40 protein-coding genes and 1 riboswitch are annotated in these 50,747 nt (G+C 37.1%); of the genes, 19 read left to right on the forward strand and 21 right to left on the reverse strand.

All coding sequences use genetic code 11. The annotated features are described in order from the left end of the window. Positions 1 to 302 precede the first annotated feature (302 nt). Positions 303 to 2,024 (reverse strand): glutamine--tRNA ligase/YqeY domain fusion protein, encoded by a 1,722-nt coding sequence (locus tag ACK2M2_RS12575; RefSeq protein ID WP_419348967.1) that lies wholly within the window; start codon positions 2,022 to 2,024, stop codon positions 303 to 305. A 167-nt stretch (positions 2,025 to 2,191) separates the two neighbouring features. On the opposite strand from ACK2M2_RS12575, the gene ACK2M2_RS12580 reads away from it, so the two are divergent. The 5 genes from ACK2M2_RS12580 to ACK2M2_RS12600 all read left to right on the forward strand — a co-directional run bounded on the left by ACK2M2_RS12580 (position 2,192) and on the right by ACK2M2_RS12600 (position 6,552). After that, the gene (locus ACK2M2_RS12580) at positions 2,192 to 2,701 is read left to right on the forward strand and encodes a peptidylprolyl isomerase (protein ID WP_409510164.1); all 510 of its coding nucleotides are present in this window, start codon (positions 2,192 to 2,194) and stop codon (positions 2,699 to 2,701) included. A 114-nt stretch (positions 2,702 to 2,815) separates the two neighbouring features. After that, positions 2,816 to 3,547 carry a UDP-2,3-diacylglucosamine diphosphatase gene (locus tag ACK2M2_RS12585; protein ID WP_409510165.1) on the forward strand — a complete coding sequence of 244 codons (732 nt, stop codon included), beginning with the start codon at positions 2,816 to 2,818 and terminating at the stop codon, positions 3,545 to 3,547. Between the two features lie 149 nt (positions 3,548 to 3,696). Further along, positions 3,697 to 4,116 carry a hypothetical protein gene (locus ACK2M2_RS12590; protein ID WP_419348970.1) on the forward strand — a complete coding sequence of 140 codons (420 nt, stop codon included), beginning with the start codon at positions 3,697 to 3,699 and terminating at the stop codon, positions 4,114 to 4,116. 533 nt (positions 4,117 to 4,649) lie between these two features. Next, positions 4,650 to 5,303 (forward strand): oxygen-insensitive NAD(P)H nitroreductase, encoded by a 654-nt coding sequence (nfsB, locus tag ACK2M2_RS12595; RefSeq protein ID WP_409510167.1) that lies wholly within the window; start codon positions 4,650 to 4,652, stop codon positions 5,301 to 5,303. A 190-nt stretch (positions 5,304 to 5,493) separates the two neighbouring features. Then, positions 5,494 to 6,552 (forward strand): hypothetical protein, encoded by a 1,059-nt coding sequence (locus ACK2M2_RS12600; RefSeq protein ID WP_409510168.1) that lies wholly within the window; start codon positions 5,494 to 5,496, stop codon positions 6,550 to 6,552. Between the two features lie 176 nt (positions 6,553 to 6,728). Here the strand turns inward: ACK2M2_RS12600 and ACK2M2_RS12605 are convergent, their stop codons facing one another. The 8 genes from ACK2M2_RS12605 to ACK2M2_RS12640 form a co-directional block, all read right to left on the reverse strand. Next, entirely contained in the window at positions 6,729 to 7,982 is a 1,254-nt protein-coding gene (locus ACK2M2_RS12605; RefSeq protein ID WP_419348974.1) for a D-amino acid dehydrogenase, read from the reverse strand. 164 nt (positions 7,983 to 8,146) lie between these two features. Continuing rightward, positions 8,147 to 8,233, reverse strand: a riboswitch (glycine riboswitch). A 104-nt stretch (positions 8,234 to 8,337) separates the two neighbouring features. Beyond that, positions 8,338 to 9,606: a D-amino acid dehydrogenase gene (locus ACK2M2_RS12610; protein WP_419348977.1), complete on the reverse strand. Its 1,269-nt coding sequence runs from the start codon at positions 9,604 to 9,606 to the stop codon at positions 8,338 to 8,340. Positions 9,607 to 9,886: 280 nt separating this feature from the next. After that, positions 9,887 to 11,023: a rod shape-determining protein RodA gene (gene rodA / locus ACK2M2_RS12615; RefSeq protein ID WP_409510171.1), complete on the reverse strand. Its 1,137-nt coding sequence runs from the start codon at positions 11,021 to 11,023 to the stop codon at positions 9,887 to 9,889. 78 nt (positions 11,024 to 11,101) lie between these two features. After that, a complete protein-coding gene (ispD, locus tag ACK2M2_RS12620) occupies positions 11,102 to 11,827 on the reverse strand; it encodes a 2-C-methyl-D-erythritol 4-phosphate cytidylyltransferase (RefSeq protein WP_419348980.1) in 726 nt (241 codons plus the stop codon). Continuing rightward, positions 11,796 to 12,179, reverse strand: coding sequence for a septum formation initiator family protein (locus ACK2M2_RS12625; protein WP_409510173.1), 384 nt, complete (start codon positions 12,177 to 12,179; stop codon positions 11,796 to 11,798). Before ACK2M2_RS12625 ends, ispD begins: the two co-directional genes overlap by 32 nt. 516 nt (positions 12,180 to 12,695) lie before the next feature. Further along, the gene (eno, locus tag ACK2M2_RS12630) at positions 12,696 to 13,985 is read right to left on the reverse strand and encodes a phosphopyruvate hydratase (RefSeq protein ID WP_409510174.1); all 1,290 of its coding nucleotides are present in this window, start codon (positions 13,983 to 13,985) and stop codon (positions 12,696 to 12,698) included. A gap of 67 nt (positions 13,986 to 14,052) precedes the next feature. After that, positions 14,053 to 14,910, reverse strand: coding sequence for a 3-deoxy-8-phosphooctulonate synthase (kdsA, locus tag ACK2M2_RS12635; RefSeq protein ID WP_409510175.1), 858 nt, complete (start codon positions 14,908 to 14,910; stop codon positions 14,053 to 14,055). 29 nt (positions 14,911 to 14,939) lie between these two features. Then, on the reverse strand, positions 14,940 to 16,580 hold the full coding sequence (locus tag ACK2M2_RS12640) for a CTP synthase (RefSeq protein WP_419348985.1): 1,641 nt from the start codon (positions 16,578 to 16,580) through the stop codon (positions 14,940 to 14,942). A gap of 227 nt (positions 16,581 to 16,807) precedes the next feature. Here ACK2M2_RS12640 and ACK2M2_RS12645 point away from each other — a divergent pair, with 227 nt between their 5' ends. Continuing rightward, positions 16,808 to 17,287, forward strand: coding sequence for an internalin (locus ACK2M2_RS12645; protein WP_419348987.1), 480 nt, complete (start codon positions 16,808 to 16,810; stop codon positions 17,285 to 17,287). A 164-nt stretch (positions 17,288 to 17,451) separates the two neighbouring features. Further along, on the forward strand, positions 17,452 to 17,721 hold the full coding sequence (locus tag ACK2M2_RS12650) for a hypothetical protein (protein ID WP_419348990.1): 270 nt from the start codon (positions 17,452 to 17,454) through the stop codon (positions 17,719 to 17,721). Positions 17,722 to 17,748: 27 nt separating this feature from the next. Here ACK2M2_RS12650 and ACK2M2_RS12655 read toward each other — a convergent pair whose 3' ends face one another. From ACK2M2_RS12655 to ACK2M2_RS12665, 3 genes are all read right to left on the reverse strand, one after another. Beyond that, positions 17,749 to 18,861 carry a YheT family hydrolase gene (locus ACK2M2_RS12655; protein WP_419348993.1) on the reverse strand — a complete coding sequence of 371 codons (1,113 nt, stop codon included), beginning with the start codon at positions 18,859 to 18,861 and terminating at the stop codon, positions 17,749 to 17,751. 106 nt (positions 18,862 to 18,967) lie between these two features. Next, positions 18,968 to 19,375 (reverse strand): nuclear transport factor 2 family protein, encoded by a 408-nt coding sequence (locus tag ACK2M2_RS12660; RefSeq protein WP_419348996.1) that lies wholly within the window; start codon positions 19,373 to 19,375, stop codon positions 18,968 to 18,970. A 189-nt stretch (positions 19,376 to 19,564) separates the two neighbouring features. Then, positions 19,565 to 21,589, reverse strand: coding sequence for an FAD-dependent oxidoreductase (locus ACK2M2_RS12665; protein ID WP_419348997.1), 2,025 nt, complete (start codon positions 21,587 to 21,589; stop codon positions 19,565 to 19,567). Positions 21,590 to 21,761: 172 nt separating this feature from the next. On the opposite strand from ACK2M2_RS12665, the gene ACK2M2_RS12670 reads away from it, so the two are divergent. The 4 genes from ACK2M2_RS12670 to putP all read left to right on the forward strand — a co-directional run bounded on the left by ACK2M2_RS12670 (position 21,762) and on the right by putP (position 26,971). Beyond that, positions 21,762 to 22,310 carry a PadR family transcriptional regulator gene (locus ACK2M2_RS12670; RefSeq protein ID WP_409510182.1) on the forward strand — a complete coding sequence of 183 codons (549 nt, stop codon included), beginning with the start codon at positions 21,762 to 21,764 and terminating at the stop codon, positions 22,308 to 22,310. Positions 22,311 to 22,450: 140 nt separating this feature from the next. After that, positions 22,451 to 23,362 (forward strand): alpha/beta fold hydrolase, encoded by a 912-nt coding sequence (locus ACK2M2_RS12675; RefSeq protein ID WP_419349000.1) that lies wholly within the window; start codon positions 22,451 to 22,453, stop codon positions 23,360 to 23,362. Between the two features lie 289 nt (positions 23,363 to 23,651). Further along, complete coding sequence (locus tag ACK2M2_RS12680) at positions 23,652 to 24,959, forward strand: MFS transporter (protein WP_409510184.1); 1,308 nt, start codon at positions 23,652 to 23,654, stop codon at positions 24,957 to 24,959. Positions 24,960 to 25,465: 506 nt separating this feature from the next. Beyond that, positions 25,466 to 26,971, forward strand: coding sequence for a sodium/proline symporter PutP (gene putP / locus ACK2M2_RS12685; RefSeq protein ID WP_419349003.1), 1,506 nt, complete (start codon positions 25,466 to 25,468; stop codon positions 26,969 to 26,971). Positions 26,972 to 27,030: 59 nt separating this feature from the next. On the opposite strand, the gene ACK2M2_RS12690 is transcribed toward putP, so the two are convergent. Continuing rightward, positions 27,031 to 27,534, reverse strand: coding sequence for an Lrp/AsnC ligand binding domain-containing protein (locus ACK2M2_RS12690; RefSeq protein ID WP_419349006.1), 504 nt, complete (start codon positions 27,532 to 27,534; stop codon positions 27,031 to 27,033). 123 nt (positions 27,535 to 27,657) lie between these two features. On the opposite strand from ACK2M2_RS12690, the gene putA reads away from it, so the two are divergent. Next, positions 27,658 to 31,416 (forward strand): trifunctional transcriptional regulator/proline dehydrogenase/L-glutamate gamma-semialdehyde dehydrogenase, encoded by a 3,759-nt coding sequence (gene putA / locus ACK2M2_RS12695; protein ID WP_419349009.1) that lies wholly within the window; start codon positions 27,658 to 27,660, stop codon positions 31,414 to 31,416. 113 nt (positions 31,417 to 31,529) lie between these two features. Here putA and ACK2M2_RS12700 read toward each other — a convergent pair whose 3' ends face one another. Together ACK2M2_RS12700 and ACK2M2_RS12705 are read right to left on the reverse strand one after the other, a co-directional pair. Continuing rightward, a complete protein-coding gene (locus ACK2M2_RS12700; protein ID WP_419349012.1) occupies positions 31,530 to 32,105 on the reverse strand; it encodes a TetR/AcrR family transcriptional regulator in 576 nt (191 codons plus the stop codon). 49 nt (positions 32,106 to 32,154) lie between these two features. Then, complete coding sequence (locus ACK2M2_RS12705) at positions 32,155 to 32,499, reverse strand: SMR family transporter (RefSeq protein ID WP_419349015.1); 345 nt, start codon at positions 32,497 to 32,499, stop codon at positions 32,155 to 32,157. Positions 32,500 to 32,785: 286 nt separating this feature from the next. Between ACK2M2_RS12705 and pepN the strand changes: the two genes are divergently transcribed. The 3 genes from pepN (at position 32,786) to thiM (ending at position 38,090) form a co-directional block, all read left to right on the forward strand. After that, positions 32,786 to 35,395, forward strand: coding sequence for an aminopeptidase N (gene pepN / locus ACK2M2_RS12710; protein ID WP_419349018.1), 2,610 nt, complete (start codon positions 32,786 to 32,788; stop codon positions 35,393 to 35,395). Between the two features lie 601 nt (positions 35,396 to 35,996). Next, the gene (locus tag ACK2M2_RS12715; RefSeq protein WP_419349021.1) at positions 35,997 to 37,157 is read left to right on the forward strand and encodes a hypothetical protein; all 1,161 of its coding nucleotides are present in this window, start codon (positions 35,997 to 35,999) and stop codon (positions 37,155 to 37,157) included. A gap of 81 nt (positions 37,158 to 37,238) precedes the next feature. Further along, on the forward strand, positions 37,239 to 38,090 hold the full coding sequence (gene thiM, locus ACK2M2_RS12720) for a hydroxyethylthiazole kinase (protein ID WP_419349024.1): 852 nt from the start codon (positions 37,239 to 37,241) through the stop codon (positions 38,088 to 38,090). A 48-nt stretch (positions 38,091 to 38,138) separates the two neighbouring features. On the opposite strand, the gene ACK2M2_RS12725 is transcribed toward thiM, so the two are convergent. The 3 genes from ACK2M2_RS12725 to ACK2M2_RS12735 form a co-directional block, all read right to left on the reverse strand. After that, positions 38,139 to 38,519, reverse strand: coding sequence for a 5-carboxymethyl-2-hydroxymuconate Delta-isomerase (locus ACK2M2_RS12725; protein WP_419349027.1), 381 nt, complete (start codon positions 38,517 to 38,519; stop codon positions 38,139 to 38,141). Positions 38,520 to 38,594: 75 nt separating this feature from the next. Beyond that, the gene (locus tag ACK2M2_RS12730; RefSeq protein ID WP_409510194.1) at positions 38,595 to 40,313 is read right to left on the reverse strand and encodes an AAA family ATPase; all 1,719 of its coding nucleotides are present in this window, start codon (positions 40,311 to 40,313) and stop codon (positions 38,595 to 38,597) included. Between the two features lie 119 nt (positions 40,314 to 40,432). Next, the gene (locus ACK2M2_RS12735; protein WP_419349030.1) at positions 40,433 to 42,499 is read right to left on the reverse strand and encodes a hypothetical protein; all 2,067 of its coding nucleotides are present in this window, start codon (positions 42,497 to 42,499) and stop codon (positions 40,433 to 40,435) included. A 305-nt stretch (positions 42,500 to 42,804) separates the two neighbouring features. Between ACK2M2_RS12735 and mdh the strand changes: the two genes are divergently transcribed. After that, on the forward strand, positions 42,805 to 43,977 hold the full coding sequence (gene mdh, locus ACK2M2_RS12740; RefSeq protein WP_409510196.1) for an iron-dependent methanol dehydrogenase: 1,173 nt from the start codon (positions 42,805 to 42,807) through the stop codon (positions 43,975 to 43,977). 128 nt (positions 43,978 to 44,105) lie between these two features. Here mdh and ACK2M2_RS12745 read toward each other — a convergent pair whose 3' ends face one another. Both ACK2M2_RS12745 and ACK2M2_RS12750 read right to left on the reverse strand, forming a co-directional pair. After that, complete coding sequence (locus ACK2M2_RS12745) at positions 44,106 to 44,513, reverse strand: M48 family metalloprotease (RefSeq protein WP_419349033.1); 408 nt, start codon at positions 44,511 to 44,513, stop codon at positions 44,106 to 44,108. Then, positions 44,510 to 44,809, reverse strand: coding sequence for a M48 family metalloprotease (locus ACK2M2_RS12750; RefSeq protein ID WP_419349035.1), 300 nt, complete (start codon positions 44,807 to 44,809; stop codon positions 44,510 to 44,512). Before ACK2M2_RS12750 ends, ACK2M2_RS12745 begins: the two co-directional genes overlap by 4 nt. 541 nt (positions 44,810 to 45,350) lie before the next feature. Between ACK2M2_RS12750 and ACK2M2_RS12755 the strand changes: the two genes are divergently transcribed. Together ACK2M2_RS12755 and ACK2M2_RS12760 are read left to right on the forward strand one after the other, a co-directional pair. Continuing rightward, positions 45,351 to 46,181, forward strand: a complete 831-nt coding sequence (locus tag ACK2M2_RS12755) for an SDR family NAD(P)-dependent oxidoreductase (protein ID WP_419349037.1) — start codon at positions 45,351 to 45,353, stop codon at positions 46,179 to 46,181. 261 nt (positions 46,182 to 46,442) lie between these two features. After that, positions 46,443 to 47,396, forward strand: a complete 954-nt coding sequence (locus tag ACK2M2_RS12760) for an alpha/beta hydrolase (RefSeq protein ID WP_419349040.1) — start codon at positions 46,443 to 46,445, stop codon at positions 47,394 to 47,396. A gap of 130 nt (positions 47,397 to 47,526) precedes the next feature. Here ACK2M2_RS12760 and ACK2M2_RS12765 read toward each other — a convergent pair whose 3' ends face one another. Further along, positions 47,527 to 48,708: a transcriptional regulator gene (locus ACK2M2_RS12765; RefSeq protein WP_409510200.1), complete on the reverse strand. Its 1,182-nt coding sequence runs from the start codon at positions 48,706 to 48,708 to the stop codon at positions 47,527 to 47,529. A 401-nt stretch (positions 48,709 to 49,109) separates the two neighbouring features. Between ACK2M2_RS12765 and ACK2M2_RS12770 the strand changes: the two genes are divergently transcribed. Then, positions 49,110 to 50,621: an aldehyde dehydrogenase family protein gene (locus tag ACK2M2_RS12770; RefSeq protein ID WP_419349042.1), complete on the forward strand. Its 1,512-nt coding sequence runs from the start codon at positions 49,110 to 49,112 to the stop codon at positions 50,619 to 50,621. Positions 50,622 to 50,747: the final 126 nt, after the last annotated feature.

A 50,747-nucleotide genomic window follows, 5' to 3' on the forward strand; every position in this document is an offset into this window, starting at 1 on the left:
TTCTTGCTCATGGTAAACTCCTGATGAGTGTGTTTAGTTTACCAAGTTAAAACCTCCTGTTTTTTCAGCACACATCAGCCTATATTATGCTTAAAAAACAAGAACAAAAAAAATAATATCCATTCACTGATTTAATAGATTTTTCAAATGTAACTTAATGTAAATATTTTGATTGAATAAACACAACAATCTGCTTAGGCTATTTATCAACCTACTGCATACTAACGACTAAATATAAAAAAACCCCATCCAAGAATGAGGTTTTTTATTAATTTTAAAACTGAATCAAATTAAAACTCAGATTATTTACCCGGTTTAAAACTATCTTTTAAATCTAAGATACGGTTAAACACAGGCTTGTCACTCGTATGATCATATTGATCTGCCACAAAATAACCTTCACGTTCAAATTGGAAACGATCTTCAGGTTGCGCTTGTGCCAAAGCAGGCTCAATGATAGCTTGAACAATTTGTAATGAATCAGAATTTAAATGAGTAAGAAAATCATCATCTGCATCAGGCGCTGCTTCAGTGAACAAACGATCATAAATACGAACTTCCGCAGGAAGACCCTTTGTCGCAGAAACCCAATGCACAACGCCTTTCACCTTACGCCCTTCAGGATTTTTACCTAAAGTTTCAGGATCAATTGAGCATTTCAACTCAACTACGTCACCATTGGCATCTTTGATCACTTCATCGCATTTAATAACATAAGCATGACGTAAACGCACTTCACCCTCAGGAATCAAACGTTTAAAACCCTTTGGTGCTACTTCTTCAAAATCTTTACGATCAATATAAATTTCTGAAGTCAAGGGAATAACTCGATCCCCCATATCAACATTTGGATGACGAGCATGAACCAAGTCCATCGCTTCAGGTAAGTTCGTTAATGTTACTTTCAGTGGGTTTAAAACCGCCATACCACGTGCTGCAGTATTTTCAAGAGATTGACGAATACAGAACTCAAGCATAGCTACATCAACAATACCATCTGTTTTCGATACGCCAACACGTTTACAGAAATCACGTAAACCTTCAGGAGTAAAGCCACGGCGGCGCATACCAACAACTGTTGGCATACGTGGGTCATCCCATCCATTAACATGACCACCTTCTACCAATTTACGTAATTTACGTTTAGAGGTAATCGTGTAATCAATATTTAAACGACTAGACTCATATTGATGTGGAACTGTAGGCGATTTAACTTTTTCCACGATCCAATCATAGAACGGACGGTGATCTTGGAATTCTAACGTACAGAGCGAGTGTGTAATACCTTCAATCGCATCTGATAATGGATGCGCATAATCGTACATCGGGTACATTTTCCATTTATCACCTGTTTGGTGATGTTCAGAATGGAGTACACGATACAAAATGGGATCACGCATATGAACGTTTGGTGATGCCATATCCACTTTGGCACGCAATACCGCTTGACCTTCACCAAAGCCACCATTGTTCATTTTTTCAAAACGTTCAAGGTTTTCTTCAACCGAGGTATCACGATATGGAGAGTTTTTACCGAGTTCAACAAAATTACCGCGGTTTAAACGAATTTCTTCTGCAGATTGTAAATCGACATAAGCATCACCTTGTTTAATCAATTGGATTGCCCAAGCATGTAATTGATCAAAATAGCTTGATGCATAGCGTGGCTCACCTTCCCACTCAAAACCTAACCATTTTACATCGTTGGCAATACCATCAACATATTCCTGTTCTTCTGCATCAGGGTTAGTATCGTCAAAACGAAGGTTACATAAACCTTGAAACTCATCTGCAATACCAAAATTCAGGCAGATAGCTTTTACGTGACCAATATGTAGATAACCATTCGGCTCTGGTGGAAAACGTGTCACCACAGATGATACGCGTCCTGCACCAATATCTTCAGTGATTACCTGACGAATAAAGTCCAAGCCTGCCTGTTGTTCTTGCTGCGCAGCATCGACAGGTGCGGTATTGGTTGTCGGGTTCTTTGGCAGGTCTGAAACAACATCATTTGGCTTCATAGTTGATAAATCACTTCTTTAAGATAAAATAGGATAATAAAAATGCATTTCTGAATCTATAGACAAAAGAAATCTGCATTTTTGCTTGCCTTGTAGTTTACAGTTTGCTTATGCTTCTCTCAACCAAAAACCCATGGCTTTTTCAGTCATGATCAGGAGATTATAGAATGAGTTTTCCTCAAGTCGAATTAAACACCAATAAAGGACGTATTGTCCTTGAACTAAATTCTGAAAAAGCACCTAAAACTGTTGCTAACTTCTTAGAATACGTTCGTGATGGTTTTTATGATGGCGTTATTTTTCACCGTGTTATTGATGGTTTCATGATCCAAGGCGGTGGCATGGACGAAAACTTCAAAGAAAAATCAACACGTGATTCTATTGAAAACGAAGCTGATAATGGCTTAACCAATGATTTGGGTACAATTGCAATGGCACGTACTCAAGCGCCTCACTCTGCTTCTGCTCAATTCTTCATTAACGTTGGCAATAACGGTTTCCTTAACCACTCAGGCAAAACTGCTCAGGGTTGGGGTTATGCAGTATTTGGTAAAGTGACTGAAGGTCTAGACATCGTCAACGAAATTAAAGGCGTTCGTACAGGTAACCGTGGTTATCATGCTGACGTTCCTTTAGAAAACGTTGTGATTGAATCTGCTAAGATTATTTCTGAGTAATAGAATCCCTCCTAACCTCCCTTTGATAAAGGGAGGAACTTCCAATTTATAAAAGGAAGAAAAGTCCCTCTTTCGTAAAAAGGGACTTAGGGAGATTTTAATAAAGGACAATAAGTGACCCATCTGTTTATCGCTGATTTACATTTATCACCTGATCACCCTCGACTCGTTCGGGGGTTTTTAGATTTGCTTGAACAATATAAAGATAATAATTTCACAAAACCAACCCAACTTTATATTCTCGGTGATTGGTTTAATGCATGGATTGGTGATGACTATACTGCCCCATGGCTTTCTGAAATCGTCGAACATTTAAAACAATTTACCCAAGCAGGAAATAAAGTTTATTTTCAAGTTGGAAATCGTGATTTTGCTTTAGGACAAAAATTCTTAAATCAGTTTAATGGTCAATTATTACCTGATGAATTTACACTGAACATTGCCAATAAAAAATTTAGAATTGAACACGGCGATGCATTGTGTACCGATGACGTATCTTATCAAAGGTTTAGAAAAATCATTCGCAATCCAATTCTTTTGGGTATTTTAAAAAGCACACCACTTTCTTTTAGACAAAAATTGGCTAATGGTTTTCGTAAAAAAAGCCATGCTTCTCAGCAAAATAAAACCTATGAAATCATGGATGTGAATCAACAAGCTGTTGAAAAGGCTTTAAGCCAAGTTGATGTCCTTATTCATGGGCATACGCATAAACCAATGATTCACGATGTAAATGGAAAACCTAGAATTGTCTTAGGTGATTGGCGTGAAAAAACCTCTGAAGCGATGATTTTAGAAGTGGATAGAAATGCAAATTATCAGCTAATTCAATGGAAAATTGTTTAATCGAAAATTTTTTGGCATTTTTTAATTTTCTCAATTAATTCAATCCTGTTGTTAATGGCGTAATTGTTCAGGCTTCATACGACTTTCTCACGGTTTATCTACATTTTTTGCTATCATTTATTGAATAATTTATGAGTGTGAATTTTCTAATGTCTAATTTTAGCAATATTACTGTCAATCACCATGAAAATGACAAAGTATCCTTACTAATAGATGGACAAGCGATTTCCGAACGCTACGACATTCATTTAGACAAAACGATTATTGATGAAATTCAGGCGATCGAAGAAGGCGCTGCACTTAAACTCTTCGAACAATTTATCTTTTCGAATACCGATCTTAACTTTGAACATCGCTATATTTATACCACAAGTATTGTTTTAAATAATTCAAACTACAGTATCGCACGTAATTTTGTTTATCGTATTACAGCAGAAGGTCAAGCACCTGCTGAGCATGTCATTACAAAACAAGGTCAAGCAATGACTCCACAAGACATTCGTGAATTCATTAACAACCATGTTGCAATGTCTTTAGATAAATATACCGATTTAAATTATGCTTATTAATTTATAATCATTATTGCGTTTCAGAAATTTGGCTCTTGAACAAAGTTTAGGAGTCTTTTCATAATCGAAGTAAAATAAGTAGTTTTGCAATTTAAAATAAACAAATGTTTGCACATTTAATCTACTGTAATACTCATTACAACTTTTGGATATTATGTCATCATTTAAAAGGTTAAAATGTCAGTAAATTATTTAAATGAGGCTGTTCAGAGAACCATAAACAAACTTGATCATAAAAATATTTATAAAAATTTGGCGAACGGTTTTGAAATAGTCGTTCAAAGATATATCCTCATCAAGCTTCAAAGAACTATTATTGGAAACAAATTTCATTAGATTGGTATCAAAGTTAAACCATAAACATATTTGCTAAGGACACATTAGGAAATTATATTGTTCGTCATCCTTCAGGTTCTGCTTTTTATACAGAGCTTTCTAAGAATGATCATTTTCACGTTTATTTACGATTCGGTTGATCTAATTTATTCAAATTCAGTTTATAATATCGAAAATTTTCGATATAAGAGTGTCGCATGGATGTATTAACCGTATCAAAAAATCGCTATACCACAAAAGCCTATGATGCTTCAAAAAGAATCCCGCAAGAACAATTTGAACGCCTACTTGAAATCCTTCGCTTAGCACCATCATCCATCAATATTCAACCTTGGCATTTTTTTATTATTGAAAATGATGCGGCTAAGCAACGTATTGCAAAATCATTGGTGGGTAAATATGCCTATAATGCTCCCAAAGTATTGGATTCTTCACATACTATTTTGTTTTGCACTAAAGCTGATATTACCGAAGATCATTTAGATAACTTATTGAATCAAGATGATAAAAGCGGCCGTTTTAAAGATGCCACAGCCAAGCAGGGGCAAAAAGATGGTCGTACAGGTTATGTCGATTATTATCGTAATGAAAAAGGTGATATTCAGCGTTGGGCAGAGAATCAAACCTTTATTGCTTTAGGACAAATGCTGCTAGCAGCAGGAATTGAAGGTATTGATGCCACACCGATTGGCGGTTTTGATGAAGACATCATTACTGAAGAATTAGACCTGATTGCAAAAGGTTTAATTCCATCTGTAATTATGACTTTGGGTTATCGTAGTGATGCAGATTTCAATGCTAAACTGCCTAAATCTCGTTTGAATAAAGAAGAAATCTTCACACGTCTTTAAAATTTTGAAAATATAAAAATACTGGGAACGAAAGATTTCTTATTTTTTGTTCTCATTTTAAAATATTCTGATTGTACAATTCCCCCCTTGCTTAAAACCTCTGTTGTTTTTATGATAATTATGTATCAATCACAAACGGATTGAACATTCTCATCGTATTTTTAAGTGCTAATCTAAAGTGAAATACAGAATGAAAAATAATAATATTATCGGCTCTATTTTGATTTTAACACTTTCACTTTCAGGCTGTACCTCTTGGATCAATCAGCATAAATACCAAAAATTTGCACAGTTAAGTCAGCAATTTATCAACCCTCAAACAATTACTCTCAATAATGAGCAAAAGGTTTTAGATGGTTTTCAATCTGTACATTCACAAATGATTCAACTATCACATAAAAAAAGTTTCAATCAAAAAGAAGCTGCTTTTTATACCAATTCTGCCAATTTACATGCAGCCTATGCCGAATATTTATCACAGCAAGGTTGCCCTGCATTATCACAAATACAAAGCAATCAAGCAGAACAGTCTTATCTCAGGTTATTAGAAGCAAACTCTAGTGATTACAATAATCTACTATATAATTTAGCCATTTTTTACGCTCGACAATCAACCTTTGAACGTGATGACCCACATTCTAAATTAAGCATAAATGATCTGAAAAAAGCACGTCACTATGCAACGCTATTGTATGAACAAGATTCATCCACACCTAAAAATCGTCGGGCGTATTACGATATTTTGAGTGAATTACAAATTACCTTTAGCCAAGAAAATATTGAACCCTCCCAGCAGTTAAAGATTGCCCAAATACTGCAAGAACCCTTGAATGAATACTTAGAATATTCAGAAGAAGTTTATGAAGGTGGTAATTTTATTGTTTTAGTACAACTCCACTATCAGTATTTATATCAACAAGATCCACAAAAGGCACAAGATTTTTTAGATCAAAATAAAGAAACTATTTTTAAACTCTATTTTGACAATTTATCAACAACACCGCAACGTGATCTAAATTTTCATGCCAAAATTTATGCACTTTACAATCAACCTGAAAAAGCGCTTCAATATCTACGACAATTAAATTTTGATACCGCTGAAACCATTAAACCTGAAGAGTTTAAAAAAAATAAGATTTTTGATCGTATTCGAGAAAATACAACATTTAAACAATGGCTGAATCAATATACGCAAGATTATTTAAACGATCAAAAACAACACCCTAAACAATGCAAAAGCATAAAGTAGTATTTAGAACGACATAATGTAAATTTTGCACCCACTCAGACCACAATTCAAAAAAAGATTGAAATATAGAAAGATATGTAAATCAATAAAAAATTTGAAGGTTATAATCTTTACAAAGGTTAAAATCATCAGCATAAAATTAATTCATGCTGATGTACTGAAAGTGAATTTGAAATTTACACAGGGTGCGCTGTGGCAATTTCTTGACTAATCATTACCGCAGTAGCAGCAGACAATGTCCAACCCAAATGACCATGTCCAGTATTATAATAAACACGCTCACGTTTTCCTCGTCTGACCACAGGCATCATATTCGGCATCATTGGACGAAGTCCTGCCCAAGGCACACAATGTTCAGTTGAAATATCGAAGTTTTTATTGACCCAATCGGTTAAAGGCTGAATGCGATCTGAACGAATGTCACGGTTATAGCCATTAAACTCCGCTGTTCCTGCAATACGTAAGCGGTCGGCTCCCAAACGTGAAGTGACAATTTTTGCACTCTCATCGAGCAGACTGACCCACGGTGCACCATTAACACTTTTTTCATCATCAAGTTGTACCGTAATTGAATAACCTTTTACAGGATAGACATTGACTCGATCACCCAATTGATTCGCCAAGTGATAGCTTCCGACACCACCGCATACCACTACCGCATCGGCTTGTAAGCTTTCGAGTGTGACAGATTGCCCATCAGCACCTACGACATTTTCAATGCTTGGATGATATTGAATATTCACTCCATTTGCTGTGTGTTCGACATTGACCACTTCCATACCAAAAAGATACTTCACACCGTATTTCTCAGTGGCTTTGGCAAGTCCTGTGGTAAATTTATGAATATCACCTGTCGCATCACCAGGACAGTAAAAACCACCGTAATATTCACCTGTTAATGATGGCTCGATTTTTTTAATTTCTTCGGATGTTACTGCATGACGCTCTAATCCACCTTTACATAAAAGATTATTCACATCAGTCGCAATTTTATAATCATATTCAGAATGGTAAAAATGTAAAATCCCACGTTTTTCGAGATCAAAATCAATACCTTCTTGTTCTGCAATATTGAATAATCGTTGTCGTGCCAACAATGCCATTTTTACAGTATCTTGGGTATTCGATTCATAATGCTTAATATTACCGAGAAATTCGACTAACCATGCATATTTGTGCAAGTCGAAAGAAGGATTGAGCAAAAGTGGTGCATTTTTATTTGCCATCCACTTTATACCTTTCAGTACTGTGGATTTTTGATTCCATACTTCGGCATTACAAGCTGAAAGTTGCCCACCATTGGCAAATGAGGTTTCCATTGCAGGGAATAAATGCTTATCTATAACAGTTACTTTATAACCCAGTTGAGAAAGTTCGTAGGCAGAAGTTACGCCAGTGATCCCTGAACCAATAATTACGATATGACACATACGCACACTCCTTTGAAATGCATGATTTTGCATTTTCAATGTATGCCCCATCTGTCATTTGTACCTGAGAGCTTCGATAAATAACCAAATTATTCAGAAATTTACCATCCCCTTCGGTGAGTTACTTGTTTTTTTAATTGACAGCAACTTCTCTCCAGAGTTTTTCAATGATTACAGTCCTTTTGCCTGAGAGTTTCCGGGGTCGTTGCTCCTTCGGCGAGTCTAAAAGACTTCTCTCCTGCAATCATCTATTTTTATTACATATCCTTATAAGCAATGTATATGCCATTTTCATCCATAGATCAAATACTATCCCATGGTAAATACAACTGACTCGACTAAAGTCGCATAAGCATCAATGCTTCACCGAATCATAACGGAATACGTTCAAATCATCGTATTCAATTTGAGGTGTTTTACCCGAAATAATATCAGAGAGTAATTTTGCAGAACCACATGACATCGTCCAACCTAAAGTGCCATGTCCTGTATTGGTATATAAGTTTTTATACTTGGTCTTACCAACAATAGGCGTACCATCAGGTGTAGCAGGTCTTAAGCCTGTCCAAAAATGTGCATCGGATACATCGCTTGCTTTCGGAAATAATTGCTGTAACACCATCAACAAGGTATTTTCACGACTCGATTTCAAAGAACGATCAAAACCATTTAACTCTGCCATTCCTCCAACACGAATACGATCATCAAAACGGGTCACTGCAATTTTATAAGACTCATCCAAAATCGTAGATACAGGCGACATTGCAGGATCAATAATTTTGGTGGTAATTGAATAGCCTTTTAGTGGATATACTGGCGCTTCAATATCTAAATATTGCAACATATCATGACTATAACTACCCAATGCCATTACATAAGCATCACCTTTAATTTTCGAACCATCACGGAGCACAATTGCAGAAATTTGATCGGCATCTTTTTCAATACTTTCAATCACCGTGTTAAATAAAAAGTCTACACCTTGATTAATCGCCAATTCAGCAAGTTCTGTGGTGAATTTTTGACAATCTCCCGTTTGATCATTAGGCAATCTAAGCCCCCCAACAAAATCGACTGTCGCCTCTGCAAGTGCAGGTTCCACACCAATCACACCTTGCTTATCCAACAACTCATAAGGTACACCTTCTTCTTTTAAGACTTCTGTGTCTTTACCTGCAACATCAAGTTGCTCTTGTTTACGAAATAATTGCAGCGTTCCCAACTGACGTTCATCGAAATGAATACCCGTTTCTGCACGTAACTCATCTAAACAATCACGGCTATATTCAGACAAACGTACCATTCGTTCTTTATTGATGTGATAACGATTGCTATTACATTCCGCCAACATACGAATCATCCACTGATATTGATACATATCACCCGTGAGTTTAATTGCTAAAGGTGAGTGTGGTTGAAACATCCATTTAAAAGCTTTTAGTGGAATACCTGGTGCTGCCCATGGTGATGCATAACCCGGTGATATTTGCCCTGCATTAGCAAAACTGGTTTCGAGTGCAACATTCGGCTGTCGGTCAATGACGGTTACCTCATGTCCAGCTTGTCTAAGATAATAAGCTGAGGTTGTACCAATAACACCAGCTCCGAGAATGACAATATGCATAATAATTCAACCTAATTGTTATCGTGATAATGAGCTTTTAATATATAAATAAATAGCATGAATTTTAATAAATTTATTTATAGTTAATTTAATGTATGACGAAAAAAATGACTTTTCAAGCGCTTAAATCATCAAAGTACAAAGCATCACAACTGAGATACATCTGAACTACACTCAAAGTCTGCTGTGATTTTCTATAAAAATAATGTATCTAAACGGCATAAAAAAAGGATAATTCATTTTTAGAATTATCCTTTTTAATATTTTAAATATTATTATTTTATTTATGGGTATGAATCGACATTACTATGCCGAAACTTGCAAGCAATGCAATTACAGCGGTACCACCATAACTCATCAGTGGCAATGGATCACCCGTGACAGGTAGAATCCCTGCAACCATTCCCGAATTGACAAAAACAAAGAAGAATAATGATAGACCAATGGTTCCTGCTAGAAGTCGACCATAATTATGAAAGCAGTTCAAGCTAATCATCATGCAACGAAAAATAATGGCTGCATATAAACTAAAGAGGAAAAATACCCCAATAAATCCAAACTCTTCAGCAAAGGTTGACATAATAAAGTCTGTATGATGTTCAGGTAGATAGCCCAATTGTGACTGCGTCCCCCCTAAAAAGCCTTTACCAAAAATACCACCTGAGCCAATAGCAATTTTAGACTGAATAATATTCCAACCTGCACCCAATGCATCTGATTCAGGATCGAATAAAGTCAAAATACGTTTCTTTTGATAAGCTTGGAGTACAAATGTCCAGATAATCGGAAATGATACTGCTAAAGCAGCCATTGCTCCACCAATCAGTTTCCATGACATTCCACTGAGGAATAGTGCAAAAATACCGCCAATGATAATCCCAATCGCAAGGTCAGGTTGCAGTAATGCCAAAACAAATGGTACGACCATGATAATCAATGCAACAACAATATGCTTAAATTTAGGCGGCAGCGGTTGACGAGAGAAATACCAAGCCATCATCAAAGGCATGGCAAACTTCATAAACTCACTCGGTTGCATACTGCCAATACCTGGAATAGTCAACCAACGTTTTGCACCCAAGCGGACGTCACCGACCAATAGAACCAAAATGAGCAATAAAATAGCAATAAAATAAAACCAAGGGCTCACTGCCTGATAGACCTTAGGCGGAACTTGTGCACAAGCAAACATCAGGGCAAAACCCACAGCAAAGCTAATGCCTTGGCGCATCACCATCGACATATCTTCATTGGATGCGCTATAAACCATTAGCAAACCAAGCGCCGCATTAACAATCAAAAACAACAGCAACCATGGATCGAGATGCAATTTATCCCATCGGGAGGTTTGTTCATTAAGACTGCGTCCATCACGCAAAGATCGTCTTAAAAAACGATACTGCTGAGTAGGTATCATTTATACATCTTTTACTTTGTCATTCGAATGCGAAATTATAGAGTTAAATCAGAAGTGAAAACATAGTGTAATGGTGAATTATTTAACTTTTTGTTGCACAGCTAAAATGAGTTTTGCTAACTCTAAATCATCTGGATAGGTTATTTTCAAATTGTCGGAACGACCTGCAACTACTTTCACTTTTTCACTCATATATTCAAGTGCACTCGCTTCATCTGTAATGACAATGTCAGCATAAATGGCTTGCTCAATGGCTTGTGTCAATATTGCAAAGGTCGATATTTGTGGTGTTTGTGCTTGCCATAACTGTTCACGATTGACTGTGTGCTCAATTTGTTGTGATGATGAATGTACACGTTTTAATGTATCTCGGACAGGAATGGCTAAAATAGCGCTACAGTTTTCAACTAATGCTGTTTCAACCAAATTTTCCAGACACTCCAATGTGACGCAAGGACGTGCAGCATCATGAACAAAAATCAAATCATCCGGCGCAGCAAAAGCTTTTAAATAGTGCAAAGCATTCAAGACTGAATGAACACGTTCTTTTCCACCCTGACAAAAATGTGCCTTTTCAGGCTGATTAAAAGAAAGTGTTGCAGCAAAGTGATCATCAGCACCAATCGCCAAAACATAACCAGCTAAAGGCAATTGTGCCAAACGAGAAATCGTATGCTCAAGGATTGTTTTCCCTCCAATCACTTGATATTGTTTTAATTCTGTTTTTGAAAAGCGGCTACCTGAACCCGCAGCAGGAATCACCGCCCATAATTTACGGTTGTTCAGGTGGAAGCTCATCTTCATTGGTTCTTAGATCTACGTCAGTATTATCAGAATAAATAGGTTTGTAATGGGTACTAATGGTACTCATTTGTACAAATGTTTCATGGGGCTTAATCAGACCTAAATCCAAACGAGCATGCTCTTCAATCGCTTCTGCACCATTTTTTAAATCATACACTTCTGCAGCGAGAATTCTGTTTCTCTCTTTGAGTTCATCATTGACCTCAGATTGTTGTTTCACTTGCTGAAGTAAAGCTTGATGAGGAAAATAACCGCCCTCACCTAACCAAAAGTGATACTGAAGTACAATAGTGATCAGAACTGCAACTATCAGAATGACTTTACTTGAAGTAGTTTTAAAGACTTCTAACATGAATTTTTGTCTTATGTAACAGCATTAAATTAAGGTACTAATATACCTTAAATATTTTGTGTGGAGAACGTTTTACTGTGGTAAAACTGCAAAAGTTGAACAAAACTTTTTTGATATTTATATACGATGCTTTGTTTGTCTGTAAATATATTAAAGCATAGATATTTGAATATTTTCAATCCTATAAAATATTCCAAAAAAATAGTCACAAAAATTCAAATTCAGTATTATTCAATGCCCTCTAAAGTCTTACGAATAAATAATATCATTACTCCTCAAGTGACCGAAAACCGATAGAAATTCACTTAAAATTAATCGGCTTAAATCTTTTGTGGAAGTCTCATGTAATTCCGATACACATCACTACAACCAAGTTCATATGAGATTAATCACAAAATGTGAGTATACATTACACATTTTCATTAAACAATCCTCTCACGCTCTAATAGTGAGTATAAAAAACCACTCACCTCAAACAAGGGAGTGGTTTTTTAAAGCTAAATCAATTTATAAAAATTAATTTAAACCTTTAAATTCCGCTTTGCCACGGTAAGCAGCATTTGTTAATTCTTCAATACGAAGTAATTGGTTATATTTTGCAACACGATCAGAACGGCACAATGAACCTGTCTTGATTTGACCAGCAGCAGTACCAACAGCAAGATCTGCAATCGTAGAATCTTCTGTTTCACCTGAACGGTGTGAAATAACAGTAGAGTAACCATTTGCCTTCGCAAGATAGATTGCATCTAAAGTTTCAGTCAACGTACCAATTTGGTTATATTTAATAAGAATAGAGTTACCTACTTTCTCATTAATACCACGTTGTAGAATTTTAGGATTAGTAACAAATAAATCATCACCAACCAACTGAATTTTGTCGCCAAGAATTGAAGTTAAGTATGACCAACCTTCCCAATCCGACTCATCCAAACCATCTTCGATAGAAATAATTGGATATTGATTTACAAGACCTGCTAAATAGTCAGAGAATTGATTGCTTGTGAATGCTTTATTACCTTCACCTGCAAGAATATATTGACCATTTTTGTAGAATTCTGAAGATGCACAGTCAAGCGCAAGCATAATATCAGAACCTGCTTTGTAGCCTGTTTGACCAATAGCTTCAAGAATAACCGTAATTGCTTCTTCGTTAGAACGAAGGTTTGGTGCAAAACCACCTTCATCACCAACAGCAGTATTTAAACCTTTTTTGTTTAATACTGATTTTAAAGAATGGAAAATTTCTGCGCCTGCACGCAAAGCTTCAGAGAATGATGTAAAGCCTACTGGCTCAATCATAAACTCTTGAATATCTACGTTATTGTCTGCATGTGAACCACCGTTGATGATGTTCATCATTGGTACAGGCATAGTCAAGATTGATTGACCACGTAAGTCTGCAATGTATTGGAAAAGTGGAGTTTTCTTTTCCTCAGCAGCAGCACGTGCAGCAGCTAAAGACACCGCTAAAGTTGCGTTCGCACCTAATTTTTCTTTATTTTCAGTACCATCAAGAGCGATCATCGTATTGTCGATGTCTTTTTGCTCAAATACTGATTTACCAATTAAAGCATCACGAATAAGTGTGTTTACATTGTTTACAGCTGTTTTAACGCCTTTACCTAAGTAACGTGATTTATCACCGTCACGAAGTTCCAAAGCTTCACGAGAACCAGTTGAAGCACCAGATGGTGCACATGCACGGCCAACAACGCCAGATTCTAAGATTACGTCTGCTTCGATGGTTGGGTTACCACGAGAGTCTAAAATTTCACGTGCACGAATGTCAACGATTTGACTCATGAACAATTCCTCAGTTGATTAATAAAACGATGCGCCACTAAAAATGACGCATCAAAGTAAACATAATTTAGTGGGTATCGAGCTTTTTAAAGCCTTTTACCAAGGTATCTAATTCTTTCAATTGTGCAAGGAATGGTTCCAACTGCGACATACGCAATGCGCATGGACCATCACACTTCGCCTTTTCAGGATCAGGATGCCCTTCCAAAAATAAACCTGCAATACCTGTAGCCATACCTGCACGAGCAAGTGTAGTAATTTGCGCACGACGACCACCAGCAGAATCTTCACGACCACCCGGTGTTTGCAAAGCATGTGTCACATCAAAGAATACTGGCACATTCATTTCTTTCATGGTATCAAAACCAAGCATATCAACTACAAGATTGTTGTAGCCAAATGCTGAGCCACGCTCACACAAAATCAACTTATCATTACCCGCTTCAAGACACTTATTCAAAATATGACGCATTTCATGCGGTGCAAGAAATTGTGCTTTTTTGATGTTAATAATGGCATCTGTTTTCGCCATCGCTTCAACCAAATCGGTCTGACGACTTAAAAAAGCAGGAAGCTGAATAATGTCTGCCACTTCCGCCACAGGTGCCGCCTGATAAGGTTCATGCACATCTGTAATAATCGGCACATTAAAATGCTTTTTAATGTCCGCAAGCCATTCCAAACCTTTCTCTAAACCTGGACCACGGTAAGAATGTAGGCTTGAACGGTTTGCCTTATCAAAACTTGCTTTAAAAACGTAAGGGATACCTAATCGCGTACAGATATCGACATACGATTCTGCAATTTCAAATGCTAAGTCTTTTGACTCAAGTACATTCATGCCGCCGAATAGTACAAATGGCAAATGATTTGCCATTTGTATATCGCCTAAACGTACAATTTCCTGTGGTTTTAATTGTGACATTTAAACTTCCTAGTTATGTTCTTGCACACTTATTTACTGTTTTGGTGCTGTTTTTTAGCAGCATCAATAAAGCTAGCAAATAATGGATGACCATCACGTGGTGAACTTGTAAATTCTGGGTGGAATTGTACAGCAACAAACCATGGATGTGCAGGAATTTCAACAGTTTCCACTAAGCGTTGAATTGGTGAATAACCTGAAATTTTCATGCCTTTTTCTTCAAGCACTGGAATATAACGGTTGTTCATCTCATAACGATGACGGTGACGTTCAATGATATCTTCAGAACCGTACACTTGAGCTGTTTTTGTTCCAGCAACCAATTCAGATTTTTGAGCACCTAGACGCATTGTACCGCCAAGGTTAGAATCAGCATTACGTTGTTGTACTTCACCACGTTCATCTAACCATTCAGTGATCAAACCAATTAATGGCGATTTAGTTGATCGATTAAATTCTGTAGATGTCGCATCTGCAATACCGACAACATGGCGTGCATATTCAATCACAGCCAATTGCATACCCAAACAAATACCTAAAAATGGCACACCATTTTCACGAGCGAACTGAATGGCTTTCATTTTACCTTCAGTACCACGTTCACCGAAACCACCTGGAACTAAAATTGCATCAGCATTTTTCAACACTTCAGCTTCATTTAAGCTTTCAAGTTCTTCTGCATTGACATAATCAATTTCAACTTTAACGCGGTTTTGAATACCTGCATGTAAAAGTGCTTCATTTACAGACTTATACGCATCTGGAAGTTCAACATATTTACCGACCATTGCAACACGAACGGTATATTCAGGGTTAAGCAATGCTTCTACAACGTTATCCCAATCTGTTAAATCAGCTTCAGGAAGATCGTTATAGCCAAAACGCTCACAAATCAAATCATCAACATTCTGTTCATAGAATGTACGTGGAATTTGATAGATTGAACGTGCATCTTTACATACGACAACTGCACGTGCTTCTACGTTAGTAAACAATGCAATTTTACGAATGGTATCTGCATCAACATCATATTCTGTACGACAAATCAGAATATCTGGCTGAATACCAATAGACAGTAATTCTTTTACAGAATGCTGAGTCGGTTTTGTTTTCAATTCTGCAGCAGATTTGATGTATGGTAAAAGCGTCAAGTGCATGAGCATTGTACGCTTATGACCCAGTTCAACCATAAGTTGACGTACCGATTCCATGAATGGGAGAGATTCGATGTCACCGACAGTACCACCGATTTCTACGATGGCAACGTCATAGCCTTCACCTGCGCGAAGAACACGTTCTTTAATATTATCCGTAATATGTGGAATAACTTGTACTGTTCCGCCTAAGTAATCCCCACGGCGTTCGTTATTTAGAACGTCTTGGTACACTCGACCAGAAGTAAAATTATTTAACTTGGTCATTTTAGCACGGCGTAAGAAACGCTCGTAATAACCCAAGTCAAGGTCAGTTTCAGCACCATCTTCTGTTACAAAGACTTCACCGTGCTGGAATGGGCTCATCGTCCCAGGATCGACATTAATGTATGGATCCATTTTGACCATGGTGACTTTTAAACCACGGGCTTCTAAAAGTGCAGCAACTGAAGCAGCTGAAATACCTTTACCCAGTGAGGATACAACACCACCGGTAACGAAAATAAAATGGGTCATTAAGTTTCTCATACAATGGAGCCTAAATTGGCCTACAATGTTGTGCGATTTTACTTTACCTTGCACCAAGAAAGCAAAGTCAATTCACACCAATTCATAGAACAATACACAATCGGCTATTCTATCAGCATTTCCAATAAAAAATTAACACTTCAACAGATGATTTTTATCTTTGATTTTGCTGTTATACTTACTTCACCCAATATGATGTTTTGTTTCGAGCAATTATGAATAAGAAATTTTTAGTTTGCGGGGCAATTGCCACTGCAATTTTAATTACGGCTTGTGTAAAAAAAGAAGAGCCGAAGAACGAATCTACTGAGCAAACAGCCGCTTCAACAGCAACAGTCGCAGAACAACCTGCTCAGTTTGAGAACCTCGAAAGTTCTGAAACTCAAAATCCTGAGCAAGTAAATACTCAAACAACAAATACAACAGATGTACCTGCTGCACCGCATGTTGAAATTGAGCGTACTGAAACTGCACATACAACAACAGAAATTCGTCGCACAACAGAATCAACGACTCCACCTCCTGCTACAAAACCTGCAAAAGCCGAATCTGTAAAAGCTGAATCTCAGCCAAACGAGCAAAAAGTTCAGAATGAACCAAAAGCACCTGTAAAAACAAATACTGCAACTGCACAGTCTGAAGATGATGCAGTTGCAGCAGCAATTGCAGCAGCAACACCTGCTTTGAAAAATTAATGCTGAAAAATGTGAACTCAGATATTTTACTGAGTTCACATTTTTATCTTTTACAACTAAGAACAATAATTTAAATGAAGTACTTTTATAAAATCTTATTTTATTTTACGCTTTTACTTACTTCATACCCTACATTTGCAAATTCTTTCGAGAAAAATGAGGATGTGTTTGAAGCAAAATCTAAAGCTCAAATGAGCATATCTAGCAAATATAAATCATCATTACTTAATTTTATTACTTCTGAAAATCTAGTGAGCCTCAACTATACAGCTTGTGACTATTTAAACGAATTACAACGCTTTCAACACTATCAAACTCAAAATATTGACCATCAAATTTATGCGTATGGCAATACTGTAATTTTCGAAGATGATTTAAAAATTTTAAAACAATTGATTGAAAAATATAAAATAACTTGTGAAACCAAACGCTAATAATTTCACAAGCACTTACATCTATAATTAGCAATATTGTTTTAAAAAATCGGCAATTAAACGAGATGCCCACGATTTACTCTGTAAGCCTTCATAAAAACCACAATGACTGCCCTTTTTCGTGGTGACCACAACCACATTTGGCATTTGTTGTACCACGGATTTAAAAGGTTCAAAGTTCTTAATTGAACAGACTGGATCATCTTCAGCATTGAGAACCATCAATGGAATGGTCACATTTTCAAATACATAAATAGGATTGACGGCCTGATTATAGCTTTGATAATTGGCATAACCCGCCATTTCATAATATTTATACTGGAACTCTTGCAGTGTTTTGGTTTTTAAAACATTTTTTACAGATTTAACTTGTTGCCAAGTTTGCGTATAAGGCTGAATAAAAGCCTTGAATAATTTTTTAGTCATAACTTTGCTATAAAAAGGATGAACATTTTCAAAGCCAATATCTGTGTCATAACCTGGACACATCGCAAATGCAGCTTTAAAAGGAGTATCTGCTCCCTGCTCACCTAAATAACGCACCAATAAACCTGTCCCTGCAGAAGAACCGACAGCATAGAGATCAGACTGTTGGAATTTTTTTTGAATATATTCAAGTTGTTCTTTTAAATCTTCCGTTGAGCCAAAAATCGACATTTTTGGTACAGGCATGGGTAAATTTGCATGGCCACGGCGCAAGCACAGTGCAATACGCCATCCCGTATATTCATTTAAATCTTTAACCAATTCACGCATACTGGTCGGTGAGCCTGTGATGGTATGCATGATTACAATAGTTGGTGTATCTTTAGGTAAATCATAGCCATACCATGAAATAGCAGTTACACCACCATCGTGCATGGTCAATTGATCCATTCGATCATATTGAAGTTGAATCGTTTTTTTCTGAATTAAATCAAAATATAATAAATGTGCATGGGCATTACTCAACCACGGTGTCGGACGGTACTTTTGCTGTAATTGTGGCAACTTTTGTAAAACTTCTGTCAATTCACCTTCTGGATTAAAATACATTTTAGGCTGTTCTGCACCCGTCAGTTGATCAAGTACATTTTGTGTCAGCTGACGAACATTGTTTAAATTGGGTTTTTTCAAACGGATTTTCTTCAAAATAGACATCAAATTTCCTAAGCATTAACATATTTAAAATAAAATAGATTCAGTGATGCGAACATCACTGAATCCTGAAACTGCATAATTTTCAATTTTTAATTCGATTTATATACTAAGCTGGTTGAAACAACTTAATACGCTCACCCATTTGAGCTGCAAGGGCTTGTAAACCACTGAGTGAACGAATCATCACTTCAAATTCAACAATTTGACCTTGCTCATTAAAGCGAATCATATCAATACCTTTCAGTTGTTTTTCCGAAACCACAGCTGAGAATTCAAGTACTACACTTTGTTGATCTTCGGTGAAAAACTCTCGGTGATATGTAAAGTTTTCAAAGACCTGAATAACATTATTTAAAATAAAGAAAACGACTTGCTTACCTTCATAAGGCTTAAATGCAACAGGTGAACGGAACACCACATCATCTGCAAGTAATTCACTCAGAATACTCATATCTCGTGTTGCAATCATATCGTGCCATTTTTGAATGGCAGGTTTCGTATTTATATAGCTCATCTTAATGTCCTTTTAAAATTTTTAAAAATAATCTCCCCCCCTTTTTTTAAAGAGGGCAAAATCTACGTTGTTACAAATCATTAGATTCGTAATACTCCTCGCTTTAAAAGGGAGATTGGGGGGATTTCTTTGAATTAAGTTAGATGTATTTCAATAAATTAAAACTTTCATCTATATAAAAAGTAACGACTAAATCACCATTGCCAATTCAGCGCCCTGACGAATTGCACGCTTGGCATCCAACTCACCTGCTTCTTTCGCACCACCAATCAAATGTACAGACTTCCCATCAGCCTGTAACTGATTGAACATTGCAGTGAAAGGTTCTTGTCCTGCACAAATCACAACATTATCGACCTCTAAAAGCATGGTTTTATCGCCAACCGTAATATGTAAGCCTTGATCATCAATTTTGTTGTAACTTGCGCCTGGAATCATATTGACATGACGATGTTTCAAACCTGTACGGTGAATCCAGCCTGTGGTTTTACCCAAACCAGCACCAACTGAGTTGGCTTTACGTTGTAATAAATAAATTTCACGTGGCGATTGTTCAACTTCAGGTTGTTTCAAACCACCTACATTCGCATAAGATGTATCAATACCCCATTCATCATAAAACTTCTGTGGGTTTAAACTGCCACTTTCGCCTTCATGCGATAAGTATTCCGCTGTATCAAAACCAATACCGCCTGCACCAATAATTGCCACTTTTTTACCAACAGGCTTACGATCACGTAAAACCTCGATATAAGACAATACCTTAGGATGATCAATACCTTCTATATCTAAATGGCGTGGTGTTACACCTGTTGCCACTACGATGTCATCGAAGTTTTCAGAGCTGAGTTCTTCATAAGTTGCGGTATGATTCAGTACGAGCTTAATGTTCGGCTGCAATTCAATTTTACGTTTGAAATAACGTAAAGTTTCATAGAATTCTTCTTTGCCCGGAATGGTTTTAGCAATATTAAATTGACCGCCAATCTGATTGGATGCTTCAAACAGTGTAACTTTATGACCACGATCCGCAGCATAAGTCGCAAAACTTAATCCCGCAGGACCTGCTCCAATCACCGCAATATTTTTAACTTTTGCCGAATCTTTGAAAATCAGTTCAGTTTCATAACATGCTCGTGGATTGACTAAGCATGTTGCTATTTTCATTGAGAAAATATGATCTAAGCAGGCTTGGTTACAACCAATACAGGTATTAATTTCATCTGCACGACCTTGTTCAGCTTTCATGACAAAATGTGAGTCTGCCAGCATTGGACGAGCCATTGAAATCATATCTGCATCACCTTGTGCCAATACATGTTCAGCCATTTCAGGTGTATTGATACGGTTTGAAGTGATCAAAGGCACATTCACAATACCTTTTAATTTCTTAGTCACCCATGTAAATGCTGCACGTGGTACTTTTGTTGCAATGGTCGGAATACGTGCTTCATGCCAGCCAATACCCGTGTTAATAATGGTTGCGCCTGCTTTTTCAATTTCCTTCGCAAGTTGAATTACTTCTTCAAGTGTAGAACCACCTTCAACCAAATCCAACATTGATAAACGATAGATAATAATGAAGTTTTCGCCCACTTCTTGGCGGGTACGTTTTACGATTTCAATTGGAAAACGGATACGGTTTTCGTAGCTACCGCCCCATTCATCATCACGATGGTTGGTACGTGCAGCAATAAATTCGTTAATTAAGTAGCCTTCCGACCCCATAATTTCCACGCCATCATAACCAGCAATTTGCGACAATTTTGCACAGTGAGCAAAGTCTACAATCGTCTGTTCTACTTCTGCTGATGTTAAAGCATGCGGTTTTGTTGGATTGATCGGTGCTTGTATCGCCGATGGTGCAACATTTTCAGACTGATAAGAATAGCGCCCTGTATGCAAAATCTGTAAAGCAATTTTTCCGCCTGCTTCATGCACGGCTTGAGTAATCACTTTATGTTTCTCAGCTTCTTCTAAATGATCCAATTTAGAACCGCCAAAGAATGTTACACCATGATCATTCGGTGAAATGCCACCTGTCACGATTAAGCCTACACCTCCCGCAGCACGCTCTGCATAAAAGGCAGCCATGCGTTCATAACCACCATCCACTTCTTCAAGACCAACATGCATTGATCCCATCAATACACGATTTTTTAATGTGGTAAAACCCAAATCTAAGGGTGCGAGTAAATGTGGATAGTTAGACATGTATGCTCCTTGGCTTGCCGATTTTAATAAATTTGGCTGGCGAAATTATCCTGATGAATATTTAGTGCAACTTGTTGCATTAATTTATGATTTATTTATATGCGAGAATTGATTTTTATGCAACATGTTGCATAATAACTTTGCAATCATTTTTTCGAGATTTGTAACAAAAATGTCTTTAGCTCATGTTTTACTCACAAGTCTAGTCGAAAAACCAAGCACAGGCATTGAGCTTGCTCGTCGTTTTGATCGCTCTATGGGCTTTTTTTGGAATGCAACACATCAGCAAATTTATCGTGAACTCAATGGCATGTTGCAGAAAGGTTGGATTTCCACGCTCGAAGATGAATCGGATACAGGTCGTAAAAAAACCTATCAAGTTGAACAACTCGGTCGTGTGGAACTTACCGATTGGATGCTTAAACAAGCTGAACCTGCTCAGTTACGTGAAGAAATTATGGTTCGCCTACGTATTGAAGCACAATTTGGGGGTAATGCCATCCTGCCCGAACTAGAACGCCATTTACAAATTCACAAAGAAAAGCTCGCACTGTATCAAGTGATTTTTGCCCGAGATTTTGCCAAAGATACTGATCAAGATCGAACGCTATTTATTCATAAAATGATTTTACAACTCGGTATAGATTCTGAAATAGGTTGGATCCAATGGTTTGAAAAACTTATTCCTCAACTTAAAAATTTTAACGAGTCTCAAAACTAAATACTATGCTCAAGAAAAACTAACATCGAAATGTCAAAGTCCCCTGTCATAATCACAATCAAAATATAGATTCAGTCACTGACATTGACCTGTAAAAACGCTATAAAACTCATCTAGAACAAAAAAGAAAGGAAATATACATGCCAATGTACACAATGCCTGATGGTGAAAATCTCTTTGTCCGTGAAATTGGGCAAGGTGAACCTGTCCTTGTGCTATCAGGTTTAGGCATGCACAGTTGGCAATGGCTTCCTTTTTTATTACCAAACATTAAAAAATACAAATTTTATATCCCAGACTGGCGTGGTTTTGGCGGTTCGAAAAATTGTGCTATTCCACAAAATTTAGATGCCATTCAAAACCATTGGCGAGATATTGAATCACTGATTACGCAATTAAACTTGAATAATTTCCTACTGATTGCCTACTCAATGGGTGCGACAACGACCATGCATGGTATGCAATATGGCAATTTAAAAGACCAGTTAAAAGGCTATTTACATATTGATCAAACCCCGCAAATTACCACTGATGAACATTGGTCTTATGGCTTGTTTGGGCAAAAACATGATCAATTTAAACGCTTACTTGCAGAACTATCACAGTTTTTACATCAATATGAACAATATCGTTATATCGATGATTTACCTAATAAACCAAGAGCTGAGCTTGTACAAATTTGGCTTAATTTCATTCAACTACAAAACAGTAATAAAATTAGTCCTTTTTTATTTAAATTGGCTCTACAACACCCACAATTACAAAAACATCTCTTACCGATCCGTCGTTTAGATTACATGACGTGGTATATCGACAACTATTTAAATCATACTGAAAATTATCGTGATGCAATTTCAGAGCTTCAATCTCCAACTACTTTTTTCATCGGTGAAAAATCTTCACTCTATCCGATTGAAGGGCAACTGCATGTGTCAAATACTCTTATGAACGCGAAAAACATCATTTTTAAACGCTCAGGGCATACGCCCCTCATCACCGAGCCTGTCAAATTTACACAGCAAATTCATCAGTTTCTAAAAGAGAATACTTGAACTTATTGAGTTATCTATTTCTTATATACCTAGCAATAGCTGATTTTTCACTCTGTACGCATTTAAAAAAAATATCCTAATTATGAGAAAATTTGTGATTTTTAAATAAATATTGACCTATATCTTTCTTAATTTCTCATACTTATTTTCAAAATACAATTTGATTATGAGCAGTTTTTCATAATTTTAGTCCGTTGTTTTGTAGTTTTTTTATACATTTTAAACTTCAAAAATATTCTACACATAGACTGAATCTATTGATTATAAAAACAGTAGATCAGGACTATCTATGAGCCAACAAATTGAAACCCCTCAATATCATCCACATGAAAAGCGCAACCGTATTATGTCTATTGTCGGTGCTGCTTCGGGAAATTTAGTCGAATGGTTTGATTTTTATATTTATGCCGCCTTTGCTATCTATTTTACCCATGCACTTACCGCCCCTGATATGTCAGACTCAACCAAAGCCATTTATGTATGGGGCGTATTTGCCGCAAGCTTTTTTATGCGTCCTATTGGAAGTTGGCTCTTTGGATGGATTGGTGATACTTATGGGCGCAAAAACTCCATGGTGATCTCAATTTCTCTTATGGCATTCAGCTCATTTTTATTTGCAGCCTTACCCACTTATGAGCAAGTAGGTATGGCAGCTCCATTTTGCCTTTTGGCAGTTCGACTCTTACAAGGTCTTTCAGTCGGTGGCGAATACGGTACCGTTGCAACTTATATGAGTGAAATCGCACTAAAAGGTCAGCGTGGTTTTTATTCATCTTTTCAATATGTCACGCTTGCAGGCGGTCAACTTTTAGCAAGTGCGCTTGGTGTTCTATTGCTTGCACTGATGAGTAAAGAACAACTCATGGATGGCGGTTGGCGCATTCCTTTTGTGATTGGTGGTATTGTCGCTATTTTATCTTTATTTGCACGTCGTCATCTTAAAGAAACCTTATCTAAAGATGAGGCGAGCAAAGAAGGTTCAGGCAGTTTAAGAGAGTTATTCAAAAATAATTGGCGTACTTTTCTATTGGTTGTTGGTTACACATCTGCAGGCTCACTGTGCTTTTACCTTATTACGGTGTACTCAAAAACATATATTACTAGCCTTGGTTTCACTGACAAAACCGTCGGTTATATGATGACCTTTGCTCTCTTTATCTTTATGTGTGTACAGCCCTTATTCGGCATGCTTGCAGATCGGATTGGGCGCCGTACATCAATGATGCTGTTTAGTATTTGTTGTGCTGTCTTTATTTATCCTGTAATGGTTTTGGCAATGCCTTACTTCCACAACTCAGCAATAATGGTAACACTGCTACTAATTTTTCTTATGCTATGCCTAAGTTTTTACACATCAATTAGTGGTTTGGTTAAAGCTGAAATGTTCCCCTCTCATATTCGTGCATTAGGTGTCGGTTTTGCCTATGCTGTTGGAAATGCAATTTTTGGTGGGTCTGCACCTGCTGTTGCACTTAAACTTAAAGATGTTGGACATGAAAATACATTTTTCGTTTATGTCGTAATCATGCTGATTATTTGTTTATTTTGTAGTATGCGCCTACCGAAAGAGCCTAAATACTTACATCATGACCATTAAGACCTTTGTTCTTGACAAACAAGAAAGCCAACATGCATGTTGGCTTTCTTTTAACTACAACTTTTATCTCAAAATTCGGTTCTTCCTTAATTCTATGAGGATTATCTCCCTGAAAACTCTTTTGATTTAAAGCCCATCGTTCGAACTAAAGTAAACAAAGTTCATACTTTGAGTAAAAAATTGATATGTTTCAAAAGCATCCCAACAAAAAAAATTGATTATTTTTTCTACAGAATAACTTACTTTTTTTGCGATACACCAACACTTAAAGCCTCCAAGCAAATCAAAACAGATCATCACAAAACAAAATTTAAGAATATACAGTTGATTTTAAACTATTTTTTATATTTGTAAGCAAAATTACACTTGTTTGCACAAAATTCTAGTAAATTACACCTTATTGTAACAGAGCGTAAATTTAAATCCGTGGTTGAATCTGCTCATTCAAGGACCGGACATAACAACAATACTGGACGGATTTATCCTCTGTGATAAAAGGAAACTTTATGGATTATCTCAACCCCACAGTCGTAACATTTGTTTTTTATATTATCGTCATGGTATGCATTGGGCTGTATGCATATAAAAAGACGACAGATTTCTCCGATTATATTTTGGGAGGACGTAGCCTCGGAAGTTTTGTCACGGCATTATCGGCAGGTGCTTCCGACATGAGTGGTTGGTTACTCATGGGGCTACCTGGTGCAATTTATCTTTCAGGCTTGTCTGAATCATGGATTGCCATTGGTTTGATTATTGGCGCATGGATCAACTGGTTTTTGGTAGCAGGACGCTTACGTGTACATACCGAAATTCAGGGTAATGCATTGACTCTACCCGATTATTTCACAAGCCGTTTTGGTGACAAGAAAAAGATTTTACGCATCATTTCTGCAATGGTGATTTTAGTCTTTTTTGCCATTTACTGTGCTTCAGGCATGGTTGCAGGTGCACGTTTATTTGAAAGTATTTTTGGGCTCAGTTACACCACAGCACTTTGGCTCAGTGCACTTGCGACCATAAGTTATGTATGTATTGGTGGTTTCTTAGCAATTAGTTGGACGGATACTTTCCAAGCAGGCCTGATGATTTTTGCATTACTCCTTGCACCAATCATGACCTATTTAGCCTTAGGTGATACAACATCTGCGACACAATTAATTGAAACTGCTCGACCACATGCAAGTAATTTATTTACTGGCATTAGTGGCATCGCCATCATTTCCTCAATGGCATGGGGCTTAGGCTATTTTGGTCAACCACATATTCTCATTCGTTTCATGGCGGCTGACTCAGTACGCTCTATTCCAGCTGCCCGTAGAATTGGTATGGCTTGGATGATTTTATGTTTAGGGGGTGCAGTTGCTGTAGGTTATGTTGGTATTGCTTATTTCCACGTACACCCTGAACTTGCTGCTGTTGTCAAAGCCAACCCTGAAACTGTGTTTATGGAAGTAACCAAACTTCTATTTAATCCTTGGATTGCAGGCGTTATTTTGGCAGCTATTTTAGCCGCTGTAATGAGTACCCTCAGCGCACAATTATTGGTGTGTTCAACCACATTAACTGAAGATCTATATAAAGCATTTTTACGTAAAAATGCTTCACAAAATGAATTGGTCTGGGTTGGTCGTTTAATGGTTTTAGCCATTTCAGTTCTTGCCATTGTAATTGCCATGAATCCTGCAAGTAAAGTACTCGGTCTTGTCGCTTATGCATGGGCAGGTTTTGGTGCTGCATTTGGTCCGTTGGTCATTTTGTCTCTCATGTGGAAACGCATGACGCTCAATGGTGCTTTAGTTGGTATGATTGTGGGTGCAGTTACCGTAATTGCATGGAAAAATTATATGGGCGATTTGGGTCTATATGAGATTGTACCTGGCTTCATTTTATCTTTCATCAGCATCATTGTGGTGAGTTTAATGGATAAAGAACCGACTCAAGATGTGATTGAACGTTTTGAAAGTGCTGAAAATATCTACAATCGTGAAATGCAAGACATGAAAAACTAAAATCGTTTAAACATGTTTTACAAAAAGGGCTTCATGCCCTTTTTTTATTGTTTTTAAATCTACTTTTTTGATGCAGTTTTCAGCGTGCTTTTTAAATGAATATGCTGACTATCTTTGATGACTTCCATCACTGGATAACTCCGTGTCTCCTTAACGCCTGGTAACTGCCACAGCACTTGTCCTGAAATGTGTCGAAACTCGCTCATATCTTTACAGCGAATTTTCACTAAAAAATCAAAACCACCACTAATCATATGACAAGCAATAATTTCAGGATGCAATACCACCGCTTCGGAAAATTCATCGAGTGCGTTGGGTGTAGTTTTATCCAGTAAAATTTCGACAAATACGACAAAACTCGCACCAAGTAAATCAGGATTAAGCTTGGCTTCATAACCCAAAATAAAGCCATCTGCCATTAACTTTTGTACCCGAGCAAGTACGGCGGTGGCGGATAAATTAACTGCTTCTGCCAATTTAATATTAGATATTTTTCCATCATCTTGCAGAATATCGAGAATTTTGAGATCTATGCGGTCTAGAGTAGAAATTGAGGCTGTCATTTGAATTATTCTCTAAATATTAATCAAATTATAGTGAGTTATTTGGCTTTATTTCTGTGATGATAAATTAAATAAGGTAGCCAACTCAACAAAAATATATTGTTCAGTCACAGGATGTTGACCATGAATACGATTTCATCTGCAAACACAGAAGCACTTAATACACCTGCTTTTGAAAGTATTACCCCATTTCATCCTCATACTGAGTTTCAGCATGCTATCAATACGGCATGGCGCCGTGCTGAACCTGAATGCATCGAAAATCTACTTGAGCATACTCAAATTGATGATGACCTTAATCAACATATTCATGATCTTGCATTCAATTTGGCACATAGCTTACGCGAGCGTAAAAGCTCATCGGGCAAAGCAGGCATCGTACAAGGCTTATTACAAGAATTTTCCCTGTCATCACAAGAAGGCATTGCTTTGATGTGTTTGGCCGAAGCCTTACTGCGTATTCCAGACAATGCCACACGTGACCTACTGATCAAAGACAAGATTAATCAAGGCAATTGGAAAGATCATTTGGGGCAAAGTAACTTGATGTTTGTCAATGCTGCTGCATGGGGCTTAATGCTCACTGGTAAACTGATGGAAACACCAAAACATCAAAGTTTATCAGGCATGCTCACTTCCCTTTTAGCACGCAGTGGGCGTGGCATTATTCGTAAAGCGGTTGATGCAGCAATGCGGATGATGGGCGAGCAATTTGTCACTGGTGAAACCATTGAAGAAGCACTTGATCACGCGAAACCGCTTGAAGAAAAAGGCTTCCGCTATTCATACGATATGCTCGGTGAAGCCGCACTGACCGAATATGATGCAGATCGTTATTTGGCTGATTATACCCAAGCCATTCATGCTATTGGTAAAGCCTCTGCCGATAAAGATGTTTATAGTGGCCCAGGAATTTCTATCAAATTATCCGCATTGCATCCACGTTATCAGCGTAGCCAAATCGCCCGTGTGCATGATGAGCTTTATCCTAAAATTCTCAATTTAGCTTTATTAGCAAAAAGTTATGATATTGGGCTGAATATTGATGCAGAAGAATCGGAACGCCTTGAACTTTCTTTAGAGCTTCTTGAGCGTTTATGTTTTGAGCCCGCTTTGAAAAACTGGAAAGGCATTGGTTTTGTCATACAAGCATACCAAAAACGTTGTTTCTATGTGGTTGATTATATTATTGACCTTGCAAAACGTAGCCAAAAACGCTTGATGATTCGTCTTGTCAAAGGTGCCTATTGGGACAGCGAAATTAAGAAAGCTCAAATTGATGGTATGTCAGACTATCCTGTTTTTACCCGAAAAGTGCATACAGATTTGTCTTATATTGCTTGTGCCAAAAAACTATTAGCTGCGCCTGATTTGATTTACCCACAATTTGCTACGCACAATGCCCAGACCTTAGCGACCATTTATCAACTTGCACAACCTGAAAAATATTATGCAGGACAATATGAGTTCCAATGCTTACATGGCATGGGAGAACCCTTATATGATCAAGTGGTTGGCTCAATTACTGATCAAAAATTAGGAGTTCCTTGTCGTATTTATGCACCTGTTGGTAATCATGAAACCTTACTCGCTTATTTGGTTCGTCGTTTACTCGAAAATGGTGCAAATACCTCTTTCGTCAACCGTATTGCCGATCAAACTGTGCAAATTGAATCACTAATTGAAGACCCAATTCATGAAATTCAGCACACGGCGCAACAAGTCGGTATTGTTGGAACGAAGCACCCTGCCATTCCTTTACCTCATGATGTATTACAACCCATTCGTCAAAATTCAATTGGTTTAGATTTAAACAACGATGCTGAATTACAGCAGTTAAATCAATATGCTGAGCAATTTTCGAATCAACAATGGTCAAGCTCCCCATTATTAGAAAATTTTGATCTTCAACAATCCAATTTACAGCCTCAGCCCATTATCAATCCTGCGCATCATCTAGATATTGTCGGTTTTGTCTATGAAGCTGAAAGCGATCAGGTCAATCTTGCACTGAATAATGCCACGCAAAGCAATGCACTTTGGCAAAATACCCCTTCACAACAACGGGCGGAATGTCTATTCAAAGCAGCCGATCTGATGGAAGGTCGGATGCAAGAACTGATGGTTTTACTGTGCCGTGAAAGTGGTAAAACATGGTCAAATGGTATTGCTGAAGTACGTGAAGCAGTTGACTTCCTACGTTACTATGCAACGCAATCACAAGATATACAAGGCAAAATAGATGCCTTAGGAACGGTATTGTGTATTAGTCCATGGAATTTTCCACTTGCAATTTTTAGTGGGCAAATTGCTGCGGCACTTGCAACCGGAAATTGTGTGATTGCTAAACCTGCCGAACAAACACCTCTTATTGCAGCCGAAGCCGTGAAAATTTTATGGCAAGCTGGCATTCCAAAATCTGTCGTACAACTTTTACCAGGACGTGGTGAAATTGTCGGCTCACAACTAAGCCAAGATGATCGTATTCATGCGGTAATGTTTACAGGCTCAACCGAAGTTGCCAAAATTTTACAACGAACTTTAGCTAAACGTTTAAGTCCACAAGGTTGCCCTATTCCGTTAATTGCTGAAACAGGTGGACAAAACGCGATGATTGTTGACTCATCAGCATTGACTGAACAAGTGGTGCTTGATGCAGTCAATTCAGCATTCGACAGTGCAGGTCAACGCTGTTCTGCCCTACGTGTTTTATGTGTGCAACAAGACAACGCGCCTACCCTCATCAAAATGCTCAAAGGTGCAATGCAACAACTCAACTGTGGTAATCCTCAACAATTAGATATCGATGTCGGTCCTGTTATTGATCTTGATGCACAGCAAAATATTGAAAATCATATTGAACAAATGCGTCAAAAAGGTTATCCCGTTCATCAATTACAATTTAAGACATCACAAGATAAGTATGATCATTCATACAACACACAAGGTACATTTGTATCGCCAACGCTCATTGAACTACCTAATTTAAATGAGCTTAAACGTGAAGTATTTGGTCCTGTGTTACATGTCATCACTTATAAATATGGTGAGCTTGAAAAGTTACTTCAACATATCAATGATAAAGGTTATGGTCTGACCATGGGCTTACATACTCGTATTGATGAAACCATTGATACGGTTATACAACATGCCGAAGTGGGTAATCTCTACATTAACCGTAATATTGTTGGTGCAGTGGTTGGCGTGCAACCCTTTGGTGGCGAAGGTTTATCAGGTACAGGGCCGAAAGCAGGTGGCCCAATTTATATGCATAAACTCATGCAACAACAATCTTATAAACAAAATCAACTCTTTGGTACAATAAAATCACTCACAACCAAAACAGAATTAGCACAATTTGTAGCGTTTAAAACATGGGCAATGCAACAATTTAGAATTGATCTGAACTTAAGTATCGAAGAAAATTTGATTGGTCTATATACCCTGCCTGGACCAACAGGTGAAAGTAATCATTATACGATTGCGCCACGTAAAGCCGTTTTGTGTATGGCTGAGCAGGAACTATCGTTGATTCAGCAACTTACGAGTGTTTATGCAATTGGAAGTACACCAGTTGTCTTACATGATGATGTTGTGATTTTAAAGTATTTATCGAGTATGCCTGAAACATTACGTAAAAGTATTCAAATCATTCAAAATATTGAAACAGATCATTTTGATGCTGTACTGTATCAAGGTTCGGAACAAAAATTGATGCTATTACAACAAAGCATTGCACAACGTCAAGGAGCGATTATTGGTATTAGCCATGTACAGATTGGGCAATCTATACCGATAGACCGTTTAGTGATTGAAAGAGCCGTCAGCATCAATACCGCTGCTGCAGGTGGTAATGCAAGTTTGATGACGCTACAAAGTTAGCCACAATAGCAGTTATTTTATCGATATTTAAGGCTTTAAAATTAAATTTTCCTCGCCTATTTCAATATTGAAATAGGCGTTTTTATGAGAATAACAATCACTAAGTATTCATCTTAAGTAATAGTAGGATAAGAGCGTTGAATTAATTCTTGTTTAAGCATCATCAAATCTTGCACATTTCCGGGATCAAAGCGTTCAATAAACCATGCACCATCTGCAGCATAACGCAATATCCGTAAATTCAAATCAGCATCAGTGTCTTGATGTTGCTTTAAACGTTCCGCCAACCACTTATTCCAAAGCTGACTAAAAGTCTGATCAGAAACCAAAGTCATTGATAAGGTTGCCCATAATGAACTTACCCCAAAAGATTGATGGGTTAAGGTCACTTCAATATACGCACGTGTAAAACAGCCATATTGCACCGTATCTTGTTCAATAAATCGGTCAATTTCCTGATCAAATTTGTGTAAAACTTCATGTAACATGGTTTCAATTAAAATTTGCTTATTGGCAAAATGATGAAACACGCCCCCTTTGGTCACGCCTGCAAATGCCGCAACGGCTTGAATTGAAACACTTGCTACACCTTTTTCTGCTGCAAGCTGCATTGCGCCATCCAAAATACGTTGCCGAACCAAATCTGGTTGTTTCTTGCGCTGATATGCATTTTGTATGACAGATTCCATTAAATACTCGGCTCCAATCTCTATGTTTCACTTTTGGTAAATTATTAACTTAATGTCCAGCAGAATGTGAAAATAAATTAATCACCACCACACCCGATACAATTAGACCGATGCCAATCATAGCTGCTGCATCTAAACGCTGCTGAAAGACAAAAAATCCAATCATTGCAGTGAGGACAATCCCCACACCTGCCCAAATTGCATAAGCAATACCCAACGGAATTACTTTAATGACTTGTGATAGCAAGTAAAATGCGATGCTAAATAATACGACAACGGCAAGGGAGGGCCATAATTTGGTAAATCCCTCCGATTTCACCAAAAACGTAGAGCCTGTCACTTCCGAAATAATCGCCAAGCCAAGCAATGAATAAGCAAAAAGAAAACTGTTCATTATAAACCCACCAGAAGATACCAATCGGTAGGTATGTTACCTAAATTGATCTCATTTTGCAATTTCAACCAATTATTTAACACATCTCAACGTATATTTATCACTCAAAAGCAATAAAGATGCCTTTAAAAGCTGAAAATAGATTGAAAAATCAGTCCATCACACCCATACATAAGGCAACTCAAATATTCAAGACAGTCACCCAATGCTGGAGTATCATCAATTTCAACGATACTTCACATACCACATTGATGACGACAAATATAGATAAGGATGAAGGCATTATATGAATATTGCAGCAAACCCATTGGTTGAAGCAGATCAAACCATTTATTTAAAAGATTATCAAAAACCTGCTTTTATGGTTGATTCTATTGACCTAAATATCCAAGTCTATGCAGACCATACACAAGTCGACAGTAAATTGGTAATGCAGCGTCAGGCTGAAGGTGACTTGGTGCTATTGGGTCGTGATCTTGAACTCAAATCTATTGCTGTTAATGGTCAATTACTGTCTGAAAATGAATATCAACTCAATACTGAGCAATTGATCATTCAAAATGCCCCTGCTGATGCGCTTATTGAAATTACAGTTATTATTCATCCTGAATCAAATACTCAGCTTGAAGGTTTATATCAAGCCGCTGGCGATTTATTTGTCACGCAAAATGAACCTGAAGGTTTCCGTAAAATTACTTTTTACCCTGATCGTCCTGATGTTTTATCGGTTTTTACCACACGTGTTGAAGCAGACAAAAAATTCCCTGTTTTACTTGCCAATGGCAACTTGATTGAAGCAGGTGAAACTGGTGAAAACCGTCATTATACCATTTGGAAAGATCCAACTAAAAAACCAGCCTATTTATTTGCCTGTGTGATTGGCGATTTGGCAGTACTGAAAGATCGCTATACGACTTCAGAAGGTCGTGACGTTGCACTTGAAATTTATGCCGAAGAAAAAGACATTCCAAAATGTCACATTGCGATGGAAGCACTGAAACATTCTATGCGTTGGGATGAAGAGCATTATGGTCGCCCATACGATTTAGACAACTATATGATTGTAGCAACCAGCGCATTCAATATGGGTGCAATGGAAAATAAAGGTTTAAATATCTTTAATACCTCATGCGTACTTGCAGATGAAGAATTTACCACCGATGCATCAATTATGCGTGTGCAATCTGTCATCGCCCATGAATATTTCCATAACTGGACAGGAAACCGTATTACCTGCCGTGATTGGTTCCAACTCTGCTTAAAAGAAGGCTTAACGGTTTTCCGTGATCAATCCTTCTCGGAAGATTTACAATCGGCTGCGGTTCAACGTATCGATGATGTTGCTGTACTTAAAGCCCATCAATTCCCTGAAGATTCAGGTCCACTTTCACATCCGCCACGTCCTGATCATTTTGTTGAAATCAATAATTTCTATACGGCAACGGTTTATGAAAAAGGTGCTGAAATTAACCGTATGATGGCAACATTACTCGGTAAAGAAAAATTCCGTGCAGGAACAGATGAATACTTCAAACGCCATGATGGTCAAGCTGTAACAGTTGAAGATTGGATTGCAGCATTGACTGCAGGTTCAGGTGTTGATTTATCTACATTTTTAACATGGTACAATCAACCTGGTACACCAAAGTTAGAAGTGCAAGATCAATATGATGCAACCGCACAAACCTATACATTAAGCTTTAAACAAAGCCTAAAAGCACATCCGAAATATCCAAATTTAAAAGCCGTACCAATTCCTGTGGCTTTAGCACTTTTTGATGCAACAACAGGTGAACAACTTGTACTTAGCTCTGATGCCTTGTTTGAAGATAACGTCAAAGATGGTATGTATCTATTTGATACGGATACAGCAAGTATTACGTTCACAAATGTAGCTACTCAACCTGTGGTGTCATTGTTACGTAACTTCTCAGCACCTGTAAATTTAGAATTTAATTATTCAGATGAACAGCTTGCATTCTTATTACGTTACGAAACCAATGGTTTTAACCAATGGCAAGCATCACAGACCTTATTGGAAAACATTCTACTTAAAGATCACAATGCACAAGTTTATCTTGATGCGATCAGTGCGCCGGACTTCCTTGGCAAATTAATCAGCACAGACCCATTATTGGTGTCACGCTTATTTGATGTGCCAACAGAAGGTTATTTGGCAAGCCGTATTGATCAAAATTACAATCCATTGGTAATTAAAGAAAAACGTGAAGCACTTTTAAATGCTGTTGCAACAATCTTTAAAGGTTTTTGGAAAAATGTATACCAAGTTTTAGATGAACCTGAAGATTTCAGTCAAGCAATGGGTGTGCGTGCAGTTAAAAATATTGCATTAAGTATGATGGCACGTCAGGGGGATGATGAAGTCTTTACTTTAGCAGAAGCACAATATCGAACAACAAAGAATATGTCTTTACGTTTGGGTGCACTCAAAGTTTTAGTGTGGAATGATGCACCACAAGCAGAGTCAGCACTTATTGACTTTTATTTACGTTTTAAAGATGAAGCATTGTCAATGGATCAGTGGTTTATGATTCAAGCAGCACATCCTAAAGCAGATGCCGATACAATTGCATACCTAACCTCACATCCTGATTATGATTTAGCTGTACCCAACCGTATTCGTTCAGTTTCAGGCGGTTTAAATGCTAATCCTGTCAACACATGGAGTTTTGGTGTTCAGCACTTTATTGATTTAGCGAAGTATTTAGATGAGAAAAACCCAATTATTGGTTCTCGGCTATTACAGGTTTTATCACGTTGGTATACGCTAGCAGAACCACAGCGTAGTGAAGTACAAGCACAACTTGAGGCATTAAAACCATTGGTAAAATCTAAAAATGTTTCTGAAACACTCAATAGCATGTTGACTATATAATCAATATCGCCAACTCAGTCAGATTAAAGACCAACTAAAACTAAAAACCCAGAGACTATCTCTGGGTTTTTTAAACAACCTAGACCAAATCCCTACTCAGAATAAAAGTTTTCAGGTAAAATTAACGTTTACTTACAATCTATAAAATTAAGTTCATGGACATTCTTAAATTTATCAAAAGTTTCAATACAGTTAATAGCTACCTTATAGTTTCATTTTTAGCCTTAATCACACTCGTTGTGTATTTATTTGTTTTAAACCCCACTTGATGATCGGCTTTTAAAAACTCAGAAAGTAATACATTAGGAATATTATGGACAGCACAGTATTCCTTTTTAATCATTTCCCACTGCCGATTCTTACGGTTAACAGTATACTTTATTAAAAGTAACACAACCTTAAACGTTGTGTCTGTACATTACCTATCAAACATTATTCTTAAATCATATAAACATATTTAAAATATTGTAAAAAGACATTCAATTTTAATTGCATAATATTTTCTAAAAATAATTCAAATACAAACATAAAAGATTGAACATCCCTATTTATCCTTCAAAGTGTATAATGTTTTCACAATCATCTTGGACTTACACTCTGCATGGCGCTTCAAATTTTACAAAAAAAACTTGATGAAAGTACATTCTGTCCATTATGTCAGGCATCAATGTTTTTTATTGAAGCTGAAGAGTTTGATCAAGAGCTTTATTTTCACCAATGTAGTCATTGTGAGCATCAAAACTATCAAAATAATGCTCGAAATTGTCATTGTCAACGCTGTATGACGCAACGTAAAAAATTAATGGCACAAACCAAATTACAAGAACAACGTAAACTTCAAAAAAAAACCGATGTAATTGAAAAAAGTTTAGATCAACTGAATTTTATGCATAAGCTATTTTTACTCAGTTTACTTGATGAACATGTTCGTGAAGGATCGAGCTATGCTGAGTTTATTGATCTCAATCAATTCAAATATCAAACAATTACGCCCAATGCTTATTTTCAAACTCAATTGCTCAATCAACTTATTAAAGACAATGTCCTTGTTGCAAAAGAATTGAGTGATGATTGTCAACAGTATTACATCAATATTCGTTTAGATGGTTATTCCGAACCGAGTCTATTTAGTATTACACAACAGTTAAGATATTGGTTCTACGAAAATTTATCATTAGGTGTTCCGTTTAAATCGGCGGAAGAAGTCAAAAATACTTTATATGCTGTTTTATATCAAGAAATTGTACAATTCATGCAATATTACTGCAAAACATGGGGCATTTTAATTGCAGGGAATACTCGGTTTCAAACTTTTTGCTACCGCTTAATGGATACGCTTGCACCTGGTCAAATTTTCTATATGATTCAAACAGCACTTGAGTATTTATATAAACAAAAAGCACTGCAAGCACGTAATGATAAATTTATTAATACCAATATTCTAAGAAAAACATTGGAACAATACCGTGACCGCTCTGTCAATGAAAAATGGGAAACACCAACTTTACCCCGCCCAATGACCATTCCACTCAGCAAAATGAGTCATATTCTATTGACTCATTTTCTAAAGTTTGATGAACATATTTTTTATCAACCCGTTTGGAAAATGTGGAAACGGATTGAACCACGACTAAATTTTTATTCTGTTAAACGCTGTATGTATTGTGGTTCTAATGAATTGAATATTGAATATGACGCTGAAAGTTATATCACAATGACCTGTCGTCATTGCAAACATCAAGATCATTATTTTACGCAATAACCTTAAAAAATTGAATAAAACCAAGATAAAATACTTACTCTTTTTTCAGTTTTATCTTTGACTTAGGATTCTGAACAACACATGACTGCCATCACTGAACAAACTTTACAACATCCAAGTACGACATGGATCATTCAAATGGTCATTGAAGCTTGGCAAAATTTACAAAAACAACAACCGCTTGTTCAGTGTATTACCAATAGTGTTGCGACGAATTATGCAGCGAATGTTTTACTTGCAGCAGGTGCATCACCTGCAATGATTGATAATCCTTTTGAAGCTGAAAGCTTTGCTAACATTACTTCGGCTCTCAGTATTAATTTAGGTACACCAACACCCGATCAAATGCAAGCCATGAAAATTTCAGCAGAAACCGTCTCTAAAAAGTCTATTCCGTGGGTGCTTGATCCTGTCGGCTACGGTGCAATTTTAAAATGGCGTAGCGATATGGCAGACACTTTAGTCAGCTTAAAACCAACGGTTATACGTGGAAATGCTTCTGAAATTTCAGCTTTGGCGGGTAATCAGGTTCAATCTAAAGGCGTAGATAGTACTGTTGCAAGTCATGAAGTTTATAAGCAAGCTCTCCCCTTACTTCAAAATTGTGAATGTGTCGCAATTTCAGGTGAGTCAGATTTTATTTTATCAAAAGAACTCAATGCCGTGATTCAAGTCAATGGTGGCAGTTTTCTTCAACCTAAAATTACGGCAACAGGTTGTGCTCTAGGTGCTCTCATTGCAGCATATTGCGCTGTTACAACACCAACAATTGCCACGATTTCAGCACATATTCATTTTGCGATTGCAGGGAAATTGGCTTTTGAAAAGAACCAAACTGTTGGTCGTTTTAATGTGGCATTTCTGGACGAAATTTATAGTCTAAATGTAGATAAAATTTCAAATTATGCCAATATTGAAGTTTTAAAATTTTAATCTAACCAACTTCAAAAAGGTCGTTCATTGAACGACCTTACACAACAATTATTTTTGAATTAAAACTTTACGATAAATATCTCTTGGCATTTCAGCAAATTCAACACATAACTGCATCTCCAAACCTACAGCAGTATAATCTTGAAATGACTGTAAATATTTAGATAAGCTATCCGTCATTAAGTTTTTCTGCGTTTCTGTACGACCGCTTAAACCTTGTAATCGTATAAAAATAAAGGCTTGTTGATCATCATCATTTTCTTCACCAAAACCGACCATATAGTCAGTAACAGCATGAATGCGGGTTTTAATATCTTTGGATTCAGCAACCAAACCTGTATCAAATAAAGCATGATTTAAACCAAGCATCAGCTTTTTTTTGTCTAAATTCTTGATATTACCAGAATAATCAATGAACATTTGTGGCATAGCTTTACCTACATTTTACACTTCAGAAAAATCAAAAAAGTTGCGCGATACAACGTAAAAACTATTCAATAACGCTTATTCAATAAATAAAAGCGCTAAACGTACTTGATCATATCCCATCTTCGGGCTCGTCATTTCAACAATGGGACGCAATTTAATATTACCATCTTCACTGAAATTTTGAGCATCTTGACGTTTGAGTAATTTTTTATAAATCTTACGCACTTGCTCAACAACTTCTTCACCTGGATTGGCAACGGAAATATCTAAACCTTGTTCTCGTTGCAATTTTGCCAAATGATTAATAATCGTTGCAGGTGTTAAGCTACGCTCTACCGCAATATCCTGAATTTCATAACCATTAACAAAAAGTTCACGTGTTTCATCAAGTGTGGCATTGGCATAATTGGCTTTAGCACCCGATTTAGCTATTTTTTTCTCATTGCGCTCAATTTCAGTGGTATTGAGTGTCCCACCACAGTGACGAATAAAGGCATGATGTTGTTGTGTTAAATCAATATCGGCATAATGAACTTCGGCCTCTGTCGATAATTCTTGAAAACGGCGATCCGCTTTAATTGCCAAACTATCCAACTCTAATGCCTGATCATTAAAACCCAATAAACGTAAGCCATTAATCGATTTTAATCGGGAAAGTGCAACATAGCCTTGCCCTTTTTCAAAGGTATGGCTGAGATTAATTTCCGCAGCCTCTAGTGTCATACCTTGAGATTTATGAATGGTAATTGCCCAAGCCAAACGCAGTGGCACTTGCTCTAAACTTGCAATGGTTTTACCAGCCTCGTTGTCGACAGACCATGTTTCAGGTTCAACGACAAGTACTGTGCCATCAGTCAGTTTAACTTTAGGCAACATGCCACCAATATTGCCATCTTCTTCAAAACCAATCACTTCACCCATGCTGCCATTGATATAGCCCATATCGAAGTTATTTTTAACAAACATCACTTTAGCATGCAGTTTCAAAGTCAATTCTTCAGGCGCACGTACAGAAGATTTTAAGGTTTCAATTAGTTTGTCATTGCCACCCGTCACTGCAACAAATTGGTGACCATCCCCTTTAATTTCATTTAAATGTTGATAATTAATATTATCGACATCCATATTATGAGTATATAAACGGGTAAAGGTCTCACCAATATCTTGCTGTTTGGTTTGTTGTAACGCACGAATATGTTCAGGACGAATTTCTTGGGCACGAATGGCATTTAAAATATCATTTAACGCTGAATCATCCTGACGATGTTGCTCAGTCAAATAGCACACACGAAATTTGGCTTCGACCCAAGCATTGGACATAAAACAGAATTTATCACGGTTTTTTTCATCATTACGTCCCACAGGCGGTAACTGAAAAAAATCACCTGCAGCAATGACTTGAATACCGCCAAATGCCTCATCACTTTCTTTAAAATATTTTAAAACTTGATTCACCAAATTCAATTGTTTGGCATGCAACATTGAAATTTCGTCAATAATTAACACTTGGGCATTTTCTAAATGCTCTTTTAAATATTTGCGCTCTTTCATGCGCTTTAAATCTTCTTCAGACAAGACATCTTTAATGCCAATGCCTGCCCATGTATGAATGGTCATGCCATTCATATGCGTGGCAGCAATTCCTGTCGATGCCGTAATAGCAACAGGAACTTTGCGTGCTTTCAAATAGTTAATGTACTGATTTAGCGTATAGGTTTTTCCTGCACCTGCGGAACCTGTCAAAAAGACACTCTCGCCTGCTTTCATGAGTTTCAGTGCAGTTTCTTGTTTCATAACAACCTATGGTGCCTATACGGAATTGAACGCCTATAGCCTAACGACTTTTAAGTGAAATGTTAAGGTGAATATTCAATAGCTGATGATTTACCTATCTCTATATAGACAGAAATCGCTTATTTAAACCGATCAAGGCTCAATGCTTCAGGATTATAACTTTCAAGGCGTAAATAGTCATTAAACTCATCGACAAAGGATTGTGCTGAAACAATAATAGTCGCATCAGGGATAAGATTATTTTGCAAACGCACTTGATCATAGACCAATCGACCATATTGATAATGACAACCGAGCGTCAAGTTCAAATGCGTTTCTTGTAAATGTTGCATATGAAAAGCCACATATTCATGATCGACAATACGTTCAGTATAACTAATCGCTAAACAATGCTTAAAATAGATCGACTCTTCAACTAAATCATCAATGCTATTTAACTCACTATAACGCCAACCATTAAAATACATAGTGGTCATTGGGCTAATCGGCTCCCATGATTCAACTTGTATACGCATACGTAGTTGATCATAGGTTTTCTGTCGTCTTAAATGCATATGCCATCGACATGCCTGAGTAAATAAGCCTTGCCATGTGACATTCTTACTCATTTCACGGCGTTGCTGAAAATGTTCTAGTAAATAGTCCGATACATCACTCGAAAATACACTGATGCTACCGACTAAAGGAACAGTTGGATGTCGAAATAATGCTCTAAAATCTTCTACTTTTAATTTGTGTTCTTTTAATAAATAAAAAAATTCAGGTCTTTGCTGACTTTCAGGATCAATATATGCAATTAAATCATGCGGAATTTGTGTGGTAATCTGCTGTAAAAAACGCATATATGCTTGCATGACCCGACTCAAGCGCACATAAACCTGCTTCAGCACCTGCGGTTTATCTATTGATTTATAAGATAAGAGTTTCAAATACTCTTCAATGTAGAGCATTGAGTGAGTAATGGGCACTTGTACTGGCGGAGCAATATAGGTTGTTTCTCCATCTTCATGCTTCACCATAACACTCACTGAATTATTGGCAGGATTAAACCAATCATGACGGATCGCATAATCATGGCATTCACGTAAAAATAAACGTGCTGCAATCCCTTTAAAATAGCGTAAAGTTAACAACATGACTTGAGGATGAATAGATGAACAATCCACCAAACTAAGTGCAGTCATACCAATACGTACGCTTGGATGATTAATCTGTTGACTTAGCCAATCATTCACCAATGCATCTTGTTTGAACAATAAATTGACTGTTCGTGAATAATTAAACACAGGGAAATGTCGCATCAATAAATCATCCCAATATTGAGATTGATCAAGTAAAAAAGATTTTCTTGCAAATAAATCTTGCTGTTGCCAATAGCCACGATGCATTAATCGGGCAAAACCAAGTAAATTTGGATGCTCAGTCGCATGCGGAATTAAAATTTTCAATTCATTTTGCTGTTCAAGTAAGCTTGTCAAATGGAACTGTTCACTAAATGTCGTTTCCATAATCCGATACAATGCATGAGGCATAAAACGGTTTGCGGCATAGCACATTCGATCATAGTGTTGTACTAAAGCATTGACCTGAATGAAAAATTCGCCCTGTATTGAATTAACTAAACAAAGGTGTTTTAGATTCAACTCAACTTCAAGCGGAATCTGAAGCCCTGAACGTGCAAAACGAGTCAAATGCGGCTCATGATAGTAGTTTTCATCCATCAGCAGTTCATCAATAGCAGTTGCATCTTGCTCAGAAATATTATAAATAAACTGCTCAATTCGATCTTCACCATGTATCCACTCAAAAACTTGCTCGATTAAAGTCTGACGTAAAACTTGTACTCGAGAACGCACCGTTGTTGGATGTTGTGTCGCTTGATTACCTGTAAAAAAAGGCATTTCAATCAATAAAAATTGTGTCAATTTATCGTAATTATGTTCAGGATAAGCATATTCAATGCGTAATAAGACATCTTCAGTCGAAAAATACAATTTCAACAAGCCATTTGCAAACGATAAAGTATGTAAATTGGTATCTATTTCCAGCATATTTTGTGCAGTGACATGTTCGAGATAACACCATTGATCAAGATAAATCTGATTCAGCACATCAGACACTTGCAACAATGCACGTGCTGTTTTCTGATGTGGATGATAGATGTTTTCATAAATGCTGGATTGCATGCATGTTCCTGCTCAAAGTATCAATCGTTCTCAAATAATCTGCTGTAAGATAGTATGTATAAAAAATTAAATTATAAATTTAAATTTTATAAATCCAACCAACATACTTACAGTCAGCACAGTATACGGTGCTGACTCGAAAACTGCTGATCATTTATATTTCAAATCGTGAAAAAGCTCAAAATCAATATAAAAATATTGGTAGGTATTAAGTAGGTGCATATTTACCGTCTAAATCCTGATACTCGGTTTAAGGGTGAAAATCACCCGTTGGACGAAATAACAATGGTAGAAGGAATCGCACCATGGCTTTTAAAAATATTGCAGATCAAACAAACGGCTTTTACATCCCATGTGTTTCACTTTTTGGTCCAGGTTGTGCCAAAGAAGTTGGTGCTAAAGCACAAAATTTAGGTGCGAAAAAAGCACTGATTGTTACCGATGCAGGTTTATATAAATTTGGCGTAGCCGATTTAATCGCGGGTTATCTCACAGAAGCAGGTGTGGCGAGTCATATTTTCGCAGGTGCAGAACCAAACCCAACAGACATTAACGTGCATAATGGCGTGACCGCATATAACGATAATGGTTGTGATTTCATCGTTTCACTTGGTGGTGGTTCATCCCACGACTGTGCAAAAGGCATTGGACTTGTTACTGCTGGTGGTGGTCATATTCGTGACTATGAAGGGATTGATCAAAGTAAAGTTCCTATGACTCCACTTGTGGCAATCAATACCACCGCAGGTACAGCTTCGGAAATGACTCGTTTTTGTATCATTACCAATACAGATACGCATGTCAAAATGGCGATTGTCGACTGGCGCTGTACACCACTTGTTGCAATTGATGACCCTAAACTCATGATTGCAAAACCTGCTGCACTTACGGCTGCGACAGGTATGGATGCATTAACACATGCAGTTGAAGCGTATGTATCGACTGCGGCAAATCCAATTACCGATGCGTGTGCTGAGAAAGCTATTACCATGATCAGCGAATGGCTCAGCCCTGCTGTTGCTAATGGTGAAAACTTAGAAGCACGTGATGCGATGGCTTATGCACAGTATTTGGCAGGTATGGCATTTAATAATGCATCATTGGGTTATGTTCATGCGATGGCACACCAGTTAGGCGGTTTTTATAACCTACCTCACGGTGTTTGTAATGCCATTTTGCTCCCGCATGTTTGCGAATTTAACCTTATTGCTTGCCCTGACCGCTATGCCAAAATTGCACAGCTCATGGGTGTAAATACGCATGGTTTAACTGTTACTGAAGCTGCTTTTGCTGCAATTGATGCTATTCGTGAATTATCAGCATCAATTGGTATTCCAGCAGGGTTAGCTGAACTTGGTGTAAAAGCAGAAGATCATGCAGTGATGACTTCTAATGCACAAAAAGATGCGTGTATGTTGACTAACCCACGTAAAGCCACTGATGCTCAAGTGATTGCCATTTTTGAAGCAGCAATGTAATTCAATGACACTCTGCTAAAAAAATTTAAATAATATTTAAATAATAAAAAAAAGGAATAGTTTCTAACTATTCCTTTTTTAATCACTCAAGCTTAAACCTCATCAAACAAGACGGTTTCAGATCGTACTTATTTTACTAATGCCACAAAGCTTTCATCACTATATCCAGTAGCATCCGTCATGTCATTTTCATTAAATGTCATAACGGTAGTCGTTACATTTTCATCTACATGTTGATGAGCAGTTTTTTGATGTTGAGTCGCAAGTAAATACTGTTGTTGAGCAGATGCCATATTGGCTTGTAAAGTTTTTTTACGATCTGCAATATCTGGGTGGCTCGATAAAAAATCAGAACGTTTTGATGTTTCGATATTACGCTTTTTTATACATGCTTCTGTTTTATCCCAAAAGCTAATCGTTGCTTGAGGTTTATAACCTGCACGTGCCATCAAATCTAGACCGATTAAATCGGCTTCAGTTTCCATAATACGACTTGTCGGTACGCTAGATGCAAGTTGTCCACCATAAACCGTCAAGAATGCAGGAATTTGATTAAACCTGTCGCAGCAAATAATAATGCTGAATTTGATGCATATTTAATTGATTTACGCTCACGTGCATGCTCACGTAAAACATGACTCATTTCATGTGAAATTAAAAATGCCAATTCGTCATCTGTTAAGTCATTCCAAGCAATTGCTGAGTTCAATACAATTTTACCATTTGGCAATGACATTGCATTGATGGTTGAACTTGAATTTAAACGCACTTCCCAATCAATTTTACGATCAGGTAACTGATAGGTTTTAGTTGCTACAACCAAACGATCCAAAATTGAGTATCGTGAAACGGATACTTATTTACGTTCAAAATCCACACCAGTATTAAAAATTATTCAGATTTGACAAAGATTAAAACTCAATCAACATTAAGATTTACATAACCAAAAAACAAAGGATATTAAATCAAGGTACAAAAAATAAGAAACGCCCTTACTAGTTAACATTAATAATTTATAATACTAAACCAGCATTATTTAAATTCTAAATGATTATTTTAAATATGATTGGTTAATCCGACCGTATAATATTACAGAAAGCACCTCATATAAAATTAATAAAAAAAGTCATATATAAAATCAACAAATATGACTAAATTAAATCAATCAAATAATATTTAAATTAAAATAATTTATTATTAAGTCCAATATATCAATGCTTAAATTTTTATGACGCTTATCACGTTCCTAGTCACTTATTTTTTAAATTATTTGTTTTCAACACCCTAAAAATTCAGTTCACGTGAAAACGATTGTTTTAAATTTTAAGTATAATTATGATCTATCCACTCACCCACAATTTTAAGAACAGCTTATGAAAACAATTCTGATTACAGGTGCAAATACAGGCATTGGACTCGCAACAGCCGAGACTTTTGTAAAAGATGGGCATCACGTTATCTTGGCTTGTCGAAATCCAGACAAAGCGAGTCAAGCAAAAAAACAATTGGATGCAATTGGTACGGGAAAAGTTGACACTGTTACACTCGACTTAAATGACTTAGCTCAGATAGCACAAACAGCAGATACATTAATCAATCAATTCGAAAAAATTGATGTCCTTGTCAACAATGCAGGTATGATGACCCCACAGCTTGAAAGCACAGCAGATGGTTTCGAAAAACAGATTGGTGTGAACTATATCGGTCCCTTTCTATTAACCATGAAGCTTCTGCCTTTAATTAAAAAAGCAGAACAAGGGCGAATTATTCATCTTGCGTCTATGATGCATTTACTTGGGCAGATTGATGTCGGTCAATTCAAGGCTGATCAGGTCAAAAAATACAATGGCGTACGAAGCTATGCCAATAGTAAACTTGCCAACTTACTATTTAGCAATACCCTCGCACAACAATTACAAGGTAGTTCAGTGACCAGCAATGCACTACACCCAGGCGGTGTGGATTCTGAAATTTATCGAGAATTACCAAAATACCAATACAATGCTTTGAAATTATTTTTAATTCCGACATCGAAACCTGCCGAGCTGATTAAAAAAATGGCATTTTCTACAGAATGGTCTCAGCGCAATGGCGGTTATGCAAGTCTACAAACACCTGCTTTGAAATCTCGTAAAGCCAAAGATCGTGAACTTGGGCAATACCTATTTGATCAAACACTACAATTGGTGCATCAATATTTATAAAAAGCACTCTAAAACATTAAAAGCCTGTATTTACTCTTCGATGCAGGCTTTTTTTATTTATAATCTACCAACAATCGATATCGAATAAATGCTATCACTCTAGAAAATAGTCCTTGAACTTTATAATAATCAGGTTAAAGTCAAAGAGATAGATTACAAAGACAGCATCTCTCTCGCACGATAAGCTGTTATAAGCGCATGAATGCCTTATTCTCAAATGAATCATCCACACAACCATTGTAATAATGATGAGTATAAAAAATGCACAACAAAACCTATCAAAGCGATATTCTTGGCGCAGGCTATGAGCAACTTACCCTACATTACCCTGACGATTTTGAAGGTAAAGTTGTTGCAACCTTAGTCCGTAAAAAAGCAGAAAAAAGTACGCAAAAAGCTGTACTTTATATTCATGGTTTTCTCGATTATTTTTTTCAAACCGAAATGGCTGAAAAATTCAATCAACAGGGTTACGACTTTTACGCACTCGATTTACGTAAATATGGGCGCTCACATTTACCTCATCAAAAATTTTATAATCTTCGCAATATTCAAGAATATTATGCCGAAATGACCGAGGCATTAGAGATTATTGGTAATGAAGGTCACGATCATGTCTTACTTGCAGGACATTCTACAGGAGGCTTAACCTCAACACTGTATGTAGCACATCATCCAAATCATCCTTTAATTAAAGCTTTATGGTGTAACAGCCCTTTTTATGACTTCAATATGCCATTATGGAAGAAAAAATTGGCATTACCTCGTTTAAGTGCTTTAGGTAAAAGATTTCCAAACTTACGCTTTCCAAGTGAACTCAGTAAATATTATGGCATCAGCATACATAAAGATTTCAAAGGTGAATGGGATTTCAATTTAGAATGGAAAAAGCCCAACTATCCATTGGTCTATATCAGTTTTGTACATGCCATTTTTGAAGCGCAAAAAGAAATTCATCAAGGCGTAAAAGTATCTGTACCAACATTAGTGATGCGCTCACACCAAACCAAGAACCCGAAAAAGTTCAATATTGATGCACAAACTTCAGATGTAATTTTAGACGTCAAAGATATTTTGATATATGCAAATAAGATACAAGGTCCCGTTACCGTTATTACAATACAAAATGGTTTGCATGACTTAGTACTTTCTTCCCCACCTGTACGTGCAGAAGTGTACAAGAAATTATTTCATTGGTTAGAAACCAATACATGATTTTACTTATACGCTTTTGATGAAATCTACGCATTCTTATAAATAGTCATTCATGATCAATCTTAATAAGTACCCTTTTTTCTAAACTGACTTGCACTCAAAGCAGTTTAGAAAAAGTAAGGATGACATCTTAACGCTCATCTTTATATTTTAATAAAAGCTTATGTGCAGGATGTCCGACAGGTGTAAGCTCAATTAAACGCTCAACAGCATCAATCGCTTCCGGCGAATGCGCTAAATGTTTCAGTAAGTGATCAGGCTCACTGGCTTTAAAAATTGCGTCACTGAGTCTAGATTCTAAGCAATCTCGCCAAGCCGTTAAAAATGGGCTTTCTGTTTTCGACAAAAATACGCCCTGACATAACTTCATTGCAGATTCGGTATAGCCTGAATCGAGTGCATTTTCCATTTGTAAAAAGTCTGCTTCTACATGAGCCAATAAGCGATAAGGTCGTGAACCCAATAAGCCACCTAAAATTTCACGCAATTGTGACATTTCAGCTTTGAGTGTCCCCATACTGACTTTACGCTCACCATATAAAGCCTGATGCAAACTTTCTAAATTCATGCCTTGCGGGCAAAGTGCCAAAATTGTCAAAATTTCAATTTGTCGTGGTGTCATAACAATAATTTTGCCATTAAACATCACTTGCGGCACTGAAAAAGCACGTATAAACAATTGTTGTTGCTGATCACCCTGCAATGCCGATTGAATAATCGCAGCACAACGCTCTGCGGCAAGCACGCCTAAACTATTGTGATGATCCCACGTGGTGGATAAATCAATCACGCCCAAAACCTGCTTGGAGAATGGGTCGATAATGGGTGCAGCATAACAGACCCAATCATGGATTGAACTCATATAATGTTCATTTGAAAATACACAACTCGATTGTTGCGTTTTTAGCGATAATGCAAGTGCATTAGTTCCCACCAACTCTTCACGCCATTGTCCGCCTTCAACAAAATGAACTTTTTCTGCAGCACGACGCATTTGCCCACTCGCTGCTGTCCATACAATCGTACTGCCCACATCACCCACCGCAGCGACCATTGATGATTGCTCTGCAATGTGTTGAAGTTCATCACCACACAATTCAAGTGCTCTTTCCAGTAAGCTTTTCCTGTCTTGTTTCAAATGAATCAGTGGTGCAGCATCACGATCTTTAGGGATCGCTGCTGAATGCGAACGTTGCCAAGAACTGGCAATACTTTGCCCAAGTTGATCGGCATGCTTTAATGATAAACTACTACGTTGACGTAGTAGTTCAATCTGATCCCGTTTCTGTAATAACGATTGTTGACTCAACATTTGCTACATTCCTATGTATTCTGCTGATGTTTATCCACCGTCTTTTTTCTTTTTGTCACATGTGGCACTGTTCTATATGGCATGATTCATCGCTTTCAGTTTAACACTAACACATTCTCCTTATACTCAGTCAACAGACCTAAGACCAAAGCGTTAGTATTTGTATCTGCTTCAAATCTATTTGTATATAGTGATTATTTACAGCCCATTCAATATAGAAAAATGCCTATTATATACCTCAATAAAAAAACACTAACAAAAATTAGAATATAGACCATTTCAGTCTGCTTTTTCAGCCAACCTTTCTCCTACCTTCGGCTTTATATGCTCAATGCACAACGACAATAGTTCACCACTGTGTCGCATCACCAAACAGTTAAAATAAGTAAAGGGAAATTCTTATGCGCTACATCGATCCTAACCAACCCGAATCAAAAGTTCAGTTTAAAGCTCAATATGAAAACTTTATTGATGGAAAATGGGTTGCACCAATTAAAGGTGAATATTTTGATAATATTTCTCCTGTAGATGGTAAAGCTTTTACGAAAGTTCCACGCTCTTCTGCTGAAGATATTGAACTTGCTCTTGATGCAGCACACAAAGCCAAAGCAGCTTGGGGTAAATCATCTCCAACGACTCGATCAAATATATTGCTTAAAATTGCAGATCGTTTAGAAGCAAATTTAGAGCTTCTTGCCGTTGCTGAAACTTGGGAAAATGGCAAACCTATTCGTGAAACCTTAGCAGCAGATATTCCGCTATGTATTGATCACTTCCGTTATTTTGCTGGCTGTTTACGTGCACAAGAAGGAAGTATTTCTGAAATTGATGAAGATACTATTGCCTATCATTTCCATGAGCCTTTAGGTGTTGTGGGACAAATCATTCCATGGAACTTCCCTATTTTAATGGCGGCATGGAAACTTGCTCCTGCACTTGCTGCAGGTAACTGTATTGTTTTAAAACCTGCTGAACAAACGCCTTCAAGCATTTTAGTCTTAGCTGAACTCATTCAAGATATTTTACCGCCCGGTGTACTCAATATTGTCAATGGCTACGGTGTTGAAGTCGGTCGTCCTCTTGCAACCAATCCACGTATTGCCAAAATTGCATTTACGGGTTCTACGGCTGTTGGTCAAAAGATCATGCAATATGCAACTGAAAACATCATTCCTGTGACACTTGAGCTAGGTGGCAAATCTCCTAATATTTTCTTTGAAGATGTTATGGATCAAGATGATGACTATTTAGATAAAGCCCTTGAAGGTTTTGCTATGTTTGCACTCAATCAAGGTGAAGTCTGCACGTGCCCATCTCGTGCTTTAGTACAAGAAAGTATTGCTGATAAATTCCTTGAAATGGCTGTAGCTCGTGTAAAACGCATCAAGACTGGTCATCCACTAGATACCGATACCATGATTGGTGCTCAAGCTTCATTAGAACAGCAAAATAAAATTTTAGGTTGTATTGCTACAGGTCGTGAAGAAGGTGCTCAAATCTTAACAGGTGGTCATGATCGTCAAGAAGTTGGCAACGGTTTTTATATTGAACCAACTATTTTCCAAGGAAATAACAGCATGAAAATTTTCCAAGAGGAGATTTTCGGCCCTGTATTGGCAGTCACTACATTTAAAGATTATGACGATGCAATCAAAATTGCCAATGACACAATGTATGGCTTAGGTGCAGGTGTATGGTCACGTTCAGCACATACTTCATACCGTGCAGGTCGTGCGATTGAAGCTGGTCGTGTATGGACAAACTGTTATCATATTTATCCTGCACATGCAGCATTTGGTGGTTATAAAAAATCAGGAATTGGTCGTGAAAATCACAGAATGATGCTTGATCACTATCAACAAACTAAAAATTTATTGGTCAGCTATTCAACAAAGGCTATGGGCTTCTTCTAATCTAACTTTCCCAAGTGTAAAAAGCCAAAAGCGGACTCCTGTCCGCTTTTGATGTGTGCTGAAAAAACAGGAGGTTTTAACTTGGTAAACTAAACACACTCATCAGGAGTTTACCATGAGCAAGAA

The sequence above is a fragment of the Acinetobacter sp. TY1 genome, from assembly GCF_048551395.1.
Lineage (GTDB): Bacteria > Pseudomonadota > Gammaproteobacteria > Pseudomonadales > Moraxellaceae > Acinetobacter.

Bases quoted from the DNA above. Each gene is read 5' to 3' on its own strand.
- ACK2M2_RS12580 (WP_409510164.1), top strand. From the start codon at position 2,192: ATGAGTTTTCCTCAAGTCGAATTAAACACCAATAAAGGACGTATTGTC.
- ACK2M2_RS12600 (WP_409510168.1), top strand. From the start codon at position 5,494: ATGAAAAATAATAATATTATCGGCTCTATTTTGATTTTAACACTTTCA.
- ACK2M2_RS12765 (WP_409510200.1), bottom strand. From the start codon at position 48,708: ATGTTGAGTCAACAATCGTTATTACAGAAACGGGATCAGATTGAACTA.
- kdsA (WP_409510175.1), bottom strand. From the start codon at position 14,910: ATGTCACAATTAAAACCACAGGAAATTGTACGTTTAGGCGATATACAA.
- mdh (WP_409510196.1), top strand. From the start codon at position 42,805: ATGGCTTTTAAAAATATTGCAGATCAAACAAACGGCTTTTACATCCCA.
- ACK2M2_RS12675 (WP_419349000.1), top strand. From the start codon at position 22,451: ATGCCAATGTACACAATGCCTGATGGTGAAAATCTCTTTGTCCGTGAA.
- ispD (WP_419348980.1), bottom strand. From the start codon at position 11,827: ATGAAGATGAGCTTCCACCTGAACAACCGTAAATTATGGGCGGTGATT.
- ACK2M2_RS12605 (WP_419348974.1), bottom strand. From the start codon at position 7,982: ATGTGTCATATCGTAATTATTGGTTCAGGGATCACTGGCGTAACTTCT.
- ACK2M2_RS12715 (WP_419349021.1), top strand. From the start codon at position 35,997: ATGGCGCTTCAAATTTTACAAAAAAAACTTGATGAAAGTACATTCTGT.
- ACK2M2_RS12730 (WP_409510194.1), bottom strand. From the start codon at position 40,313: ATGAAACAAGAAACTGCACTGAAACTCATGAAAGCAGGCGAGAGTGTC.
- eno (WP_409510174.1), bottom strand. From the start codon at position 13,985: ATGAGTCAAATCGTTGACATTCGTGCACGTGAAATTTTAGACTCTCGT.
- ACK2M2_RS12625 (WP_409510173.1), bottom strand. From the start codon at position 12,179: ATGTTAGAAGTCTTTAAAACTACTTCAAGTAAAGTCATTCTGATAGTT.
- ACK2M2_RS12645 (WP_419348987.1), top strand. From the start codon at position 16,808: ATGAATAAGAAATTTTTAGTTTGCGGGGCAATTGCCACTGCAATTTTA.
- ACK2M2_RS12755 (WP_419349037.1), top strand. From the start codon at position 45,351: ATGAAAACAATTCTGATTACAGGTGCAAATACAGGCATTGGACTCGCA.
- ACK2M2_RS12590 (WP_419348970.1), top strand. From the start codon at position 3,697: ATGTCTAATTTTAGCAATATTACTGTCAATCACCATGAAAATGACAAA.
- ACK2M2_RS12680 (WP_409510184.1), top strand. From the start codon at position 23,652: ATGAGCCAACAAATTGAAACCCCTCAATATCATCCACATGAAAAGCGC.
- ACK2M2_RS12575 (WP_419348967.1), bottom strand. From the start codon at position 2,024: ATGAAGCCAAATGATGTTGTTTCAGACCTGCCAAAGAACCCGACAACC.
- pepN (WP_419349018.1), top strand. From the start codon at position 32,786: ATGAATATTGCAGCAAACCCATTGGTTGAAGCAGATCAAACCATTTAT.
- ACK2M2_RS12735 (WP_419349030.1), bottom strand. From the start codon at position 42,499: ATGCAATCCAGCATTTATGAAAACATCTATCATCCACATCAGAAAACA.
- thiM (WP_419349024.1), top strand. From the start codon at position 37,239: ATGACTGCCATCACTGAACAAACTTTACAACATCCAAGTACGACATGG.
- putA (WP_419349009.1), top strand. From the start codon at position 27,658: ATGAATACGATTTCATCTGCAAACACAGAAGCACTTAATACACCTGCT.
- ACK2M2_RS12660 (WP_419348996.1), bottom strand. From the start codon at position 19,375: ATGAGCTATATAAATACGAAACCTGCCATTCAAAAATGGCACGATATG.
- ACK2M2_RS12665 (WP_419348997.1), bottom strand. From the start codon at position 21,589: ATGTCTAACTATCCACATTTACTCGCACCCTTAGATTTGGGTTTTACC.
- ACK2M2_RS12670 (WP_409510182.1), top strand. From the start codon at position 21,762: ATGTCTTTAGCTCATGTTTTACTCACAAGTCTAGTCGAAAAACCAAGC.
- rodA (WP_409510171.1), bottom strand. From the start codon at position 11,023: ATGATACCTACTCAGCAGTATCGTTTTTTAAGACGATCTTTGCGTGAT.
- ACK2M2_RS12705 (WP_419349015.1), bottom strand. From the start codon at position 32,499: ATGAACAGTTTTCTTTTTGCTTATTCATTGCTTGGCTTGGCGATTATT.
- ACK2M2_RS12760 (WP_419349040.1), top strand. From the start codon at position 46,443: ATGCACAACAAAACCTATCAAAGCGATATTCTTGGCGCAGGCTATGAG.
- putP (WP_419349003.1), top strand. From the start codon at position 25,466: ATGGATTATCTCAACCCCACAGTCGTAACATTTGTTTTTTATATTATC.
- ACK2M2_RS12725 (WP_419349027.1), bottom strand. From the start codon at position 38,519: ATGCCACAAATGTTCATTGATTATTCTGGTAATATCAAGAATTTAGAC.
- ACK2M2_RS12640 (WP_419348985.1), bottom strand. From the start codon at position 16,580: ATGACCCATTTTATTTTCGTTACCGGTGGTGTTGTATCCTCACTGGGT.
- nfsB (WP_409510167.1), top strand. From the start codon at position 4,650: ATGGATGTATTAACCGTATCAAAAAATCGCTATACCACAAAAGCCTAT.
- ACK2M2_RS12655 (WP_419348993.1), bottom strand. From the start codon at position 18,861: ATGTCTATTTTGAAGAAAATCCGTTTGAAAAAACCCAATTTAAACAAT.
- ACK2M2_RS12690 (WP_419349006.1), bottom strand. From the start codon at position 27,534: ATGACAGCCTCAATTTCTACTCTAGACCGCATAGATCTCAAAATTCTC.
- ACK2M2_RS12610 (WP_419348977.1), bottom strand. From the start codon at position 9,606: ATGCATATTGTCATTCTCGGAGCTGGTGTTATTGGTACAACCTCAGCT.
- ACK2M2_RS12700 (WP_419349012.1), bottom strand. From the start codon at position 32,105: ATGGAATCTGTCATACAAAATGCATATCAGCGCAAGAAACAACCAGAT.
- ACK2M2_RS12770 (WP_419349042.1), top strand. From the start codon at position 49,110: ATGCGCTACATCGATCCTAACCAACCCGAATCAAAAGTTCAGTTTAAA.